We start from the raw sequence: 57,671 nt of genomic DNA on the forward strand, positions 1-57,671 counted from the left end.
ATCCTTACATCTATAAAAATGATATACTATCTCAAAATTGTCTTTTCGAAATTCAAATGATTGTTTTTCATGACACAATCACAATACAGCGTCACCACCTGTAAACGGACTTTTCATAACTTCTACTTTTTATTTTTGAAAGGATATTCTATTTTTCTCTCTGCCAAATGAAAGGAGACACAGATTGGAGAATTTGCTCCATTACCCATTAATTTTGTATCGACTCTTCCGAATATAATCGATTATTTATAAAATTTCATTCAAATTCCAAACCTGAATATGTCGTATTCCCTCTTTAGAGGGGAGCTGTATCTCATCTAAAGAAACAACATATTTCTCATAATTATCATTTATTGATAGTAAAGGTGAATATTCACGTTCTATTGTTTGTTCCGTTTCCAACATATAAGTGGTCTGAAGATATATAACTCTATCGTCCTTCATCGCAACAAAGTCAACTTCTTTATCACGAATAGAACCCACATATACAGAATATCCCGACTGACGAAGCTCCAAATATACTGCATTCTCCAGCAAATACCCCACACCATAAGAAAATCCCGGATAGAGAAAATTCTTAAAGGACAAATCATTCAGATAATACTTACAATTACCAGCTACTACATCTTTCCCTTTTATATTATACCGTTCTGTTCTATATGCTAAAAAAGCCTCTTCTATATAACCTAAATAATTAGATAATGTGTCATAACTTACTCTCCGATTTTTAGACTTAAAGAAATTAATCAGATTTTGGACAGAAAATAAGTTTGATGCATTATTAACCAAATAAATAAAAGTATCATCCAGTAGTTTCACATCACGGACAGGTTTACGTTTTACGATATCACGCAATAAAACAGTATCTTTCACTGAAGCAACATATTGTTTCTGAGATTCTATCGTAGGCAGATTATACAATTCGGGCAGACCACCTTTCTGCAAATAAGCCAAATAAGATAACCGACCAGCATCTTGTTTTGTCAACTGCAAATATTCAGAATAACTATAAGGGAAAATATGAAATTCAACATATCGCCCTGACAAAAGAGTAGCAAGCTCACTAGAAAGCATTTTAGAATTCGAACCGCTAATAAACAACTCACATTCTTCAATAAAATCCTGCGAATGAGAATTCACAAACTTTTCCCATCCTTCCACATTTTGAATTTCATCGAAAAACAAATAGACCTTTCCTTGAGGAGCCAGCCTTTCTCGATAAATACGATATAGATTCTCTAGCTCCTTATAATTTTCGATGAAATCAAACTCTAAATACTCCTTATTTATATATAGAATATTATTAGGATTTATCCCCCGTTCTGTAATCAACTTTGAAGCTATTTGTCTGAGAATATAGCTCTTTCCAGAACGTCGTTGTCCTACAAGTACCTTTACCAAACTATTTCCTACAAAAGTATAAATCTTATCTATATAAGATTTCCTTTCTAATCCTAATTGATAGGTATTTCCCTTCCAAAGATTATACTTTTCTAAAGCCTTCCATTTTTCGTCCATAACCGAATCTTTCCCACAAAGATAGCATTTTTTCGATTATAATCGAAAAAAGATAAAGTAAAAACGTTTTTTCCGATTATAACCAAAAATTCTGATTCTATCAAGCTATGCATTAAATCTCCCCATTCACCCCTAATCCGAACAAGGCAAAATCGCCCAAACATGGATCATCTGGGAAGACCTCTGCCAATGCTGCCGTTATCTGCCGGGCATTTTTCAGAGAGAAGGTTTCTGTATCCGTCAACTTGAAATAATGGGCTACCCGACAGACATGTGTATCCAAAGGTACAATCAGTTCTTTGCGATCAAAGCTTTTCCAAATTCCAAAATCAACGGCCGAATCCCGGCGAATCATCCAACGCAAAAACATATTGAGTTTCTTTTGAGGACTTTTAGCGGATACTTCAAGGAATGAGCACAACTTTTCCATCGGTATTCCTGAGTACGCATTCAAGGCTTCTTCCAGACTTTCAAACTGTGTATAGGCTGCATATAATCGCCGGAAATATCCATAAAAGTCGGCATATGACAGCATACGATAAAAGCTATTAGTGTCCCCCGAAGGAAAATCGACCTCCCACTGACGGGACAGCACATACTGATAAGGCGAATCCCCCATTAGTCTGTGCAACTCGTCCGCTTTCTTCAATATCTGTTTGCGATTGCCGAAACTCATAATTGCGGTCAGCAAGCCACTGACTTCAATATCCTGTTTCAGCGAATAGCGATGAGGGAATTGCACTGGGTCGCTTGTTATAAAGTCTGCGCAATGGTAAATCTCCGCACACATCAAAAGTTTATTCTTTATATCTTCAGTCATTTTGAGAATGTATCTAGCATTGAAAGTGCAAAAGTACATATTCTAGCCGGATTTCTTCCTTAAGTAGATAACGGATTGTATTCCCAAGAGAATGACAAACAGGTATTCTGCTGTCATATACACAGTCAGGGAAGCATGGAAATATTCACTTAGCAGATATAGGTAAATCAGATACACCAGGATAGTGATTAACTGAAAGACGAATGCAAGCCGTGTCTTTCCCGTACCCGTTACAGCATTGATATAAACATATCCGGGCAATGCAAATGTATAATTCAACAACATGACTATAAAAGGACAGAAGGCCAGTTTTACCAAATAATCATTATTCGTATAGAATCCGATAATCCATTGATTGCCCCAAAGAGCTAGAACTATCAGTGGAAGTCCCACGGCATAGCCCAATTTAAGAACTTTACGGCAAACGGGGAAAAGTTCTTTCTCCTGCCCCGCCCCAATCAGATTGCTGACTAATGAACCGGTAGTGGATGCAAAAGAGTTGACTATCACAAAGAAAACGGTAGAAACGCTACGGGTAATATTGGAGATAGCAAGCTCTGTCTTTCCCAAATGTTCGACAGCTACGAAGAACAGGAACCAGGGAGCAACGCTGATAAAGGCATGGAGCATGCTCCAAACAGAAAGTCTTAATAATTTCATTAATAACTTCCTGTCGTAGACTATTTTTAATCCATATTTCACTTTGTCTATCTTCGTCCACATATATAATAGAAGCATGACAAAGGCTCCAAGCTCTGCTAAAGAAGAAGCCATAGCTGCTCCTGATATACCCAAATCCAATTTGAAAATTAGTAAATAGTTAAAAGGAATGTTGATGCAGATAGCTGTAATAGCTGCTACGGATAACGCTCTGGTGTTTGTTATCCCTACCAGAAAGGAGCGTAAAGCTAAAAAAGGAAATGAGAACAACAGTCCGAAGCTACGCCAGTCCAGATACTGAATCACTGCCCGATAGATTTCATCGGAAGTAATCAACTGTCGCAGGATTAAGGGAGAGGCAAAGTGAAGCAGCAGGCAAAGGATGATTGCCAACCCTGACAGAAAATATAATCCTTGAAAAAAGGTACGCCCTGCCTCTTTATACTGCTGTTCTCCGTTTCTACGGGCAATCATCACCTGCATCCCGATACTGAATCCGAAGCCCGACATATAAACGGCCAAATAATAGATTCCGGCAAGTGCGGACGCTCCGAGTTCGACTTCTCCCACATGCCCCAGAAAGATAGCATCGGTGATATTGATTAATTGTTCCATGAGTATGCTCATCATCACAGGAAAGTTGATAAGCCATATTTGCTTATATGTATAATTCATCGCTCAACTTAAAAATAACACGATACGGCATACCACATTCCCATAGCAGTACACAGTTTCGTAAGTTTATAAAAATGGATATAAAACTCTTTGGCAGGCGGAAAGTTGCCTGCCGGATAGCTGAACAGCCTTATTAAAAAAGTATGCTGTTCGTTGAGCGCAGCTATATACAGAGTTTCATAAATAGATGAATACTGTTGGTTTATCAATCAATTACGCTACAAAGATAATAAATCTTACTTTATATCACAATGTGGTATGGCATTAGTAGATGATTTATAGTAAGAAAAACAGCAACATTGTTCCATAGCTATTATACAATAAAAGAGTCACTCAATAACAGAGCGACTCTTTTAAATATAAAAACTCTTCAGATTCAAATTCAACTTATAATACTTTGTACCGATATTTCCTTACTTATAAGTTTATGAAAACCCGAAGACATTTACTCACAAAATCAGCAGTTATCCAAAATTAAATGGAAAAGCGCTTTCATCGGATAAGGCTATCAATCCATTTTTTCGCTGGATACAAATTTTGTTCTCCCGTGCCAGCCAACCGGCGGCTAATGCTGTACTTTCAACGCTCAGGTTTAATCTTCTTGCCAATTCAGGTATCGAAATTTCACCAATTTCTTTCAGGGCACACCAAATCTTTCCGGCATTCTTCCCTACAATTGTTTTATCCATGGCTATTTTTATTAATAATTCGGTTCTAATATAGTGATTTTAATAATAGATTGTAACATAAAAAGGGTTTTTATTTTAGGTTTTGACATTATTTAAAACATCAAAACATTTTTCACTCCCAACGGTTAAATATCCGGTCAATTTTCACACTATAACACCACAGAAAAGCACAAAAAGTATCAAGATAAATTCTCAAAACAGAACAAATGGGAAAAGGAATAAGAAATAGAAAATCTGCATTTTAGCAATATCGGACAAGTTAGTTCCCTTTTTTACCAATACCTTTGCGAAGTGAAATACCAAAAACAAGTTATGCAACAGAAAAAGACAACGAAAGAGGAGTATCAGAAATGTGTGAATGTCGTGATAGATTATATCAACCGGCATTTGGGAGAAGAGATTGATTTAAAATCTCTGGCCAGAATTTCAAACTTTTCTCCTTTTTACTTTCACCGGATAATGAAAGCATTTCTCGGTGAGCCGGTTGGCACGTTTATTGTCCGGACGCGGACGGAAGCTGCCGCACGTTTACTCCGTTACTCGGATATTCCGATTGCCGATATCGCCTATCGCATCGGATATTCATCTCCCTCTTCATTGTCGAAAGTGTTCAGACAGTTTTATGGCATTTCACCTTTAGAATATCGAAACAATAAAAACTTTGTAATTATGAAACCAGCGATTATCAGGCCAGACCTGGAACTGACAAGTGAGATTAAGAATGTACCCGAACGGAATGTGATTTATATCCGCCTGTCAGGAGACTACAAACTGAACGACTACTGCGGAACATGGATGCGTTTATTCCAGTTTATCCAGGAGCACAAGCTGCCGATGGGGGACTTCAGCCCGCTCTGTATCTATCACGACGATCCGAAAGTGACACCTGCCGACAAACTCCGTACAGATGTATGTATGGTCGTGCCGGCAAAAGTGACTCCCAAAAGTGACATCGGATTCAAAGTAATCCCTGCCGGACGTTATGCCATCTTCCTTTACAAAGGTTCGTACGACAATCTGCAAGCCGTATATGATACGATTTATGCGAAATACCTTCCTGAAATGGAATGTACATTGCGTGACGAGGCCAGTGCCGAACGCTATCTGAACAATCCCCGTGATACAGCTCCCGAAGAGTTGCTGACGGAGATTTATATTCCGGTGGAATAAAACGAAATAAGAAGTATAAAATGCAGGTGTACCGTTTTGTCACAGTACACCTGCACTAACTCAGCTCATTTCCATTCCTGACGAATGGCAATTACTCCGTACAAATAATCTTCCTCTCTTTTATCTGTTATTTGTCGGCATAGAGCCCCACTCGATTCCCTTCGCTATCGGCAAACAGGGCAAACCATCCTCTGCCTTCCACTTCTATTTTCGTTTTGGGAATCACGACTTTTCCACCTTTCTGAAGAACCTTATCCAATGTCCGGACAATATCTTCACAATGAAAAGAGATAATCACCCCTTTCTCCGAAGGAAGATAGTCCGGTGCGTAGAAAATAGATCCGACCGTTTCCCCCTCTTCGATGAAACACGCCATTTTCTCTGTTTCACATTCAGAAACCGGAAGTTGCACATCCAACACCGTTTCGTAGAAATCAACAGCCCGGAGAAAATCAACAGAAGGAATTTCAAAAAATGCAATAAACTTTTTCATTTTGTTTCTTTTTATGGTTACTACTAAGCCTTTGCAAAGACACTGCAAAAGTAGGGCAACCCGCCAAGCCCTGATAGGAAAAAAGGGACATCTTCTAAATTTCGGAGAAATAATCGGAATAAGGAGCACAAACAGAAAGATATTCGACAGGCGTATAGCCTGAAAAAAGCTTGAACTCCTTTATCATATGAGACTGGTCGGAGAACCCGCACTCATAGGCAAGCCGGGCGAAAGGGACAGACGGATTCCGTTGCAACAGGAATAACGCGCGCTGCATACGTACGATACGGATAAACTCCTTGGGAGTTGTCCCCACATAATCGGCAAAAATCCGACCGAACTGCTTGCTGCTCAGACAAGCCGCTTCGGACAACTGCGAAATTTGAATCTGTGGCTGACTGTTGATTTCCTGAAAGACAGCGGACATCCTCTTTAAATTATACTCGGAAAAAGAATATAAGCGACGGAGAAAGAATTGTTCTATCAGACGGATACAAGCCGTATTGTCGGGAGTATCAGCAACCTGCTTCGACAAATCCGAGAGTCCGGTGTCTTCCACCTCATCCATAGGTACATTCCGCCCGTGAAACAAGTTGACGGGAATGTGAAGCAGTACCTTTGCCGCATAAGGCTGAAAGACAACCGTTATCATCTCTATCCTGCCCGTAGACACCACATCGGAAAAGCCGACCGACTGCCCGCAAACAAACGATTGCGGTTGCAACCGTGATTCGTTCTGCAAAAGAAGCCGCTTGCCTTTGTGAAACACAAGCTGGATGCAACCAACAGGCAGCGTCCGTTCGGAAACGGGGGCCGTCGCATCATCCTGCAATATCCAGTAATGCCGGATATAAGGAGCCAATACGGAAACAGGGGTTACAATTTGGAATGATTGCATACGACAGACTTTCTATTTTTTAAGTTACAACCGTTTTTTCAAGTTGCAACCGCAAAAGTAGAAAATTTGCCGGATAATGTATTGTAAAAACGGGACATTCTCTTATATAGGATATAAATATTATTAACAATAACTCCCGCTATCATGCCAATAGTGGCAGGATAGCAGGAAGCTGTTTCTTTAGATAACAGAAAGACCGTATTCGTAGGCATCGGACATTGAGTTGTAATCCGCATCCGAGTAAGCACCTTTGTCCCTTGCTTTCTGCATATCTTTCATAAACGATTCTACGGAAGAAAGGAAACTGTGATAATTCTTCAGTTCTTCATCATATCCGGTGACGGCAGGAAGCTTCTTTGCGGCTTCCAGTTCCTTTTTCAATTCTGCCATTTTCACGTCAATCCGTATGCCGTCCATCGCATGTTTACGGGAATAGAGATTCATTATACTTTGCACAGTGCCCGACATCTTACGCATAGCCATGATTTGGTCTTTCAGCGGCTCGTCAGCCAGAAGTTCCTTTTCCGCCTGTTCCGTCAGAGGGCTTAGAATATCAAAAATCACTTGTTTATATTCGGACATTGCTACACTAAGCTGATAGTTCTCTTCCAAAAGTTTGGCAGCTTTCGCAGTCTCTTTTGATTGACGGTAGGAAAGGAATTTATCAAAATTGGCATAGAACTGTGCCCGTGTGGTAAACAAGCCTTTGTAATTCTGCTTCAGGTTCTGACGAACTTCCTCATTAAAATAAGCACCCGGATTCATCAGTTCCGCAGTATCCCTTGCAGAAACTTCCGGCGGTGCGATTGGAGCAACTTCGGGAACTTTTCCGTTTTGTTCCATATATCCCAACACAGCATTCACATCTTTCGCATTGGCTACATGTCTCAACACAATGAGAGACGTATGATAATAGTTTATCACCTTACTGGCATCATCCAACTCTTCGGGAGTGACCGTGGACGTAGCCTGTTTTTTGCTTCCACCCGAGCAGGAAACCAATAAGAAAGCACCTACGAGTGCTCCCAAAAACAAGATTCTTTTCTTCATAATGTTCAGTTTATTAAGTCTTTCGTACTATAACAATAAAAATCGTTTTTTGTTATAGACAAACAATGCATATCGGATAAGTGCTTTAAAACTATATGCAGCAGAAAAGTCTAAGATGTTGTTGACGATAATTAAGGAATAAACAATCATCGACGTATAAAAACAAAAAATGGCTACTCATCACGAGCAACCAATCTTTTGTTAACCTTAAATCTAATACTTATGAAAAAAACACATTACAAAGGTACTATCTTTCGGGTAAATAGCAAATTTCAGAGTAAAATAAGGGCATATTATAACACGGTTTAATACTCTCCGATTCACGTTAACAATTCAGACTTTTCACGTTAACATTTAACATATTCGTTCACAATCATAATTCAAAGAAACAACATGTTCCTCCCATCCGGTATCATTTGTTTTTTTTCAACCCGTCTCAACGGATGCATTGACTGTTATGCCATCAAAGGCAATTATAATACTGCGGCATATAATATGGAGAAGCATGATAAAAATTCCCCTTTACTTATCGGACATTTGTCTGAAGATGATGTAGTGAAAGAACGGGAGATGAAAAGTCTGCGGGATAATCAATGTTCATTGTTTTAAGATTCTGTATCTATTTCCAAACGTACAGGCATAAAAAAAGGCTATCTATCCCAGACAGCCAATCTTTTGTTAACCTTAAATCTAATACTATGAAAAACACATTGCAAAGATACGGACTTTCTGCATATCTCCAAATTTTCAGGGCAAAGCAGCCTATCTTATAACATGGTTTAATAGAATCGGGAGCGCATTAACAAATAAGCGACCTGGCATTAACATTTAACAGTTTTCTTAAATAATCAGGGCGAAAAACTGAACGAGATGCAAAAGTTTTCGAATCGGGTGTCCTCTCGTATTAAAGAGAGTTTACGCAGTCTAACAAATTCTTCCGCCATCTGTTTATAACTGAAGGTAACCATCAAATTTCCCAATATATGAACAGATTCGATAATAAAGTAGTAGTCATCACCGGTGCCGCCGGTGGTATTGGCGAAGCAACCACGCGCCGCATTGTCTCTGAAGGCGGCAAAGTAGTCATCGCCGATTATTCTGAAAAAAGAGCCGAACAGCTTGCCGCCGAACTCACTCATGCAGGAGCAGACGTACGCCACGTCTATTTCTCCGCTACCGAACTTCAAAGTTGCAAAGAGTTAATTGATTTTTCCATGAATGAATATGGAAGAATAGATGTACTGATTAATAACGTAGGCGGAACCGACCCCAAACGTGACCTGAATATTGAAAAGCTGGATATCAACTATTTCGATGAGGCTTTCCACTTGAATCTTTGCTGTACGATGTATCTGTCCCAACAGGTCATTCCCATTATGACAACCAACGGCGGTGGAAACATTGTCAACGTAGCTTCGATAAGCGGACTGACCGCCGATGCCAACGGCACGTTATACGGAGCCAGTAAAGCGGGGGTTATCAACCTGACGAAATATATCGCCACCCAAATGGGAAAGAAAAATATCCGTTGCAATGCCGTAGCTCCGGGACTGGTTCTTACCCCCGCCGCCTTAAACAATCTGAACGAAGATGTCCGTAATATATTCCTCGGCCAATGTGCTACACCATATCTAGGAGAACCCGAAGATGTTGCTGCAACAATCGCGTTCCTGGCGTCGAATGACGCACGTTATATCACCGGCCAAACAATTGTCGTAGACGGTGGACTGACTGTCCATAACCCGACGGTGGAGTTATCATAATGAATAAGCATCTTATTCACTGCAAATAAGACGTTCATTCGCATGGATTATTTTCTCCGTTGCCTATTCAGTTTTCGTTCAACAACTGTTGAACGAAAACTGAATTGCAGGTCGAACAAATAATTTATGAAGCCTGATTTCTTAGACAATGCATTGCCACAAATTAATCATCGCATCTCAATTATTACGTCACATTACCGGGCGTATGACTCCACCCTACCACCGATAATTCATCGTTCTTTTCCTAATTCAGAGCAACCGCCTCAAAAAAACTCTTTTCCCTCTCCATGTTACCGATAGGAAACATATCTTTGTGACCAACCAGTAACAAGACTATAAAAATATGGAAAAAGAGATTACCAAAAACAGGCAGGCAACGGAACTTACCCTGATTAAAGCCGTCAATGACATCATCGAAGAAAGCGGTTTCGAGGGATTGGGCATCAATGCAATAGCCGCCAAAGCGAAAGTATCCAAAATGCTTATCTACCGCTATTTCAATTCATTGGATGGATTGATAGCAGCCTATATCCGGCAAAACGACTATTGGATTAACTTCAATGAAGAATTACCGGACAAGGAACATTTATCTGAGTTTATCAAGCAAATATTCAAAAGACAAATCATTCAACTACGAGAAAGTTATACTTTGAAACGGTTATATCGCTGGGAGCTCTCAACAGATAACAAATTCGTGAAAGAGCTACGCGACAAGCGGGAAGAAAAAGGACTTTGGCTGATAGAAGCCGTCAGCAAGCTTTCAAAGCATCCGCAAAAGGAAACTGCCGCCGTAGCTTCCATTATCACAGCGGCTATCAGCTATCTGGCACTACTCGAAGAAAACTGCCAAGTATATAACGGACTCAAGATACAACAAGAAACCGGTTGGGAACAACTGGAAGAAGGGATTAACTTATTAGTAGACCTTTGGCTACAAAAAACAACTTTAACGAAATGAATAAAATGACGATTATGGGATTATGGTTCCTCTCCCTATTGATTAATAGCGGATGCAACCGGGAATTAATAGAGTACAACACCGATGACCTCAAAATATCTATCGAAAAGGGTGAGGAATGGATGCATGACTTTCCGCTCTTCTTAGGTATCAATAAGAAGAATCCGCCACAAATTGCCATTTGGATGGAAGATACGGAAGGACATTATTTGTCCACTATTTATGTGACGCATAAAATAGCTACCCAATCCTGGCAAGCATCCGGCGGAAACCGCAGAAAAGAAGCCTTGCCGCATTGGTGTCACCAAAGAGGCGTTCAATATGAGGACGGGCTGTATCTTCCGACAAAAGAATCTCCATTCACCGACGGAATCAGCGGTGCAACCCCAAAAGGCAGTTTTGATGTACGGATAACGCCTGTTGGTAAAACAAAGAGGTTCATAGTCAAAGCAGAAATCAATCATTCTACGGATTTCAATGACGCATATCCGAAATCCGCCAAAGAAGGTGACGTCCATTATTCCGGCGGAAAAGAAGGAAGCGGGCAACCGGCCCTTGTCTATGCAGCAGAGGTAGATTTAACTTCCAATGAGAAAGTTTTTGCCGCCAAGTTAATCGGACATAGCAGTCCGGACGGAAGCAACGGAGATATAACAGAAGATACTTCTTCGCTCACAACTGCATTACATATTGTCAAAAGCATAACGATATATATCCGATAACAGGATTACATATATCATCAAAATTAAACTTTGCCATGCCACACTTGTGCTATCCCGTTGGCACAGTTGTGCCATGCCTATGTCACTGTTGTGACAGCACGTTGGCACTGTTGTGACAATGGGTTGGCACAAGCATGGCGTTTAGCGGTATCCGGACAGCATTATATTAATCTATCATTATACCATTATGAAAAAGTCTACATTCATCTTTATCCTATTATCCTTCATCGCAATATACGCTGACGGGCAGACAGTTCACAAGCATTTTTCTTATACTGCATCTATCGGAACAGGAGTCTCCATGAGCCAACCTTCCTGCACGCCTTTCATCGGACAAGTTATTGCCCATTATCACATCAACCAACGGTTTACTATCGGTGCAGGCAGCGGCTTGTCCGTCTATGAGAAAGTGCTTGTCCCGCTATATGCCAACGTACAGTTCTTCATCACCCAGCCCAGGAAGCTGACTCCTTATCTGGAATGTAATATCGGTGGCTCATTCGCTGCCGCCAAAGAAGCAAACGGCGGATTTTATCTCTCGCCTTCCATAGGAACACAACTAAAGCTTACGCAAAAACTGAAAATGAATTTTGCGTTAGGATATGAAATACAGAAGTTGGAACGGCTGAAGGAACATACGGATGAATATTTCCATACCAAGTTCAAGGAAAAATTATCTCATCATACTATCACTTTCAAAGTCGGACTAACTTATTAGAAAACATTAAAAGAAAGAAATATCAGCAATCAAGCGGTAGTTTTGTTCAACAAATACTAACTTTACAACGTTATCAATAATAAAGAACGAACGGCATGATTGTTAGAACGCTACTGGATACAGACCTCTATAAGTTTACCACATCGTACGCTTATATCAAACTATTTCCCTATGCAATGGGGAAGTTCAGCTTCCATGATAGAAATGAGACTGAATATACTGAAGAATTTCTGGAGACACTTAAATATGAAATTGATAAGCTAAGCCGATTGAGACTTACAGAAGAAGAACTGGAATATATGACACGGAATTGCCGGTTCCTTCCGAGAGTTTATTGGGAATGGCTGTCATCTTTCCGCTTTCATCCTGATAAAATCAAAATGTATTTGGATGAGGCGCATCATCTTCACATCGAAGTCAGTGATTTTCTCTATAAAGCTACCCTGTATGAAGTTCCTTTGCTTGCCATTGTATCCGAAATAAAGAACCAGTTCTTCGGCAATGTAGCCGATACGGACGAAATCTTATGCAAATTATCGGAGAAAGTGGAACTGTCCAATCAACATCAGTTACGTTTCTCGGAGTTCGGTACGCGGCGGAGATTCTCTGTCCATGTGCAGGAAACGGTTATCGGAAAATTAAAAGAAACGGCGAAGTATTGCACAGGCACTTCCAACTGCTATTTCGCAATGAAGTACGACATGAAAATGATGGGTACTCATCCGCACGAGTGGTTCATGTTTCATGGAGCGCAATTCGGATATAAACATGCCAATTATATGGCGCTCGAAAACTGGGTGAATGTCTATGACGGCGATTTGGGAATTGCCTTATCCGATACTTATACTTCCGGTATCTTCCTCAGCAATCTCAGCCGCAAACAGGCGAAACTGTTTGACGGTGTCCGCTGCGATTCCGGTAATGAGTTCGATTTTATTGATAGTTTGGTATCCCGTTACAAAGAACTGGGAATTGACGCGACCACCAAGACTATCGTTTTCAGCAATGCCCTCGATTTCATAAAAGCACTGGAGATTCAGGAATATTGCAAGAACAAAATCCGTTGTTCCTTCGGCATCGGGACAAATCTCACTAATGACACCGGATTCGAGCCTTCGAACATTGTCATGAAGCTGACACAATGCAAAATGAATGTCAATCAAGAATGGCGGGAATGTATCAAATTATCTGACGACGAAGGCAAACATACCGGTAGTCCGGAAGAAGTACAGGCATGTTTGCATGAATTGAGACTGAATTAGTTTATTTCCCTATTATCGCTTTATCAAAACGGCTATCCATACAAGCACTGATATCCGTTGTGACAAACTTGCCTTCATAAAACAGGCTGAATATCGTAGCCGGAGTAGGTGCAGCCTGTGCCTGTTCCATTGTCTCCAGTTTAATAATCGTCAAAGGCAGATTTCTTTTGGCGGCGGTTTCCTTCAAAGAACTCATCACATGAAATTCCGCAAACGGACAACGGTTGGAGAAATAAACAGTGATACCCTTTTTATCAGGGCATTCTCCTGTTCGTACAGATTCATTAAATGTCGGATTCGGAGCATCAACATTCAATTTCTTCACCAACAGACTAAATCCTGTCGGAAGCTGTTCACAAGCAACAAATCCTTGTCTCAACAGCCATTTGGTATCACTCATAAAATGAAACTTCTTTGTTCCTACGACTGTCACCAAACCGTCCTTGCCTTGCTGCAAGGCGTCATCTATCGCAGTTTGGAGCAGAGCTTTCGCATACCCTTTCCCTTTATACTGCCCGGCTACCCAAAAACAGTTTATCAACAGGTAATTGTCGGCCTTCACAGGAACCCACCCGTTTCCGGCCGGACCATATTCGATAAATACTTTCGCACGCTCATTCAAACGACGAAAAACATACCCGTTTTCAAATTGCTTCTTCAGCCACTCCTTTTTCAGGTTATAACTTTCCTGGCATTTCTTATCCGAGAAACCGCAGCAGATATGTTCTTTCTCTATGTTGTCTTTGGTAAGCGTGATAAAGTCGATGTTCATAGTATCAGTTTTTTATTAGTAGTTTTTTAATTAAATAATATCGGATATATATTATCCACAAAGATAAACATTCAAGTGTAGCAGTCATTATCCAATCCCGTAAAAATCAATATTATTTAGTAGAAAGTGAGGTACGGGCATAAAAAAAGGAGCAACGCCTTGCTCCAACCTTTGTTAACCTTAAATCTAATACTATGAAAAACACAGTGCAAAGATACGCACTTTCCGATTATCTGCAAATTATCCAAATAAAAAAGCATGTTTCATAACATGATTTAAAACTTTCTGAGGAATAGTCCCTCTTTTATTAATACTTTTTCAAGATTTGAATCCCTTTACGGCTCTTTCCAACCTTTCCAAAGTAAGTTCACCGGATTGCCGCCAAAGCTGTTGTCCTTTTCTGAAAAGAATAAAAGTAGGCGTTACTTCGATAGTGTAGAAATCAGTAAGGGCAGTTTCCTGGTCTATATCCACTTCCACCACTTCGAGCGTTCCTTCCATCAGTTTCTTAAATTCCTCAACGACAGGTTTCATACGCTGGCAATGAGGACACCACGTTGCGTAAAATTCCGCCATTACCCAATCGGCATTAGCCAGCTTCTCTTGATTCCGTTCCTCACGGGCTACTTTTTTCTCTTTCATAATTGATTACTGTTTTGATTAATAATTGCTACTTCAACAATACGAAAAGAGAGAAAGTTTAAAGGGTAAACAATAATACACACAGATTTAACTATTAAATCCACTTGCAGTTACCGTCTTTCGTTTCTAATATCCAGACAGCCGACTATTGCACATAAAAGCAACTTTCGTGCAAAAAGAGAACACTCTATTTAAAATTTATTTATCTTTGCCGCCGAAATGGTTCGGAATCCGTAGCCAACGGACGACGATTAATAGGGAATCGGGTGCAAATCCCGGACAGTCCCGCTGCTGTGAAGCTCAATTCAATGTCTTATAAATGAACTAATTTGACGCCACTGATGTTCTATCGGGAAGGCAAATAAGACAAGAGTCAGTCAGAAGACCTGCCACTTCACGTAAAACGTTCTTCCGCCTCGTGGATAAGGAGAAAGGACATCATTTGTTAAGCCCCAAATCAAGAAAATACTGTGTTTTCATCAGGTGGAGTATGTCCGCAAGGTGGGAAGACATAAAATAAGTATGTACTTAATTTAGAAAAGTATGATAAAAAGAATCTTAGTAGCCAATCGCGGTGAGATAGCCGTGAGGGTGATGCGCTCCTGCCGGGAGATGGAAATAACGAGTATCGCGATATTTTCCGAGGCAGACCGGACTGCAAAACATGTGCTCTACGCAGACGAAGCATATTGTGTAGGTCCCGCCGCATCTAAAGAGAGTTATCTGAATATAGAAAAAATCATCGAAGTGGCGAAAGCATGCCACGCAGATGCTATTCATCCGGGCTATGGTTTCCTGTCCGAGAACGCTACCTTCGCCAGACGCTGTCAGGAAGAAGGTATTATTTTTATCGGGCCTGACCCGGAAACAATGGAAGCCATGGGAGATAAAATTGCTGCCCGCATCAAGATGATTGAAGCCGGAGTGCCCGTTGTACCCGGCACGCAAGAAAACCTGAAAAGTGTGGAAGAAGCCGTGGAGCTTTGCAACAAAATCGGTTACCCGGTGATGCTGAAAGCCTCTATGGGTGGTGGTGGAAAGGGAATGCGCCTTATCCACAGTGCAGCAGAGGTGGAAGAAGCCTATACGACTGCCAAAAGCGAATCTCTTTCTTCTTTCGGTGATGATACGGTTTATCTGGAGAAGTTCGTAGAAGAACCTCATCACATCGAGTTTCAAATCCTGGGAGACAAGCACGGAAATGTTATTCATCTGTGCGAACGCGAATGTTCCGTCCAGCGTCGTAATCAAAAGATTGTAGAAGAAACGCCATCGGTATTCGTCACTCCCGAATTGCGGAAAGATATGGGAGAAAAAGCCGTGGCAGCCGCCAAAGCAGTGAACTATATCGGAGCGGGAACCATCGAATTTCTTGTTGACAAACACCGCAATTATTACTTCCTTGAAATGAATACCCGCCTGCAAGTAGAGCACCCGATTACGGAAGAAGTAGTAGGTGTAGACCTCGTGAAAGAGCAAATCAAGGTTGCCGACGGACAGATGCTTCAACTGAAACAAGAAGATATACAGCAACGCGGACACGCCATCGAATGTCGTATTTGCGCCGAAGATACCGAAATGAACTTCATGCCAAGTCCGGGAATCATCAAGCAGATTACAGAACCGAACGGTATCGGTGTGCGTATCGACAGCTACGTGTACGAAGGTTATGAAATACCTATCTACTATGACCCAATGATAGGCAAGCTGATTGTATGGGCAACCAACCGTGATTATGCCATCGAACGTATGCGCCGCGTACTCCACGAATACAAGCTCACCGGAGTGAAGAATAATATCAGTTACCTGCGCGCCATCATGGATACTCCCGATTTTGTGGAAGGGCATTACGACACCGGATTCATTGCCAAGAACGGCGAGTATCTGCAACATTGCATCATGCGCACCAGCGAGCGTTCTGAAAACATAGCCATGATTGCCGCCTATATGGACTACCTGATGAATCTTGAAGAGAACAAAGGTAATACGACTGACAACCGCCCTATCAGCAAATGGAAAGAGTTCGGACTGCATAAAGGCGTGTTGAGAATCTAATTTTAACAAAGAGAATTCAATTATGGAAATTCATATAGGAAATCGCGTGGCCGAAATAGAACTGGTCAGCAAAGAAGATAACAAAGTGGTGCTTACCATCGACGGAAAGCCTTTTGAAGCCGATGTTGTGATGGCAGAAAATGGAACCTGCAACATTCTTATGGACGGTCGCAGTACAAACGCACAGTTGATTCGCAAGGAGAACGGAAAGAGTTACAAGGTAAATACCCACTATAGCAGTTTCAATGTCGAAATCGTAGACAGCCAGGCGAAATACCTGCGTATGCGCAAGAAAGGCGAAGAAGAGCAGAACGACCGCATCACCTCTCCGATGCCGGGCAAAGTAGTGAAAATACCCGTAACAGCGGGACAAGAAATGAAAACCGGAGATACAGTCATCGTCATCGAAGCTATGAAGATGCAAAGTAACTACAAAGTGACTTCCGACTGCCGCATCAAAGAAATCCTGGTTCAGGAAGGTGACAGCATCACCGGCGACCAGACATTAATAACCCTTGAAACAATCGAATAAAAATGGAAGAAAAGAATAAAGCATATGCCACGTTCGAGGAACGTGACCGTATCGCTTCCCTCGGGGGCGGTATCGCAAAAATAGACATTCAACATGAAAGCGGAAAGATGACTGCCCGCGAACGTATCGACATGCTGCTCGATAAAGGTACATTTGTCGAACTGGACAAACTGATGGTTCACCGTTGCACCAACTACGGCATGGATAAGAATAAGATTCCGGGAGACGGCGTCGTATCCGGCTATGGAAAAATCGACGGTCGCCAGGTTTTCGTTTATGCCTATGACTTCACCGTTTATGGCGGCTCATTGTCGGCTTCCAATGCCAGGAAGATTGTGAAAGTGCAGCAGCTTGCCTTGAAGAATGGTGCTCCGATTATCGCTTTGAACGATTCGGGCGGCGCTCGTATTCAAGAAGGTATCGAAAGCCTTTCCGGTTATGCGGATATCTTCTATCAGAATACGATGGCAAGTGGTGTGATTCCACAGATTTCCGCCATTCTCGGCCCTTGTGCCGGTGGAGCTTGCTACTCTCCCGCCCTTACCGACTTTATTTTTATGGTAAAGGAAAAAAGCCATATGTTCGTGACAGGCCCGGATGTAGTAAAGACTGTCATCCACGAAGAAGTCAGCAAAGAAGAACTGGGTGGCGCGATGGCGCACAGCAGCAAGAGCGGTGTCACTCACTTTATGTGCAATACCGAAGAAGAATTGTTGATGAGTATCCGTGAACTGCTTTCTTTCTTGCCGCAGAACAATATGGATGAGACTAGAAAGCAGAACTGCACGGATGAAATCAATCGCGAAGATGTTACTTTGGATACCATCGTCCCAACAGACCCGAACGTTCCGTATGACATGAAAGATATTATAGAACGAGTGGTGGATAACGGCTATTTCTTCGAAGTAATGACGAATTTTGCCAAAAATATCATTATTGGTTTTGCCCGTCTGGCAGGTCGTTCGGTAGGTATCGTCGCCAACCAGCCTGCTTACCTTGCCGGAGTGCTCGATATTGACGCCAGCGACAAAGCAAGCCGTTTCATCCGTTTCTGTGACTGTTTCAATATTCCATTGATTACTTTCGAAGATGTTCCGGGCTTCCTTCCGGGATATACTCAGGAAAACAACGGTATCATCCGTCACGGCGCGAAAATCGTTTATGCATTCGCGGAAGCTACTGTTCCCAAACTGACAGTTATCACCCGCAAGGCTTATGGCGGTGCCTATATCGTCATGAACTCCAAGCAGACAGGCGCGGATGTGAATTTCGCCTATCCAAGTGCGGAAATCGCAGTAATGGGTGCGGATGGAGCCGTAAACATTCTGTTCCGCAAAGCCGACGCAGAAACGAAAGCCAAAGAACTGGAAGCCTACAAAGAGAAGTTTGCCACTCCATATCAGGCTGCCGAACTGGGATACATTGACGAAATCATTTATCCGAGACAGACTCGCAAACGTCTGATTCAGGCATTGGAAATGACAGAAAACAAGATGCAGACGAATCCGCCCAAGAAGCATGGCAATATGCCCTTATAACAACTAGATAGGTACTTGTCAAAGTACCACCACCAAAAACGGACTTACACAAATTCTGAAGAATGTCATTCTGAGAATCTACGTAAGTCCGCTTTTTTATTACATTAAATAAGGAGTGAGATACTTCACCAGGAAATAACCACCTACTACCAGCCAAATATAGAGAAGAAGCGCCAAGACAAACGGCTTCGCCCCCGCTTTTCTGAATTTGTCAATGCTTGTTTCCGTCCCAAGTGCAGTCATAGCCATTGTCAACAGAAAAGTATCCAGTGTGTTGATTCCTGCCACCAACTGCACAGGCAACAAATCAAAAGAATTAAAAGCGATCACCCCCATAAAGCCGATTGCAAACCAGGGAATGGCAATCTTCTGAAATTTCTGCCCTTTCTGTACCTGTCTCTTTCTCGCCCTTGCCACCATGTAAGTAGTAATCAAAAGTACCGGAACCAACATCATCACCCGAATCATCTTCACGATAATTGCCGAATCCGATATGCCGTTTCCCATTGCGTCACCGGCTCCCACCACATGAGCCACTTCGTGAAGAGTAGAACCTGTATAGATTCCCATTTGGTCGGGAGTCAGCGCACAGATACCGTTCCGGTAAAGGAAAGGATATAGGAACATGGAGATAGTACCGAAGATTACCACGGTAGAAACGGAAACGGCCGTCTTATATGGTTTTGCCTTAATAGTAGATTCCGCACCAAGAATAGCGGCAGCACCGCAAATTCCGCTTCCGATAGAAGTCAGTAGTGCAATACCCCTGTCCATTTTCAATAACTTACCGAGATAAATACCACCACAAATCGTCACTACCACAATAATAATATCAATCAACAGAGCAGGCAATCCAATAGCCAGCACATCCTGAAAAGTCAGTCTGAAACCATACAGGATAATACCGATACGCAGAATCTTTTTCGAGCAGAACTGTATGCCCGGCACCCAAGTTTCGGGAAGATTATTCCGCAAACTGTTAGCATAAAGCATACCCAAAATGATACCTACAATCATCGGACTGAAAGAGAGACTTCTCACGAAAGACATCTCACCAATGTAAAACGCCGCACAAGAAAACAGTGCTATCAACAAGACACCGTGCAACATGCTGCTTCTTTTTTCGTTGAACATAAATTACTAGATTTTAGTGATACTGAATTTATTACTCTGCAAAGAAAACCATTTTTCATCAAACCGGTTCACAGTATTTTATTATACCGGATAATCTCCGGTTATACCTATCTGGAATAAAAAACGGCACCTCGATTCACATCGCAGCACCGTCACAACACAAACACAAAATAAAACACGACAAAACTACTATGCAATCTTCCTGTTATGCCGGGGAGGCATGTCTTGCTTGATTATCTATATTCTCATACCCATAAGAAGCTTTATCAGGCGATTTGCATAATTAAAAACAGACTCATCCGTATTTTGTTCACGGAAGTTTAAGAAAAATGAGGAAGGAACAGGATTTTAACAAAAAAACAGCAAGCATATCTCTTTTTTATTCAAACAAGCAAGCATAACACAAAACAATTATTCCCCCTTCCTATTCTCTTCCTTAAATCGGGTAGGCGTCATTCCTTTAACTTGTTTAAAGAAAGTGCTAAAATATCGGGGATAAGAGAAACCTACTTCATAGGATATTTCATTAATGTTCATATTAGTATTTGTAAGCAGAAAAACAGATCTCTCAATACGCAACCGATTAATATAATCATTAACTCCCAAACCGGTCAGCAACTTCACCTTATTATATAAAGAAGCTCTGCTCATAGCCATGTTATCCGTCAGGAATTTGATAGAAAGTTCTCCACCTGCCATATTCTCATTGATAAGTGTGTTAAGTTTATTAATGAAGTCTTCATCTTCCTTACTGTTTTTCTTTGGAGTTTGCTGCTCTATTTCCTCCATCCGATTATCATCCACTTCTTTTAATGTGACATCAGACAACGAAGGCTCCAAAAGATTATCCTCTTCACTCCTCTGTTTCTCTTCTTTGCTACTAAGCATATCATTTAATACAGCTTGCAGGAAGTGGTTCACATTACCTTTCATATTGCGTTCTTTCCGACGGTAATTAATGTAACCTATACCTGCCGTCATAGCAATAAACAAAACGGCAACCGTACTAATAAACCAGACTGTTTTATACCAAGGAGGAGTAACGATAATACGTATCAATTGCTTGGCCGGGGTTTGGTTTCCATTTTTTGTATTACACGAAACCCATATTGAATATTCACCTGCCGACAAAGAAGATAAATTCAACATCGGTTCATAGGTTTCAATCAACTGTTTGCTCCTACCCTCAATAGTATATTGCAGCAGATACTTCTGAAACACATCCCTGTTCTTTATCCGGAAGTGGACAGAAAGCGAATTATAATTCCAGGGTATCTCTATCGTATTTTCTTTTACTCTCTTTAAAAAAGGGCTACCATTAAAGAGGATTTCAGACAGATATATTTCCGGTAGTTGAGTTTCGGTAGTTGGAATATCCGTATCAATTTTAACCAATCCTTCGGAACCTCCCAAATAAATATAATCCTTGTTAGATTGCTTTTGATATGCAAACAAGATTTCATTGGGCGGGAAACCGTCCGAACTGTTCCAAAGGGTGAATCTATTCTCTTTAATGATATAAGAATACAGATGATTCTGGGCACAAATCCATAAACGTCCCTTTCCGTCAGCAATAAGAAAAGAAATACCACCAAAAAGTTTGGTACGGATACGATGAAACTTCTGACTCTCCAAATCAAAGAATCCGAGTCCTTTGTTAGTACTGGTCCATATCTTACGATTATTGTCGTAGGACATGGAAGTGATAAATTCATCTTTCTCCAACTCAAACAACAACCGGATACTGTCACTCTTCTGATCGACCCAAAAAGCTTGGTGAGCACACTTTAACAGGGAAAATCTATCATTAGAGTATGAAAGGCAAAGTGCATCATTGGAGAAATCATAATCACGGTCGGTTTCTATCTTCGAGAATGTACGGTCATGCGTGTGGTATACATAAGCACCGCAACTGATAATATATATTTTGTCGTCCGCTACCTGATTGGCCAAAGGTAGAAATCCATAAAAACATTCTTTAATATTGGTCTCTTCATCGATAATAGTGAAGGGGCGGTACTTATGTGTTTTTTTATTGAACAGAAAAATTCCTTTTGTATATAAAGACACCATCAGTTCACTCTCGGACACCTCGGCGATAGAAACAACCTTATCTCCGTAAGTAGAGGGAAAATGGGTAAACTTATCGGTAGACGGGTCATAGAGATTAATTCCTCCCCCATCCGTTCCAATCCATACTTTGCCGTCCTTTTCTTCATAAAGGCTGATAACAGATTTTTCGCTAAGCCCATGTGTATCGTTTAAGATTGCATCTTTATAAGTCTTTATATATGTCTCTTTTATACTGAATACTCCTCCGCGCACACTTCCCGCCCATAGATTTCCTTTCATATCTTTGTACAGCAATATAATAGAATTGACCGGCAAAGAAGAGTAGTCACCCACAACGTGTTGTAATTGCGAAAACTGAAAGGTTCGGGGAGTAAACAAATTGATACCGCTGCCGTCTGTTGCCAACCATATGTTACCATTATATTCTGCCATGTCCAACACATAATTGTTTTTCAATCCGGAATTTTCTTTTGTGTAATGTTCCAGCATTTTCCCTGTCCGGTCATAACAATAAAATCCATCTCCATAAAAAGCTGTGTAAATGCGCCGGTCTGTTGTTACATATAACGATGTCAACAGGTTCCGACCGTGTGGTATCAAAAGGGTGAATTGCCGGATGCGGCAGTCATATAAATAGATTCCTTTCTTGCGCGTACCTATCAGAATCTTGCCTTCTTCCAAATAAAGCATTTTCTGAATCCTGTAATCCACCAAATTAGAATCTTTGCTTTCTTCTTTTTCGATGTGAATTGTTTTTAGTTGTTTGCTTTTATAATCATAACAGTAAATGGCATTTTCGCTACCAAACCAAATTCCGCCTTCGACTTCCACAGAAGAATAGATAATACAAGAATTGACAGTTGTAAAGCGGTCTTGTTCGACATCGTAAAGAGCCAGTCCTTTGGAAGTCGCTATCCAGAAATTCCCTAAAGAATCTTCTGCCAGATGGTTGATATGGTTACTTGGCAAAGAATAAGAATCACCTGAGTGATGCAAGTAAGTTTTTATCCCTTCCTGAGTATAGCTGTTCAATCCGCTTTTGGTTCCTATCCACAGAACCCCTTTATGGTCGAACAAAATAGATTGGGCAGTGGTTTGAGAAAGTCCTTGCTCTATGGAGAGTTTGGTGAATGAATAATTAACAGTGTGTTCATCAGCAAACAGACTAATCTCTGCCAATAGAAATAATAGTATGATTAAGGCGCGATACATTGTATTTTCATTTTCTGCAAAAATACATTTTTTTCTTTTCAACAAAAATCCATATCACATTTTTCTTAAAAAAACATCATAGAAACAAGAGTACTTCTTAAAAAAAACACAAGAATCAGCCTTATTTAGACAAGAATTGACTTGAATTATACGATATCTGACTTCTAAATAAAATAAATAAAATACGTTTGCAGCGTTGATTTTTTAAAGCAATTTATGTAACCCAAAATTAAAACGTATGAAAAAGGTTATACTTTTATTATTCTCAGTATGTGGTATACTTTCTTGTACTCATACCCCTAAATGGGAACTGGTGTGGGAAGACAATTTTAACGGAACAGAACCCGACACCGCCATTTGGAGCCGTATCCCCCGCGGCAAACCAGACTGGCAAAACACCCAGTCGTTTGACGACCGTTGTTACGAAATGCGTAACGGTCTTTTAATCCTAAAAGGAATAGTCAATGACGACACAAAGGCAGACACTGCCAAGTATCTGACCGGAGGATTGTGGACAAAAGGCAAGCATGCTTTCCATGGAGGACGTATCGAAGTACGCGCCAAACTGCACGGGGCAAAAGGGGCATGGCCTGCCATATGGACACTGCCTTATGAAACCGATAAATATTCATGGCCTATAGGAGGTGAAGTGGATATCATGGAACGCCTGAACCATGATTCTGTTGTTTACCAGACGGTACACTCTCACTATACCTACACATTAGGTATAGAAAACAATCCCAAACATGGAAATACTATATCCATTAATCCCGAGGAATTCAATGTATATGGAGTGGATTTCTGGCCGGACAGCCTGGTGTTCCATGTCAACGGAAAGCGCAATTTTGTTTACCCCCGAATTGAAACCGAACAGGAAGGACAATTTCCTTTCAATATTCCTCAATATCTGCTCATAGACATGCAGCTAGGCGGTACTTGGGTAGGTACGGTAGATTCTGCCGAATTACCCGTAGAGATGGAAGTGGACTGGGTGCGCCATTATCAATGGAAATAAAAACACACTGATATCTTTTAGTTATGAAAACATCAGTATTATATAACAAAGAACCTATTAACTTAGTTAAATTTAAAATTATGAATGGACAAAAGCGAAATTTTTTACGTATGTTTTTAGCAGGCGTCCTCATGCTGTTATCTCTTACAGCATATGCACAGGAACGCACAGTGACAGGTAAAGTGTACGATGCAGCCGGCGAACCTATCATAGGAGCCAGTGTAGTGATTCAAGGTACAACACAAGGAACTATAACCGATATAGACGGTGCTTTTCAGTTGAAAGTACAACCTTCACAAACGTTGGTCGTTAGTTTTTTGGGATATAAAGACGTAATTCTTCCCGTAGGAAACAAAAACGATTTTAAAATAACTTTGGAAGAAGACTCCAAAAAACTTGACGAAGTAGTCGTGGTGGGATATGCAACCCAAAAGAAAGTGAATCTAACCGGTTCTGTAGCTTCTGTATCCGCCAAAGATATTCAAGATATTCCGGTGGCCAACACAGCTACTTTGCTGCAAGGCCGTCTGCCGGGGTTGGTGCTGACTCAGAACGGCGCACAAGCCGGCAATGACAATCCGGAAATAAGAATTCGTGGTATCGGTACTTTTGGAAACAACAATCCGATGGTATTAATTGACGGCGTAGAGGGCAGCCTTTCACAAATATCCGAAATCCCCTCTGCGGATATCGACAATATCTCCGTATTGAAAGATGCAGCATCAGCGGCTATCTACGGTGTACGTGCCGCCAATGGTGTGATATTGATTACCACCAAGCGTGGACAAGCTTCCAGCAGAGTAAAAGTATCCTACTCGGGAAGCTATACACTACAGACTCCGGGCATCGTTCCCGACTATGTAGACAGTTATAACTGGGCTTTGATGAGAAACGAAGTGAACCCTGACACTTTCTCACCAGAAGCTCTACAAAAGCTGAAAGACGGTTCGGATCCCGACCATTATGCAAACACCAATTGGCTGGACGCAGTGTTACGCAATGCCAGCATGCACCAACACCATTTATCAGTGTCGGGTGGTAGTGAAAACACGCACTTCATGACTTCAGTGGCGTACTCCAACCAAGAGGGTATCATGATGAAAACAGGAGTAGAACGCTTCTCTTTCCGTTCGAACCTTGACACACGCTACAAACGTTTCACATTCGGACTGAACTTGTCCGGTAACAAAAACAACGTGACAGCTCCTGCTGTTGCTCCTTCGGGCGAAGGCGGTATCATGCGTTTCGTATCCTGGTTCACCCGTCCAACCGTACCGGTGATGTACTCCAACGGACATTATGGCTATGTAGACGGTTCGTCAATGAGCGCTGAAATGGTGAAAAACCCCGTAGAGTTAATGTCCTTAGGTCATCGCAGCAACGAATATTGGCGTTTCAACGGCAAGGCGTTTGCCGGTATTGAACTGTGGGACGGATTGAAGTTCCAGACAAGCCTCGCTTATGCTTTCGACCTGAATGCGACTAAGTCTTACACCCCAAAATCTCCTGCTCGCTATGATGCGGACGGAAACATCGTAAAAGCAGCAGGAGAGACTAATAAGGAAGAGGATTATTGGTATCGCAACGCAACATGGACAAACGAAAACTTGCTGACTTATAACAAGCAATTCGACAAGCACAGCATCAATGTGCTGTTGGGACATTCGGTCATCGGTTCACGTTTTTACAAAACAACAGCCTCCATACAAGGGTTCCCAACCGAGAATATTTATGAGCTCAAAGGAGGTACAATCAATCCGGGAGCAACAGGAGAATCAGAAGAATATAAGCTTCAATCATTCTTCGGTCGTGTAAACTATAGTTATGACGACCGGTATTTATTCGAATTCAATATTCGTCATGACGGTTCCTCACGTATGCCTAAAGCCAATCGTTATGCCACATTCCCTTCATTGTCTGCCGGATGGGTATTCTCAAACGAAGGTTTTATGAAAGACTATAGAAACTTCTCTCTCGGAAAGTTACGTCTGTCATGGGGTAAATTGGGTAATCAGGAAATCGGCAACTACGCTTATGCGGCTACTTTGGGTGCAAGCGGAAATTATTTCTTCGACCAAGGTGCAAACAAGCAGGCGGGTATGGTACAGACATCCGTCCCCAATGAAAACATTAAATGGGAAACGACCCGTTCTGTAAACGTCGCTATCGACCTTGGATTCTTCAACAACAGAATACAGACCTCCTTCGAATGGTTTGACAAGAAAACTTCCGACATCTTAATGCAATTGGCTATGCCGGGCATTTTCCTGGGTTCTCTCTCCGCTCCTTATCAGAATGTGGGTGCAGTCCGTAACCGTGGTTGGGAATGGACCGTAAATTACTCCGACAGCAAAGGAGACTGGGCTTGGAATGTCGGTTTCAACCTGTCGCACGTGAAGAATAAAATCCTTGAAATGGGTGAGCTGGAGGAAAAAATTGATGGTAATACAATCAACCGTATCGGCAACCCTATCGGTGCTTATTTCGGATATAAAGCAATAGGTATCTATCGTGCGGAAGCCGACTTGCAACGTACCAACTCAAAAGGTGAAGTTATCAAACAAAACGGTGTGGCTCCCAAATTGGGCGATATCATGTACGCCGACCTGGATGATGATGGTAACATTACTCCCGAAGATCGCGATATTATAGGCAATCCGTTCCCGAAATACTCTTATAGTTTCAATCTGGGTGCATCATGGAAAAACTTCGACTTGTCTACTTTCTGGCAGGGAGTGGGTGGTATCTACCGTTACAGTTGGGAGACTTCTACCGACATTCGCGGTAACCTTACCAACCGTTGGGTGAACCGTTATTCGGCTGACAACATAAATGCTCCTATGCCGGCACTAGGCAACACCATGAACGATTCTTATTCTTCATTCTGGCTTGAAAAATCGGATTACCTGCGTCTGAAGAATCTGGAATTCGGCTATACTTTCCGTCAAACCGAACTTGCCAAAGTTGGTATTTCCAGCATCCGTGTTTACTTTGCCGGAAGCAATCTATTGACGTTCACACCGTTGAAGAACTGGGATCCGGAAAAGTCATCGGGTGATACAAGAAATGACGTACATCCCAATATGCGTACTTATTCATTTGGATTAAACATTCAATTCTAATTACAAGGAGGATACATATTATGATTAAGAATACAAAAAATATATGCAGAGTTTTATTATTATCCGGAATGTTACTGTCTGCCGGCGCATGTTCGGACAGTTTCCTACAGACAGATTCTCCGAACCAGCCTTCCCAAACGACCTATTGGCAAACTGAATCGGATGCATTGATGGCACTGACCGCTTGCTATGACGCCATGCAAAGCCAAAACTTGTATGACGACAACATTGACGGCTGGAAATTCGGATTCCTGGGACGCGAAACCAGTACAGACAATGGTGACCACACATGGGGTAACTGGATGCTGGGCAGTTCCATTTCACAATGTGCTTCGGCTACCACCGATGAATGTTTCTCAATGTACTGGAACGCTAATTATGAAGTTATCAAGCGATGCAACATGTTAGTGGAAAACGTAGAACGTATACCGATGGAACAAGAAAAGATAGAAGCATACAAAGCGGAAGCAATAGCATTGCGCGCCCTGATGTATTGCAATCTGACTTCCGTTTTCCGCGATGTACCCTATCTGACCAAACCTCTCACCCTGGCAGAAGCCCAAGCGCCCAAAACGGAACGTAGCCAGATTATCTCTTCTTTACTGGAAGACCTGAAATTATGGATTCCTAAAATCCCCGTGATAGGAAAAGCACAGACAGGACGTCTGACTCAAGAAGCGGCTTACGCCATTATGGGACGAATAGCCCTCTTCAATCAGCATTGGGACGAGGCTATAAATGCCTACAAGAATGTGATCGGCAAAGTACAACTTTTCAAATCGGGTGATGGCAGCGACCCGGCAGCTAACTTTGCAGATTTATTCAAGGAAGCTAATGAAACAGCTAGTGAAGTGTTGCTGAGTGTTCACTACAAAGGTCCGGGACTGGGCGAAGGTAATTGCTTTGGAGTTTGCTGGTCTGCTCCAATGAACGCCATCGAAGGTTCAATGAATTTATGCGATGATTTTTATTGCACGGATGGATTGCCTATTGACAAGTCTCCTTTATTTAATGGTAGTCTTGACAAAGGAGATCATACAAAAGAAAATCCGGATATGGGACGTTATGAGAACCGCGACCCTCGCATGAAGGCAACATTGATGCTTCCGGGAATGGAATGGAACGGAAAGTTGTACACTAATAACTTACCCGCCAGCTCCACATGCTGTATCCGCAAATGGTTTACACCGGAAAATACGGCAAACGAGTATGACGGTAGCCTCGATTTCTACGTCATTCGTTATGCAGAGGTGCTATTGTCACTCTCTGAAGCTATGATTGAAAAAGGTGGTTACTCCCAGGCGGAAGTGACCAAGTATATCAATGAAGTCCGCGATCGCGTAGGCATGCCTGCTGTGGAAGAGGCAGAAGGAACCAATCTGAAACAAGAAGAGCTACGCGCCATTGTACGCCATGAGCGCCGTGTGGAACTGGCTTTTGAAGACTTGCGTTTTGCCGACCTTTATCGCTGGGGAGAATTTGAAAACGCCCAGAAACGTATGCAGGAAGACAAGTCATTCTATGGTTTCGGAGCAGTCGAACGCGGTAATCTGCGTGGAGCACAGGATTTGGTATGGCCTATCCCGCAAAGTGAGATTGACACAAACCCGATGTTGGAACAGCACAGCGAATGGAAATAACACTGCCTGATTGCAGTATATAAGTAAAGAGTAAGCACGAAGCCGGAACAAATAATGGCTTCATGCTTACTCTTTTCTATTTAACACAGTTATTTCTTATTTTAAAAATATCTTTCTGTTACATACATAAAAAACGGCACCCCGATTCACATCGCAGCACCGTCACAACACAAACACAAAATAAAACACGACAAAACTACTATGCAATCTTCCTGTTATGCCGGGGAGGCATATTCACTGACTCACATATATTCGCATACCTACAAGCAGTCATCAGGTGATTTGCATATATAAAACATACGGTTTTCGGTTTTGTTCACGAAAAAATATGTTTTAGGTCTATTTTTTATCTTTGTAATCTTTCAGAAAGCCTTCCATCAGCCATTTAGCCAATGCCTGACGATTGGAATTTATCACCAGACGGCGCTGGTCGAAAGTATTTTGGATATTGCCCAGTTCCACAAAAACAGAAGCGGGAGTAGTATGGGAAAGCACATACAGGTTGCGTCCGTTCACTGTCCCGGAAAATCCCCGGTTCGGCTGATGCTTTCCGTATTTCGATTCAAATGTATCTTTCATATTATTCGCCAAACGCTTGCTTTCCGCTTTCTTGCTCGAATGATAGAAAAAGACATCGGTCTGTTTCCCTTTGCTGCGGCTATCTATATGGATGAAGATTGCCCGGCAGTAAGAGTAATTCCTGCGGTCTTTCTGATAGAGGGCGTTTATCTTATTGCAGCGTTGCTGAAGACGTTGTACCTGATTCAACGGAATCGGGTCTCCCATACACGTCTCACGTTTGCTGTTCGACAGGTAGGTATCGTCACGGATACCGTCTTTGGCATCCTGAATGATGATATGCACTTCCGCGCCTTCCTGCATCAGGTTACGCGCCAGACGAAGGGCAATGTCATAGGCATATTCATCTTCGTGAAGCTCGTGTTTCCCTACCCGTCCGATAGCTCCGGGGTCAGGGCCGCCGTGTCCGCTGACTACATAGAAACAGGCACCCGCAAGTCGGTTGGAAGTAACTTTGACATTTGCCAGTTCCTTGCCAAACAGGGGTTCATTGATGGTAGTTCCTATTTTTGACGCTTTGGATTTCGAGGGTTGTTGTTTGGTTCCTGTATTTTTAGCGGTTGTATTCTTTACCGGCGGAATCACATAAGTCACGCCCATCTTCAGCACATTATTCTTTCCCAGTTTCTGTTTATTCAGTTCTATAAAATCATCATAGTATTTCTTCGGAGAACGGTTGTGCCTCAACAGAAAAGTAGAGATACCTTCGCCTGCCTTCGGAGTCGCCTTTTGCTGTGCCCAAAGCGTTGTGCCCGAAAAAAGAAAAGCTAAGAATAAAAGAACATAGAGTTTATTTTTCATATCTACACAATTATCTCCTTCACATGAGTATCATTTCACTCATAAACAGGGCAAAAATACAATTATTTTCCCTACTTTTGCGCCATTAAAACATTTTTTGAAATAAATCATTAAAACCCGATAACATTATGGCAAAACAATTCAAGCCCGAAACCCTGTGCGTACAGGCAGGGTGGACGCCTAAAAAGGGCGAACCACGCGTATTGCCCATCTATCAAAGTACAACTTTCAAATACGATACCAGCGAGCAGATGGCACGTCTTTTCGATTTGGAAGACAGCGGTTACTTCTATACCCGCCTGCAAAATCCTACGAATGACGCCGTTGCCGCCAAGATTGCCGCTCTCGAAGGTGGTGTAGCTGCCATGCTGACTTCCAGTGGTCAGGCTGCCAACTTCTACGCCATTTTCAATATCTGCCAGGCTGGAGACCACTTCGTTTGTTCTTCCGCTATCTACGGTGGTACTTTCAACCTGTTCGGTGTTACAATGAAGAAACTTGGCATCGACGTTACTTTTGTCAACCCGGATGCCGGCGAAGAAGAAATCTCCGCAGCTTTCCAACCAAATACAAAAGCATTGTTCGGCGAAACAATCTCCAATCCTTCCCTCGAAGTACTGGATATTGAGAAGTTCGCACGTATCGCGCATAGCCACGGAGTTCCGTTGATTGTTGACAATACTTTCCCGACTCCAATCAACTGCCGCCCGTTTGAATGGGGAGCTGACATCGTAGTCCACTCTACTACCAAATATATGGACGGACACGCTACAAGCGTAGGCGGCTGTATCGTAGACAGCGGTAACTTCGACTGGGATGCCCACGCTGAGAAATTCCCGGGACTTTGTACACCGGACGAGTCTTATCACGGACTGACTTATACAAAAGCTTTCGGCAAAGGCGCTTATATAACCAAAGCTACGGCACAATTAATGCGTGACCTCGGCAGCATCCAAAGCCCGCAAAACTCTTTCTTACTGAATCTGGGACTTGAAACGCTTCACCTACGTATGCCCCAACATTGCGGCAACGCACAGAAAGTAGCCGAATATCTGTCCAAGAACGAGAAAGTGGCTTGGGTAAACTATTGCGGATTGCCGGATAATAAATACTACGCTTTGGCACAGAAATATATGCCGAACGGTTCTTGCGGAGTCATCTCCTTCGGACTGAAAGGTGGACGTGACGTATCTATCAAGTTTATGGATTCACTGGAATTCATCGCCATTGTTACTCACGTAGCCGATGCACGTAGCTGTGTTCTTCATCCGGCAAGCCATACTCACCGCCAGTTGTCGGATGAACAACTTATGGAAGCAGGCGTACGTCCTGACTTAATCCGTCTGTCAGTAGGTATCGAAAATGCGGATGATATTATCGCGGACATCGAACAGGCGCTGAATGCATAAAAACTGATTATTAGAGTATTACATCCTACAAAAAAGAGACGGAACTCAAGTGCATATTTGAGTTCAGTCTCTTTTTTGTAGGATGACAAAGCGACGGAAATACGTATCCGCGCTTTGCAATGATTCTATAATTCAGGTCTGATACCGGAAGAACTCGCTAACACTACATAAAGCACTTTTACGTTCCCAGCTTCCGGTAAGGAGACTCCATCCCAATAATGAGAATCCGCAACATGTTCCATCCAATAATATATTATGGGGCCTACCTCTCTGGTAGAGGGTTGACGAACGAATGAAGGCTCAAAATAAAACTTATGTAATAGTTTGTCAGCACCATTCTGATGCTGATAGAAAGAAAAAGCCAACTCCGGCTTGCCGGTTCCCAACTCCTCATCACGGTTTACTTTATAAGTACCCTCGGCACGTATTCCACCATCGGCACTTTTCAATTTAAACTCCCCCTTGCCATCTTCCAAAAAGCGGCTGACATTATCCGGTTGCAGAACACAAATATCCTGTTCCGCTAAAAATGAATATGATTCCAACATTACCTCATTCAACGATTTCAAGAGTTCTTTATTTTCATCCGTTCCTGAGGTCAAAATCTCATTGTCCACACTTATAGCAAACCCTGACCGGTTCATTCTACAGTAGAAAGTCATAATCCCATACGAAACCGTCACAGGCAGAACAACGCTGTTCCCTTTCTTATCACTGACAGTAACCGTGACTTTTCCTTTTTTACCATGTGACTCCAACAATAACCTGTCATCGCTGACCGTTGCCGTCACAATCGTTTCATCAGAACTTTGCGCCGAATAACCACCTTTCCCATTAGCTATTCCAATGTCTCCGGTTTCCCGTCCGTTCAGGTATAAAACCGTAGAAGAAATGGTATTTGTGCAAGTTCCCGTCTCATTGATTAACTCGGAACCACTAAATAAAATAATCTCCGCGTCATCCTGACAAGCAGACATGCAGAATGTCATAACGGACAAAAGAAAGAAAGCCAGTAAAGTTTTTGTTTTCATATTTTCAGTTATAAGTTTGTCTTTTTTATATTGTTTTGCAAAGATATTAAAGTATCATGTAAAAATGAATTCTTTATTGAGGAAATATATTCCTTTTTATTATTGATACATTTGTTGCAGTATCTTTTTTATAGTATCTTCAATATAGCTTCCCATATCATCATATTTTGTAAAATCTACAGGAATCAGCCTGACATTTTTCAAACAGTAAATGTGCATTGACGGGAGTTAACAGAGTGTTTATTTCTAATTGATATTTCATCGGCTATTATTTTATCGACTCTAAATATACTGTTTTATTAAATGAAAAACGAAGGAATATAAGCAATAATATCATAACCTGTGCACATAAGTAGAAGTATAACTGCGATAATAAACAAATTTCAGTAATTAAAAAAGGTGCGCCCTTCTTTCGTCGGACGCACCTCTCTCTTCTTATACACAAACATTAAATTTATCAGGTTCCAGGTGTTCATCAATATACCGGATGCCATCCATTCTGAAAAGTCCCCGCAACAGTGTATAGTTCATCATACGCTGCACCATACACGGAGTGCCTTGCAGGCAACCTTGATAGATTACCTCCTGTAAATCCGTTGCGAAACTCTCAGGTTCGACTTCTGGAAGCAGATAACCACAGATTTTACAATGCGTCAGTACATCTATAAACTGTTGCAGCCAAAAAGCTTCTTCACGTTCGAAGGAAGAGCGATATTCCTTGTCCGCGTTGATGTCCAGCAACAGAGTTTTCCCTAACGAGTACAACAGGGTGAGATATCCGTTCACTGTCGTGAAAAGCAGATCCATACATGAACTATCCATTCGTAGTTGCTTCTGCTGTATATGGTTTCTGACTGTCTTGGCAGAATCAGAAAGGCAGATGCGGAACAGATAAGCCTTACTGGGGAAGAGCTTGTAAAGCGTCCGCTTCGACATCTTCATTCCCCTGGCTATATCATCCATAGTAAGTCCACTGACACCATGCAGGGACATTTCCCGCTTTGTATAGTCGAGTATCCGGCCGCGCAGTGTTTCAGTATTCATATGCACCTCCTTACATCCGACCGCCGCCCAAAGCCTGATACAAAGTAATCATGCCCTGGATTTCGGTAAAGCGATTGGCTACTTGAGAAAGCTGCGCGTTGAGCAATGTCTGTTGCGCGGTCAATACTTCCAAGTATGTGGTATTGCCATGCTTCATTAAAAGACTCGTACTCCGGGCAGCCGTCTGCAAAGAAGTAACCTGCTTTTCGTAGAAAGCCGCTTTCTCGCGGGCAGTCTGATACTGCACCAATGCTTCGTTGACTTCCACACCTGCGTTCAGCAAAGTCTGTTCAAAGCCGAGACGGGCTTCTTCTTGTTGGGCTTTCGCTATTTTCAACTGTGCAACGTTCATTCCTTTATTAAATAAAGGCTGTGTCAGGGAAGCTACGGCGGAAGCCAGGAACTTACCCGGGTTGATAATCATACTTCCGGCACTGTTCGTCCATCCGGCACTACCACTTAATGTGATAGACGGGTAGAAAGCAGCACGGGCGGCATTCGTCGTATAGAAAGCCTGTGCCAGTGAAAATTCGGCACTACGTACATCGGGACGGTTGGCGAGCATCTGCAAAGGAATACCTATGGAGAAGTTTTCCGGCAACTGCTGGTTTCCCAGTCTGCCACGTTGGATTTCGTGGGGTGTCTCGGCCAATAATAATGCCAGTGAATTTTCTGCCTGGTTGATTTGTTCTTTCAAATCAAGCACGGTCGTACATATATTATAATAGGTAGCTTCCGTCTGCGCCAGTCCGGCTTCATTCACCATACCGGCGTTTTTCATGGCACGGGTCGTTTTCACGCTTTCCTTCCAGGCTGATTCGGTAGCAACAGCTATTTCATACTGTGAATCGAGCATCAGCAATGTATAATATGTATTCGCCATAGCAGCGACAAGTTGCGTCTTAACGGCTTGTTCATATTCCTTGCTCTGCTCATAAGCGGCTTTCGCGCGACGTTTTGCCGTCGTTACCTTTCCGAAAATATCCAGTTCCCACGAAGCTGTCACGGGTAATGAATAAGTCTGCGTAGCCTTACTGCGGTCGAAGCTGCTGGCAACCCCTTCCGGTGCGAGGAACAAAGAAGGCAGGTAAGACAGTTTGGACGTCAGGAGCGAAGCTTCCGCTTCCTTCACACGCAGATGGGCTGTCTGCATATCCGTATTTCGTACCAAAGCCGAATCAATCAGAGTCTGCAAGTACGGGTCGGTAAAGACCTCTCTCCACGAGAGGTTACCGAAGTTTGCCGTATCGGTGGCAGCGACTGACTCGCTGCCGTAAAGTCCCTCGGGGACTTCCGATACCGGCTTGTATTTATTGTAGATACCGCAACTACTCAGCACAAGTGTCGCTGCGGATAAGATTATTATCTTTCTCATTAGTTATTATTTTAATCAATTATTCTTTTCCTGCCTTGGACTTTTCTTCCTCACTCACCTTGATATCTTCTTCTATTTTCCAGTCGTGTGTAGGTGCACTCTGCGCGGGGCGAAGGCGTTCCTGCAACCATTGGAAAGCGATAAACAAGGTAGGCACGATGAAAAGCAATGCCAATGTACCGATAGTCATACCACCGACTACACCCGTACCCAATGAACGGTTACCGTTCGCTCCTACTCCACTGGACATCATCAACGGGAACAGACCGAAAATCATGGTCAATGCCGTCATCAGAATCGGACGCAGACGGGCTTTTGCCGCACTGACTGCAGAAGCAATCAGCCCCATACCTGCCTTGCGGCGTTCTGCCGCATATTCTGTGAGCAAGATAGCTGTCTTGGCCAACAAACCGATCAACATAATCAAACCTGTCTGCAAATAGATGTTATTCTCCAGTCCGAACATACGGGCAAACAGGAAACTTCCCATCAATCCGCAAGGCACACTCAAAAGAACGGCGAACGGAATAATAAAGCTCTCGTACAATGCACTCAGAATCAAGTAAATCATCAGGAAGCAGATACCGAAGATAATAATCGTCGTACCGCTTTGCTGGTTTTCTTCACGGGTGATACCACCGTAGTCATAGCCATATCCTTTCGGAAGAGACTGTTCCGCAGTTTCCTGTACTGCCTTGATAGCGTCACCGGTACTGTATCCTTCAGCCGGCATGGCGTTCACTGCAATAGAGTTGTACATATTGAAACGGCTCAAAGTTTCCGCACCGTAGGTACGTGTCAGCGTAACGAACTGGCTCAACGGAGCCATCTCTCCATTCGACATACGTACGAAAGCATTATCCAGTGAAGTCTCGTCCAGACGGAACTGCGGGTCTGCCTGAATCATTACTCTATATACCTTAGAGAAACGGTTGAAGTTGGACACATACTGACCGCCGTAATAACCGGAAAGTGTACTCAGCACAGCATCGGGAGTGATACCTGCACGCTTACATTTAGCCGGGTCTACTTCCACCGTCCACTGCGGATAGCGGACGTCGAACGAAGAATAAGCCATCGCAATCTCGGGACGCTGATTCAACGCTCCCAAATACTGCTGCGTAGTCGCAAAGAAATCGGTTACTTCACCGCCCATCTTATCCTGCATATGAAGTTCCAACGCATTACCCATACCGTAGCCCGGAATCATACCCGGAGAAATGGCAAAGATACTTGCGTCCTTGATATCAGCCGTACGACCGTATATCTGACCGATGACCGCCTGCACATTGTCCTCGTCTTTCGGCCGTTCAGACCAGTCTTTCAGTTTCAAAACCAACATACCGAACGAGCTTCCCTGTCCGGCAAGCAATCCGTAACCTGCCACCTTCTGTACGTGTGCCACCTGGGGAATACCCATCAAACGGCTTTCAACACGATCCATCACTTCATTGGTCGTAGCCAGCGAGCTACCTGCCGCCGTACTTACATTGACAAATACCGTACCCTGATCCTCGTCAGGCACCAGACTGGTCTTGGTCGTATTCATCAGGAACACAAGCAATACTACGGAGCAAGCCAATAGTGACCAGGTCAGCCATCGGCGTTTGATAAAGAACAATACAGCATTCTTGTACTTTTCTATCATTACGTCAAAAGCCGAATTGAATGCCTTACGGAAGCGTGCCGCAAAGTTATTCTTCTGCGTTCCGTCTTCATTGATATAAGGTTTCAGCAGCAATGCACACAGAGCCGGACTTAGCGTCAACGCGTTAACAGCGGAAATACCTACAGCAACCGCCATGGTCAGACCGAACTGCGTGTAGAACGTACCGGAAGTACCGCCCATGAAGGACACCGGAATAAATACAGCCATAAACACTAATGAAGAGGTGATGACAGCATTACTGATACCTTTCATCGCGTCGATACTTGCCATATAGGATGACCTGTACCCTACGTCGAACCGTGACTGCACCGCCTCGACGACAATAATGGCATCATCCACCACCGTACCGATAACGAGCACCAGTGCAAACAGGGTCAGCAAGTTTATACTGAATCCCGCCACCGCCATAAAGGCAAACGTACCAATCAGCGAAACCACAATACCCACCAAAGGAATCAGTGTGGAACGGAAATCCTGCAAGAAAACATATACTACAAGAATAACCAGGATGATGGCTTCAATCAAGGTCTTCACTACCTCATGGATGGAAGCGAACAAGAAGTCGTTCGAACTCATCAACTGCGTCAATTCCACTCCTTTCGGAAGATCCTTGCGGGCTTCTTCGAGGAATTTGTCGATGTTCTGATTGACTTCGGTCGCATTGGAACCCGCCGTCTGGAATACCATACAGGCAATACCCGCATGCCCGTCCGTACCACCATGATAAGCATAACTATCCTGTCCCAGTTGTATATCGGCAATATCTTTCAGTTTCAGCACTTCGCCGTTATCCGTAGAACGAATGACAATGTCCCCGAATTCTTCCGGAGTAATCAGACGCCCTTTATACTTCATCGTATATTGATAGGTTTCGTTGGAGTTCTCGCCAAACGAACCTGTTGCCGATTCTATATTCTGTTCGGCAAGCACCATAGTAATGTCCGACGGAATCAGCTTGTATTGCGCCATCACATCGGGCTTCATCCATACACGCATACTATATTCACCGCCCAGAATCATCAGGTCACCCACACCGCTGATACGGAGAATTTCCGGTTTCATGTTGATGCTCAGATAGTTGGACAGGAAGTTTTCATCATAACTATCGTCCGGACTGGAAAGCGTGAACATCTGAAGGATACTGGTCTGACGCTTGGAAGTGGTCACACCGACCTGCGTTACTTCTGCCGGGAGCTGTCCCGTAGCACGTGACACACGGTTCTGCACATTGACGGCAGCCATGTCCGGGTCTGTCCCCTGTTTGAAGTAAACAGTGATGCTTACCGTACCGGCATTGGTAGCCGTTGAGGTCATATATGTCATGTCTTCCACACCATTGATAGCTTCTTCCAACGGTGCGATTACACTCTTCTGCAAAGTTTCCGCACTGGCACCATAATAGTTGGTGCTCACCATAATGGTAGGCGGAGCAATATCGGGATATTGCTCAACGGGTAGACTGAACAACCCGATGATACCCACTACGACAATCGTGATAGAAATCACAGCCGATAATACGGGGCGTTCAATAAAGGTTCTTAAATTCATGGATGATTCCTCCTTTGTTTAGTTTTCAGTAGTTGTTGGAGCGGCAGCCTGTGCTGTCTTGGCTTTAATCGGTGTACCTTCACGGAGCAATCCTACGCCTTCCGCTACAATTACATCTCCCGGTGACAGTCCTTCGTCAACAATAAATTCACGTCCGCCGTTTACACGTGTCACCTGAACCAGGTTAGCCTGTGCTTTGCCGTCCACTACTTTATATACATATCTCTTGTCCTGGATTTCAAAAGTAGCAGCCTGCGGAATAACCAGAGAACCCGCTTTCTGAACAGGAACAATCACATTTCCCGCACCACCGCTATGCAGCAATCCTTCCTTGTTGGGGAATACGGCACGCAGGCTGACAGTACCCGTCGAACGGTCGATTACTCCACTGATGGACTCGATCTGCCCCTGTTCGGAATAAGACGATTTGTCATTCAACTGAAGGTCGATGGCCGGCATACTTTTCAATGCCTCTTCTTTAGAACCGTACTGGCGGATCAGTCCGAGCAACTGGTTTTCCGTCATAGAAAAGTAAACATACATATCCGAATTATCAGAAACGGTTGTCAACGGTTCGGGAAGACCGGAACTAACCAATGCTCCCACGCGGTAGGGCAATGTACCTACTACGCCGTCAGCCGGACTCTTCACTACTGTGTAAGAAAGGTTATTGCGTGCACTCACTTCCTGGGCTTTCGCCTGTGCCAACTGCGCTTTGGCAGCAAGCAGGGAGTTCTTCGCCGTGCTCAAGTCGAAAGAGGAAACTACATTCTCCTTATACAGTTCCTCTTTACTGTCATAAGTCAGTTGTGCGGTAGCCAGTGAAGCCTTTGCAGCCTCAACATTTGCCACTGCGGTCTGCCAGGCTGCTTCATACGGCACCTGGTCGATGACGAACAGCGTCTGCCCGTTCTTTACCCGTTGGCCTTCCGTCACACAGACTTTGGTCAGCGTACCGCCTACCTGGGGATAGATGTCTATATCCTGACGTCCACGGATGGTCGCCGAATATGTGCTCGAAATCATCCGGTCGGCCGGAGATACAGTCATTACTTCGTATTCAGCCTCCATTTGTACCGGTGGAGCTTGCTTACAGCCAGTCGCAGCAATCAGACAGCAGAGTAACAATAGCCCCTGCTTCACTTTACTAATCTTTTTACTCATTGTGTTACCTATTTAATATTTTTTGAACGCGGCAAAGGTAGACTCTTTTTACCACAGAAAACTAGGCATAGTATCTCCAGTTTTGTTCATTTTCGGAACACAAAAGCTAATATTTAGCAAAAAAGTCCTACTTTTGCCCGGCAATAAAGCTATAATATATGGAAGAAAGAAACTCTAACCTAGCCGTACTTCGAGAACCCTTCATCGCCGGAATTGATGAAAAGTTATCGCCAATCATGCACCACCTGTGGAAACTGGAAGGGGGCGCCATTTACTTCTGCCGCAGAGGGTGGGCACACGTCACGATTGACCTGAAAGATTATGAAGTTGTAGAAAACACCCAAATAGTGCTCCTTCCGGGAACTATTATCCGCATCAATGGCAGCAGCAGCGATTTTACCGCTTCCTTTTTCGGATTTCCCAAGGAAATGTTCATAGAAGCCTGTATGCGGTTCGAACCAATCTTTTTCCGGTTTATAAAGGAGCATCCCTGCTATGTTCTCCCGGAAGAGAATACCGGAGCCATCAACGGACTGATACGCGCCACGACTGCCATCTACAAAGACCGTGAGAATCGCTTCCGAAACCAGATAGCCAAGAATCACCTTCAGTCTTTCATGCTCGATATCTATGATAAATGTTATCGCCATTTCGACGCACAGGAAATAGAGGGTGGAAGCCGGCAGGACGAAATCTTCAAGAACTTTATTGCGCTAGTGCACGCCAATTGCACTTCCCAACGGGAAGTGACTTTTTATGCCGGCAAGCTTTGTATTTCTACGAAGTACCTGACCGGTATCTGCAAAAGCGTAACGGGAGATTCCGCCAAAAAGATTATTGACGATTTCGCCATTCTGGAGATAAAGGTACTGCTTCAGTCCACCGAACTGACGATACAGGAAATAGCCGACCGGTTAAGTTTCCCTGACCAGTCATACCTGGGAAGATATTTCAAACGACATGAAGGGATATCACCGAAGGAGTATCAGAGTAAATATTCTATTTAAACAGCCGTCAGATTCTGTATGCTGCTACTTTCAGTGTCGCCCGCCTGATAGCCCACAGCGCGCAAAATGACAAACGAATAAATATCAGGAATGAAAGTAGCAGTATTTCAGCGTATCCTTATAGCCTAAACATGAACAAAAAAAGACTTTTTGAGAACAAGGTATAAATTCTTCCTACTATAATTATAAATATCCATAACTTTGACTATCGCTGAATCCAAGTACAGGACTTTCTCTATTCAAATACGTAATTACAACAACTGTCGTACAGGTTTCCTGTGTTTCGTGTACATGTTTCACATATTTCTTGTACTTGTTCCGGGTATTTCTTCTATATGACTTCCCTATATCTCCTACATGGTTTTTCATATCAATAAAAACAAACGATGTTTTCCGAACCAAATATAAATGTGCAAACCTTACAAGTCGTATTATAAAATCAGTCATTTTGCTATAAAATTAATAGAATTTATCCACCAAGGACTACAATTTCTAACTTTTATTCCTACATTTGCAGCCAAATGATAACTTATTAATAAATAATACAGATACTATGGCTAAAATAACCAAAGAAGCCGCTTTGCTCTATCACTCACAGGGCAAACCTGGTAAGATTGAGGTAGTTCCTACCAAACCGTATAGTACACAGTCAGATTTAGCACTCGCATACTCTCCCGGCGTGGCAGAACCATGTCTCGAAATTGAGAAGAATCCGCAAGATGCATACAAATATACCGCAAAAGGTAATCTTGTTGCGGTTATTTCCAACGGTACAGCCGTACTCGGACTGGGCGACATAGGCGCATTGAGCGGCAAACCGGTAATGGAAGGCAAAGGGCTGCTTTTCAAAATCTACGCAGGCATCGACGTATTCGATATTGAAGTCGACGAGAAAGACCCTGAAAAGTTTATCACGGCAGTAAAAGCAATCGCTCCTACCTTCGGTGGTATCAACCTTGAAGATATCAAGGCGCCGGAATGTTTCGAAATCGAACGCCGTCTGAAAGAAGAACTGGACATCCCGGTGATGCATGACGACCAGCACGGAACAGCCATCATCTCCAGTGCCGGACTGGTAAACGCGCTCGAAGTGGCCGGAAAGAAAATCGAAGATGTAAAAATCGTCGTTAACGGTGCAGGCGCTTCTGCTGTTTCCTGTACTAAATTGTATGTTTCACTGGGCGCACGCCTTGAAAATATCGTCATGGTCGACAGTAAAGGCGTAATCAGCAAGACACGTACCGACCTGAACGAACAGAAGAGATATTTTGCAACCGACCGTATAGATGTCCATACACTGGAAGAAGCTATCAAAGGCGCGGATGTATTCCTCGGTCTGTCCAAAGGAAATGTATTGAGCCAGGATATGGTACGCAGCATGGCTCCCATGCCTATCGTATTCGCGTTGGCCAATCCTACACCGGAAATTTCTTACGAAGATGCCATGGCAGCCCGTCCCGATGTATTGATGGCAACCGGACGTTCCGACTATCCGAACCAAATCAACAACGTTATCGGATTCCCGTATATTTTCCGTGGCGCTTTGGACACTCATGCCAAAGCAATCAATGAAGAAATGAAGCTGGCAGCCGTACACGCTATCGCCAACCTGGCAAAACAGCCTGTACCCGATGTTGTAAACGCAGCTTATCACGTAAACAATCTTTCTTTCGGGCCTGAATATTTCATTCCGAAACCGGTAGACCCCCGCCTTATCACAGAAGTTTCCTGTGCCGTAGCAAAAGCCGCCATGGAAAGCGGAGTAGCCCGCACGGAAATCAAGGACTGGGATGCTTACTGCGTACATCTGCGCGAATTAATGGGATATGAATCCAAACTGACCCGCCAACTGTATGACACTGCCCGCCGCAATCCGCAACGTGTGGTATTTGCCGAAGGTATCCACCCGAATATGCTGAAAGCAGCCGTTGAAGCGAAAGCCGAAGGTATCTGCCATCCTATCTTATTAGGAAACGACGAAGCTATCGGCAAGTTGGCGGAAGAGCTAGACCTCAGTCTGGAAGGTATCGAAATCGTCAATCTCCGTCACCCCGACGAAGCCGACCGCCGCGAACGCTATTCACGTATCCTGTCGGAAAAACGTGCACGCGAAGGCTTTACTTACGAGGAAGCCAACGACAAGATGTTCGAGCGCAACTATTTCGGCATGATGATGGTGGAAACCGGAGATGCAGACGCATTCATCACCGGACTTTATACAAGATACAGCAATACAATCAAGGTTGCCAAAGAAGTGATCGGTATCCAGCCGGGCTTCAAGCACTTCGGAACCATGCATATCCTGAATTCCAAGAAAGGTACTTACTTCCTGGCAGATACGTTGATTAACCGTCACCCGGACACTGAAACGTTGATTGACATCGCCAAACTGTCCGACAAGACAGTCCGCTTCTTCAATCATACTCCGGCAATGGCCATGTTGTCTTACTCAAACTTCGGCGCCGATACTACCGGAAGCCCGGTAAAAGTACACGAAGCCGTAGACTATATGCAGAAAGAGTATCCTGAGCTGGCTATCGACGGTGAAATGCAGGTAAACTTTGCCATGAACCGCGAATTGCGTGATACCAAATATCCGTTTACCCGCCTGAAAGGCAAAGATGTGAATACACTGATTTTCCCGAACCTGAGTTCGGCCAATGCAGGTTACAAATTGCTACAGGCAATGGATCCGGATACGGAATTTATCGGCCCTATCCAAATGGGATTGAACAAGCCTATCCATTTCACCGATTTTGAAAGCTCTGTCCGCGACATCGTTAATATCACAGCCGTAGCCGTGATTGACGCCATCGTTGTCAAGAAGAAAAAAGAAGGTAAATGAAAAGGCCGTTATCCAGATCACAAATAGTTTGCATCAGTCTGCTTTGGTTGGCGCTTTGCTATTTAGTTATCACAAAAGCCGAACGAATTGACGGCATGACGATAGTAACGCTTGTCATTTCGGCAGCGTTGGTATTCATTCCTGTCTATAAGTCGATAAAAAAGAACAAATAAATATCTTTTTTCCCATTTTTAATGCGATAAAATATCAAATTTGATGTTTTATCGCATTTTTCTTTATAAAATGTTTGTTAGTTCAATTTTTATCTTTACTTTTGCAACCGCATAAGAGAAATAGATAATCGAATTTTAAACAACCTATAAAAGAAAAAAAGATTATGAATGCAGCAAAGGTATTAGACGATCTGAAAAGAAGATTTCCCAATGAACCGGAGTATCATCAAGCAGTAGAAGAAGTTCTTTCTACTATTGAAGAAGAATACAACAAACACCCGGAGTTCGACAAAGTGAACTTGATTGAACGTTTGTGTATTCCTGATAGAGTATATCAGTTCCGCGTGACTTGGATGGATGACAAAGGTAACATTCAGACGAACATGGGTTACCGTGTTCAGCATAACAACGCGATTGGCCCATACAAAGGCGGTATCCGTTTCCATGCATCTGTGAACCTTTCTATCTTGAAGTTCCTTGCCTTTGAACAAACATTCAAAAACTCACTGACTACTCTGCCGATGGGTGGTGGTAAAGGTGGTTCCGACTTCTCTCCCCGTGGAAAGTCAAATATGGAAGTAATGCGTTTCGTTCAATCTTTCATGTTGGAATTGTGGCGCCACATCGGCCCTGAAACTGACGTTCCGGCAGGTGACATCGGTGTTGGCGGTCGTGAAGTAGGTTTCATGTTCGGTATGTACAAGAAACTGGCTCACGAATTCACCGGAACATTCACTGGTAAAGGCCGCGAATTCGGTGGTTCACTGATTCGTCCGGAAGCTACCGGTTATGGTAACATCTATTTCTTGATGGAAATGCTGAAAACTAAAGGAACTGACTTGAAAGGCAAATCCTGTTTGATCTCCGGTTCGGGTAATGTTGCCCAATATACTGCGGAAAAAGTTCTCGAACTCGGTGGTAAAGTTCTGACAATGTCGGATTCTGACGGTTACATCTTCGACCCGGACGGTATTGACCGCGAAAAACTGGATTACATCATGGAACTGAAGAACCTGTACCGTGGACGTATCCGTGAATACGCTGAAAAATATGGTTGCAAATATGTAGAAGGAGCTCGTCCTTGGGGCGAAAAAGCAGATATTGCCCTGCCTTCTGCCACTCAGAACGAATTGAACGGCGACGACGCTAAGAAATTGGTTGCTAACGGAGTGATTGCCGTATCTGAAGGTGCAAACATGCCTTCTACTCCGGAAGCTATCAAAGTATTCCAGGATGCTAAGATTCTTTACGCTCCGGGTAAAGCAGCCAATGCCGGTGGTGTATCAGTATCAGGTCTTGAAATGACTCAAAACTCTATCAAACTGAGCTGGAGCGCTGAAGAAGTAGATGAAAAGCTGAAGAGCATCATGAAGAATATCCACGAAGCTTGTGTTCAGTATGGTACTGAAGCAGACGGATATGTAAACTATGTGAAAGGTGCTAACGTAGCAGGATTCATGAAGGTTGCCAAAGCAATGATGGCACAAGGTATCGTATAATCAGCTTATAAGATATAGTAAGCTATAGTTTAAGACTCCCACCTTCCGGAAGGAAGAGCGGGGGTCTTTTTTTGTATTACATTCCCGACAGTTATGCTCCCTCTTTTAACATTCTACAAAAATTGGCGTCAACGCTTATAGCTATCTTTGTAACTTATATAATCCCTTAACTCATAACAATAGATGAAACTAAAAAATGTATTCGCCGGAATGATAATGTGTCTGGCAATAACTTCTTGTATTCAAGACGAAGGTTTAAACGTTGAAGCTGCCATAGATGGATGCAACGGCAGTAATATCCAATTATCTACCATCAATACTTACAGTAAGACAGTATCGATTTACGTATCAAAAGCCACAGATTTATCAACATTGGAAATCCAGTTCGAACTGCCTGAGGGAGCCGAAATAGAACCTGTCGACGCAGCGGCAAACGATCATGCTCCTAAATATGACTTTTCAAATTCAAAAGTTCCCGTTACTTCGGAACAGACATTGGAGCAATACCAGCGTAAGTTCAGAGTGACATCCGAGAGCCGCACTACGGAAGCCGTTTATATGATTACCGTTATCAAGTCGGAACTTCCTACGGAGTATCATTTTGAAAATATAGAAGACGGTAATAACAAGTACCATATATTCTATGAATTCAATCTGCAAAAGGCGGAAATGCTCCAATGGGCAAGTGGTAATCCCGGCTTCAACCTCACCGGTATGGTGAGATCTCCACTGGATTATATAACTATACAGTCACAAGGATATATAGGTAAGGGTGCAAAACTGGAAACTAAAAGTACCGGAAGTTTCGGTGCAGGGGTGAGTATGCCTATTGCTGCAGGAAATCTCTTCATCGGTTCATTTGAAGTCGGCAACGCATTGAAAGACGCAATGAAGGCTACCAAATTCGGTTTCCCTTTCTACAAGCATCCTACACGGCTTTCAGGATATTATAAGTTCAAACCGGGAACTGATTATACTTCCTATACTTTGGGATCGGATGGAAAGAAAAACTTTTTCATAGATGCCAGCATGAATGGTAAAGATAAGGGTGATATATATGCTGTTTTATATGAAGCAGACAATGTTGAGGATTTCCTGGACGGTTACAACTCTTTGAATTCTCCTAAAATAGTATCTCTTGCAAGAATCAAATCAGAGGACGTGAAAGAAACAAGCGAATGGACTTCTTTCGATTTACCGTTTGTACTTCAAAATAACAAAACAATCAATGACAACATGCTTGCTGCCGGCAAATATAAACTTGCCATCGTATTCTCTTCCAGTGTGGAAGGAGCAGCTTTCAAGGGTTCAGTAGGAAGTACATTATGGATAGACGAAGTGACAATCCATTGCGAGGAAGACAACGATTAATAATTTAAAAAGTAATTTATATATGAAAAAATATATATTGGCTAGTTTAGCTATGTTTTTTTTCGGCATCGGCCAAATCAATGCACAATCATCTAATGAACACAAAGGGCTTTTATGGTCTTCGCTTCATGGGTTAGATTATCAATTCAAAGCGGGTGTGAACATAGGTGGGACTGCCCCTCTCCCTCTTCCTAAAGAGATCAGAAGCATCGACAGCTACTCTCCCGGGCTTGCCATCACCCTGGAAGCGAATATTACCAAATGGATAGACGTGCAAAAAAAGTGGGGAGTCAGCTTAGGGCTTCGTCTCGACAACAAAAATATGACTACCGAAGCTACGGTAAAGAACTATGGCATGGAGATTTTTAATGAAACAGGCGGAAAGGTAGAAGGACTTTGGACAGGTGGGGTCAAGACCAAAGTAAAAATGTCCCTTTTGACTGTACCTGTCCTTGCTAACTACAGAATCAGTGACCGGTGGAAACTCGTTGCAGGCCCTTATTTCTCATATATGATTGAGAAAGACTTTTCAGGCCATGTTTATGAAGGACACCTGCGCTCGCCGGACGCTACCGGCGACCGGGTGAATTTCACTGGGGATAATATTGCAACTTATGATTTCTCCGAAGATCTGCGCAAATTCCAATGGGGATTGCAAGTAGGTGGAGAATGGAAAGCGTATAAGCACTTAAATATACATGCTGACCTGACATGGGGACTAAATGATATCTTCAAGAAAGATTTCACTACGATTTCATTTGCCATGTATCCTATATACTTAAACATCGGATTTGGTTACTCATTCTAATAAGTAGACCTCTATACAAGGATATATAAAGAACCGGCGAAGAATCTTGTTATATGATTCTTCGCCGGTTTCTTTATATTTATATCAGAAGATTACCTTTTCATAAAAAAGGCCGTCTCATGTTTTATTGAGACGACCTCTTTCTTTATCTTTCTACTCTAATGATTAGAATACAACTTCAAGATTGTCAATATAGAGTACGCTACCCGGTGCACCCGAGAAGTTATCTCCATCCTTACTGGACGAACAAACAATAGCCAACTTATATATCTTGGAAGAATCCCAGGATTTACCATTTTTATACTCGAAGTTAACGTTGAACGCAGTATACTCAGAGCGTTCGCCTGCGTCTTTTACCGAAGCGATAGCCACGATCTTGTCAGATGTCAACAGATTAGTTCCATCCAAATGATCTGCAGAATAAGATTTGATCTCATATAATACCGCATTCATTGCAGGAGCATCTGTCTTAGTGTTATCCAGCGTCACTTCATGAGCCTTTTTGGGATCACCAGGAGTATTGGCTTGATAATAATCCGGTCCGGCAGCATATTTGTAAAATCCTTTAAAAGATTTTGGTTCTTTGGTACATACATTGCCGAAATGAGTACTTTGCAAGGTATTCATAATATTCACGCTGAATATTCCATTATACACTGTACCTGACGTTACTTTAGGAATAGCAGTTACCAATACATACCTTCCTTTTGTATCAGCCGTTACAAGACGTGCCGCTTTTCCACTGCCAGTAGCAGTATCGTCAGTTTCAGTCACCAGATAAGGGCCTGCTTGTGGATACAAAGCAGTACTTCCCGTACCATACATCGCTTTGATATATTTCAGTCCTTCATTTGATGTCACCCATCCATTTCCCGGTTCATAATATTCCTGATATTTATTGGCTTCAACGTCAGTGGCATTCTTCAGTTCCCACGGGGCATCAAAATCAACCTTAAATGAAAAGTCATTAATCACATCATAGGTAATAGTATAAGTCAGTGTTGTTCCTTTTTCCGGTTTTACTTTTACCTGCGTCTTTTCTCCGGAGAAATCAATAGGAGTCCCCTTCACATACTCTACATTGTTATAAAGCAGTGTTGCTCCCTCTGAAACCTCAAAAGTAGGTACCAGTTCTTTCAATTGTTCTGTCGTCGTACCCGGAGTGACATAGAACACCACATTTTGTTCGGTAATCTCAGGTTGAACAGTTATTATATTACTATCAATAGTCATTTTTAGCAATTTATTACCTGTTCTCTGTACCGGTTCGGATGTATAGGTATAATTCACCGTATAAGTCGCCGATTTCACCATTATCTTCAATGAGAGGATTTGATTAGCCCACGTACCGGATACTGTGTATTCAACTTCTTCTTTATTATTTTCAGCAAGCGTACCTTTAAATTCCTCAATAGAAAAAGTTCCATCTACATTCTTTATTAACCGTGCACCATTTACCACAAGAGGCTGAGTAGCTTTGGAAGCCGTTGGTGTACCCAACTCAGGATTATAAGGAAATGAGATACTAAATTTTGTAATTGAGATCTTATTATATCCCGCAGCAGTCAAATAAATGCCACCTGTTGCAGACGGATAAGCCAGTGAAAAACCCTCTGCTTCATAATCACAGGTAAATCCTGTCGCGGAACGCGGATAGAAACCTACGAGTGTTTCCGAATAATCCGTATCATCTATTTCTTTAGAAATACGAGTACCGTCAAATGAAACCACAATGTCCATATCTTCAGCAGGACCGCCCTCTACGCTCCCACCTTTCTGGATAACGTTGATATTTAAATTAGCTTTTTCATTACTTACTGTTCCTGATACTTTGATAGTCAGATTTCCCAAAACAGCATGGTTCATTGTTGTTGCAGTTTCCTGTAGAACCACCTGTCCTTCATCACCACTCAAAGGTATGCCGCTCACTACAATATCACCTACAGAGAAAGTTAAAAATGAAAAGTCTCTCAATGACAATTCCACTTTATCCGCTCCTTCAGCTTTTACAAAAATTCTCTGGGATATAGCTTCCGGAGTCAAGTTTACACCGTTCATGGAAACCTTCAAGCCCCCGTCGTAAGTGCCGACTGTCGCATCTTGAAGCATAGTAAAGTCAGGGCCCGTGTTTTTCGGATCGTCATCACTACAAGCCGTGAATAGACTTACCGAGCAGATTAATACAAATAAACACAACAAATTCTTTTTCATTGATACTCTGTTTAAGTTAATAATAATAAGTTAATTACAAATAGAAAAGTCCATTTTCAAGAAGAGATAATTACTCTTCCTTGCTAAAAAATGGCATAAAGAAATCTCTTAGACCTTATATATACATAAGGTCTACTTCATGAATTAAATAGTCTATTTTTTAGATTATACTTGCCTTAGGCAAGTTGCCAACATGAGGTAGTAAAGAGAATAAAAACAGTTTAGTAAGAGAAACAGTTCTCACAGTTCCTCATAAATATAGTTTAAATGTTATGAGAAACTGCGTGAAACCATGTTCTGTATTTTATTTTTTCGTTCCAGTATATTGAACTTTGACACTTAATAAGTTCTCCACTTCCATTGCACTTACAGCTACATCTATCGGCAAACTCAAATTTTTACCGTTTACTGTCGCATTTACAATATCAACTTTACAATCAGCAGGAATGCTTAATTCAGGACTCAACGGGACTTGTATCCCTTTCAACTCCTTAGTACCACTAAAGGTCGCTTTTCCATCCTTCTGTGTCAAAGTACATTTTTCCACTTTCAAATCACCTAAGTTCACAGGTATGGGATCACTATTACCAAGAACCACATTTAGAGTAAATTCTTTGATAACCACATCCACAGCATTATCGCCATTCTTTTCCAAAGACAGAGATTTAGCCTCGTTGGCAACTACTTCTCCCTCTATGCTAGCAACCAAAGTACCACTGTATGTACCAGCCACTATTCCCGAAGGAGTAGTATCATCATCGTCATCGTCACCACAAGCTGTAAACAGACTCATCGAGCCAATCAGCATTGCAAACATAAAAAATGAAATTCTTTTCATAACTTTCTCTTTTAGTTAATGGTTTTATCTACAAAAGAGAATACCACTTTTATTCTCTTCGCCTTTTTCTCAAAAGATAGCGCAAAGTAACGACTATTTACGGAGTGGCACAAGGTCTATTTTTTCTGTTTTTGTCCTCTTCTTCAACAATCTCATCCCATAAAGAAACTATGCGAACTACAGACGCATTTTGTGGAAGAAATAGGTAGTCGAATTTTCCATCGTTCAGTTACCTTTGCCGGAATAGTAAAAGTACAATGAATAAAGAATTACCTAAAATAGATTTACCGGAAGAATGGGTGATAGGCACAGGAATTAGTAAGGAATTGCTTAGTTTGTACACCAACTTTCCCTGCCGGTTAAAAGCGGAGATTTTTGTATTGTGTATGGAAGGTGAAATAGAAGCTTCGGTCAACCTGAACCGTATCACAATACATGCCAATGAATTTGCCACCATCATGCCGGGCAGTATTCTTCAAATACACAATGTACGTGGAGAGCCCAAACTGTATTTTGGTGGTTTCTCATCAAAATATCTGGAACAAACCAGCTTAAACCCATCTCCTGTTGATACCTTATTTGTAACAATAGGCAGACCGGTCATTTCATTAAAAACAGAAGGAGCCAAACTACTGGAAGAATATTTTCTGTTTCTAATAAAACTTTATACCTTTTTCGACCAGCCGACCCGCAAAGGAATCACCTTACATCTATATAATAATATTCATGTAGGAATATCTGCCATGTACAAAAACCGGCAGCAAAACACCAAAGAATTTCTATCGAAAAAGGAGCTTATATACAAGAATTTCACTCAACTCGTGGTTCAGAATTATAATCAGACACGGAATGTGGCATGGTATGCTGATAAGCTAAAAATAGCACAGACTCACCTCTGCACCATAGTAAAACAAGTAACGGGAAACACATGTGTAGAAATCATCTCGCGCATGGTGATTATGGATGCCAAGTCACAATTGAAATCCACCAATTTCTCCATTCAGGAAATTTCCGACTCGCTCAACTTTGCCAATATGTCGTTCTTCGGCAAGTATTTTAAGCGATATGTGGGGATGAGTCCACTGGCATATCGGAATAACGGATAATTGGAAACATCCGATAATTATTGGAAACAGGCGTATGTGACGTGTATGGAAAGACAAAACATATCACCTTATTTTATATTCTAATAAAAAAACTGCATTCTGTTTTTTATTCATTTCAGTACGGGTATGAATCAAATCCATACGGTTATGTTATGAACTAATTTCGAGCTTGTGCAGATTTATTTTTAATGCTTAATGGATTTATGGTTAATGATGCATGGCTTTATTCGTCTGACAACTGTTTCTTTTTCGTCTGACAGTTGTTAGACGAAAAAGAAACAGTTGTCAGACGAAAGTTTAACAATTGTCAGACGAATAAAGTTATGTATAACGGGGATTAAATCATTGTATACTACCAATAAAGTTTTAGAAAAACTAAGTTTAGTTCATTTCCGTACCGTTTCACTCTTTTCGTCCTAGGCTATCGTCAAATCTATCACTTGCTTGAAAACTCGTACTTCAGTCTTTTATTATAATAAGAATTAATCATCATAGTCATACTCTAAAGTAAAATCGTCAACCCACATCACACTCTGGTCACTACCGAAAAAGTAATCACCATATTTACTGGACGAACATACTACTATCAAGTATTTCGGAACCCGATAAGTGTCCCGATATTCCAATTCAACACTAAACCGTTCAAAGTTATGGATTGTTTTTCCTTGAGTAAATTCGCCATAGGCAATAACATGCGAATCATTGGGATCAAACATCTTTCGCTTACTCGAAGTTTTGGCGGTTATAATATCTATAGGAGCGTCCCAATCACCCAAAGCAACCCAAATGATACAAGTATCATCTTTATCTTTCAAAAGAGGATATAATTCGTCATACTTATCCGACCCCTTATCCATTTGATTGATAGCTCCGGTAGTGTACTTATAATATCCGGTCAGTTTCGTAGGACGTTCGGTAAACGGACGACCAAACTTCAAATGCCCATCTGTCATAGAACCTTCTGCAAAACCATACCAATAACCGGCAAACAAGTTTCCTGCCGCAAATTTAACCAAAGCATAAATCGATTCCATTTTAACAGAAGTTCCCGCTTTACCATCCCAAGTATTTGTTTCATCCGGTGTCGTTATACTTCGAAGAATAGAAGCTCCTTTATTTCCACTTCCCCAAAATTCCTCACTGCCTTCCGACCAAAAATTGTAGACCTTACCCTTCAAATGCCAATCATCAAATTTAGCATTCGGCAATTGCATAGCTGTTCCCGTAGTAAAAGTCAATTCATCACCATAATCCCCGCCCGAATATGCACGACAGACATAGGTCGTTTGTGCTTTTAAATGCGGTACGCGTGCAGAGAAAGCGGCCCCATCTGTCGTTATGTATGAATCATCCACTTTGGTCCACTCTTCTGCTGTAGATTCGCGAATCTCAAATCCATTGTCGGCTCCCTCAATACCCTCTGCATAAAGCCATGCCACATTCACCCATCCATCTGCCCGTTTGGTTTCCACATCTTTATCTTTACGATACACACGGAGTTCCCACTCTTCTTCAAAGAAGTCCTGATACTTCACTTTTACCTGCGCAGAAGCATAATTGGAATAAACAGTCCATTGTAATGCCGGTAGTCCCGTTTTACCATTATAGGTTGCTCCTGCCGGTCCAAGTTTTAGCTCCAACAACTCCAAATCTTTCCATTTTGTATTTTTACGAACACTGGCTAAAGCTATTTTAGTGTCAGCATTTATATCAGATAAACCTACTTGATTCACCATTTTAAACGAACGTGCTATATCCCGTTGAGCCATCACTTTCCAATGATACTCCTGATAAAGAGACAAAACCACCTCATAAGGTTTAGTCAAATCTATTACATCCTGTACGGCAAGTGTACTTTTCGCACCTTCTGTCACAGATAATTTAGTCACACGGACTTTTCGTAAATCAATATTCTCTTCCAACCTCAAGGTCACAGTCTGATCTCTATCAGAAATTACTGCATTCTCCTTTTGACCATCCACTTGCAGGCCCGTTATAGATAAAGCTATCTGCGGATAGCCGATATCATTCTTGATACATCCTTGCAATAAGCCGGCCATAGCAGCTACAAGCAACAAATTATATATGATTCGCATTTTCATTACATACAAAAGGTTAAGCCGATATTAATATTAAAGAGATTTATTTTAAAATTGGCACCACTATCTCTCCGTTTACCCTCTTCTCCCAAATTATTCTTCTGCTTCTCTGTACGATATTTAAAGCCGACAACTCCAAAAGACAATTCCGCGCAAACATTCTGTGTGATGAACACTGCCAATCCGGGGTTAATGCCCAAATGTATCTCATTGATCGTCGTATCCGTACGTTTAAATTCTTCTCCCTCACCACGAGAAAAGCTAGAGGTTCCTCTCTTATAAGTCAATGTCGTTTCATTGAATAAGCCGAAAAGTTTACCATGGTCAAGTCCGACATAAGAGCGATGGAATACACCGACGGAACGTAAATCTTCCGTATAGCGGATATTATCCAAAGAAAAATCAAGATCATCGTCAATATTCAGTGATATATTGCCTAAATCAGCTATCGTATGGCTATATCCCAATTTCATACCGACAATCATATTATCCGCCAGTGCATATCCGACAAATGGATTTACTGAAAACGTTTTAAAGTTACAATCAAAATCTTTTAATATAGAAAACAACAATTTGCTATCATCGCTATCAAAATTGACATAAGAAAAAGTCAATCCGCCAATCCATTTCTTTTTGGGAATAAAACGATAACTGATAATACCACGGTCATAACGTCCAATCGGCTTGATACGAATCAGCCCTGTATTATTGGCGGCAATATCCTTCTTTGCCTGCATTGATTCCAACTCAGCCTTGTCTACATACACAGTATCATGTATCACAATTGTATCTCGCTGTTGTGCTTGTAACTCTTGTACGCTTACCAACAAAATAACAATACATATATAGATTAATCTACTCATCTCCCCGTCTTTTTATAAATAGAATGCAATACCTAAACCGATAGAGAACAGGTTTATTTTGAAATTTGCAGAACTGGATGAACGTTCTCCAATATACACCTGGTCGGTTGTCTGTTTTACTTTACTAAAATCAAGTCCAAGCACCCCTATACTAACTTCCACTGCTGTGTAATTATTAATAAAGGCGACAATTCCCGGAGCTACTCCTAGACCGAAATCCGCAGTTGTGGAATAGGTTCCGGTCAATGTTCCTCCATTCTTGGTTACCATTTTCGACTGGCTTCCTCCCACTTCCAAACGTGTCTCAGCAAAAAGAGCAAACCGCTTACTGGTACCCATATTTATGTAGTTCCGCAAAATACCAATTACACTGTAAGAATGTTTCAACTGATATAAATCATTAACGTCAAAATGGGTATCATCATCCAGATTCAATGTTACCCCATCAAGTTTGGTCAATGAACGCCCATAGGAAAAACGTCCTCCGGCAGCTAAGTTATCTTTCAGCGCATAACAGAACATCGGACTGATCTTAAACATGTATCCATCCGAATTAAAACCATCAACAATCAAGAATTGATAATTCTGCTCATTATGTTCGGAATAAGATACTGAACTTCCTACAATCCATTGCCCCTTAGGAACAAAAGTACGAGCCTCTATGTTACGCTTGAACTCCTGCGTTTGCGCAATAGTTATTCCTGCTCCGGCAATTATCAGCAGCAAGAAAAATATAATCTTCTTCACTAAATTCATATTGTTTACTTATTCCTTTATTTCGTCTTCGTCGTACACCAGTTTCAAATCATCAAGCCACATGGTACTCTTTGTACTTCCCGCAAAATAATCACCAAATTTACTTGCCGAAGCTACCACTATAATGGAAGCTGGAATTTCTGTCGCTGCAAATTCCCTATAGTCCAGTCGAATGACAAAATGATGCATTCCCTCTCCATCAGTAGAATTATCCCATGTCTTCTCACCATATGCATAAATATGAGGATCATTCTTGTCAAACAGCTGTTGACTAGCACTTGCCGTTTTGATAATAACAGGCCATGTACCCTTATCTTCATAAGTTTCTCCTTCTTTCCAATCACCCAAAGCTATAAACATATAACCTTTATCCTGTTCTCCTTCAGCAATATAACCATCCTTAGGATTATCTACTATGCCCGAGTTGTATCGGATATAGCCAGTTAAAGCTATTGGCCGCGAAGTAAAAGGACGCCCCCATCCCAGTACTCCATCCATACCTGTTGTAGCCAAATAACGCCCTGTAAACAAGTTGCCGGCTGCAAACTTTATAACAATACTCTTTGACTGCAATTGAGCTGAACATGTTCCTTCTACTTTTAATGAAGTATCTTTCGTTGTCAGGTCTGTAGCAAATAAAGAGACTGACGATGAACCATGATTACCTGAATCCCAGAAGATTTTATCTTCCGATGTAGAAGCAGCTACATACATAGGTTTAGCTCCTGTCCATTCTTCAAACCCACTATTGGGCAACTGAATAGCTTTCTCTGTAACAAAACGACATGTTACATTAGAAGCAACCTCTCCTTCCATTAACTGGTATTCATATTCCGAACATAGTTTCTCTTTATCAATCTCCAATCCTGTCACTTCAGCAGTTATAGTTGAACCATCCAGAACTGCAGGAACAGTGTTCCAATCCTGAGTTCCTACTACCCGATAACGGAAAGACAATTCTGCCTGCGGAGTACGTCCCGGAAGCACGGAACCGAACAATGTAGCTTTCGTTGCCCATATCAAATACCTTTTGTCATTCGGTATATCCTCTGTCTGCACTGATATATCTGAGGCTACAATTTGCCACTCTACTATCCGATTGTAACCATTTTGGTCAGTTACAGAGAAACGAATACTGCGTGTTCCATCATTTGCCGTATATTTCTGAATGAGCGAAGCTGAAAATTCAATATTCATTGCATGTCCTAAAGAAGACTCTTTTTTATCAATTGTTATTCCGCCATCAGCCAAATCTGATTCTTGCTCAGAAGTTAGATTCTTCAAATCAAAACTTTGTTGGGATAAACCCAAATATTCAGGGAACTGCTCTGAAGAAATTTCAACTTGCGTCAACACTGTAGAGCCGGTTATCATCACAGTAACGGCATCTCCTGCCCCTTTTTCCATATAAGTAGGCTGAGTCAGCACTAACGGCTGTCCACTCATTTCCGCCTTAATAGCCGGACGACGGTGTATCACTTCTTCTACCTTTATCTCGTCAAGAGGAGTAACATCTACTTTCAATTCCAATATACCTCCTCCGGTATCCGGCAATTCTATATCCAAGTCTTTAAATTCATATGTCAAATTATAAAGGGTAGCTGAGTTGACATCAGGAATCGTGTCTATATGCTCACACTGTTCACCTGTTATTTTATTAATGGCGGTGAATGTACAGAACAATGTATCACATTCTGCAGGAAGAGAGAAATATCCTAATTTTCCATCATTGTTTGCCGGAAAATCTAATGCACCATCTTCTGCTTTTACAGCCACTTTCACAGAACAATCTTCAAAATAAGTATTTATCGATTCTCCAAATGCTACTGATGTAACTGTATTGCCAATATTACAGACAACATCTACTTTCACTTCACTTCCTTTGGTTATAATAAAAGGGGTAATCCCTTCATAGAATTTCTTATCAAACGAAGCAGCTACAGAATCACCGGATGTTACTCTGACACGATAATCTTCACTGGACGCTAACACAATATCAGCCGGAATGTTATCAATCCCCTGATATTTACGAACCAACTTATTACCATCATAAATACGTACCTTGCAATCCTTCTTCAGATTATCTTCCTCTTCCGTAGTCAAAGAACGGGTCGCCACAACCTTCAAGTCATTCTTCATCCCCACAGTCAGCCGAAGTGTTCCTTCCCCGACTTCAGCAGCATACTCATCCCGCTGACAAGCTGTCAGAACAAAGAGAAGTAACCATATATATAAATTATACTTTCTCATTTTCATCCTCTTTTATTCCGGAACATTGAATGTTAATGTAGCCGATTCACTTTGCCCTTTCTTATCAATCAGAGTTATATGGAATTTATGAGGT

General features: G+C 42.2%; 44 protein-coding genes and 1 riboswitch (1 of these 45 only partly in view). Of the genes, 20 read left to right on the plus strand and 24 right to left on the minus strand.

The window, feature by feature from the left end:
* Window positions 1-246: 246 nt before the first annotated feature.
* From AB5443_RS04090 to AB5443_RS04105, 4 genes are all read right to left on the minus strand, one after another.
* The gene (locus AB5443_RS04090; RefSeq protein WP_277134055.1) at window positions 247-1,518 is read right to left on the minus strand and encodes an ATP-binding protein; all 1,272 of its coding nucleotides are present in this window, start codon (window positions 1,516-1,518) and stop codon (window positions 247-249) included.
* 112 nt (window positions 1,519-1,630) lie between these two features.
* Window positions 1,631-2,338 carry a TIGR02757 family protein gene (locus AB5443_RS04095; RefSeq protein WP_277134053.1) on the minus strand — a complete coding sequence of 236 codons (708 nt, stop codon included), beginning with the start codon at window positions 2,336-2,338 and terminating at the stop codon, window positions 1,631-1,633.
* A 42-nt stretch (window positions 2,339-2,380) separates the two neighbouring features.
* Window positions 2,381-3,673 (minus strand): MATE family efflux transporter, encoded by a 1,293-nt coding sequence (locus tag AB5443_RS04100; RefSeq protein WP_277134051.1) that lies wholly within the window; start codon window positions 3,671-3,673, stop codon window positions 2,381-2,383.
* Between the two features lie 464 nt (window positions 3,674-4,137).
* A complete protein-coding gene (locus tag AB5443_RS04105) occupies window positions 4,138-4,362 on the minus strand; it encodes a winged helix-turn-helix domain-containing protein (RefSeq protein WP_022137951.1) in 225 nt (74 codons plus the stop codon).
* Between the two features lie 312 nt (window positions 4,363-4,674).
* Here AB5443_RS04105 and AB5443_RS04110 point away from each other — a divergent pair, with 312 nt between their 5' ends.
* Entirely contained in the window at window positions 4,675-5,532 is an 858-nt protein-coding gene (locus AB5443_RS04110) for a GyrI-like domain-containing protein (RefSeq protein WP_044656377.1), read from the plus strand.
* Window positions 5,533-5,659: 127 nt separating this feature from the next.
* On the opposite strand, the gene AB5443_RS04115 is transcribed toward AB5443_RS04110, so the two are convergent.
* From AB5443_RS04115 to AB5443_RS04125, 3 genes are all read right to left on the minus strand, one after another.
* Window positions 5,660-6,025, minus strand: coding sequence for a VOC family protein (locus tag AB5443_RS04115; RefSeq protein ID WP_277134048.1), 366 nt, complete (start codon window positions 6,023-6,025; stop codon window positions 5,660-5,662).
* 94 nt (window positions 6,026-6,119) lie between these two features.
* Window positions 6,120-6,923 (minus strand): helix-turn-helix domain-containing protein, encoded by an 804-nt coding sequence (locus AB5443_RS04120; RefSeq protein WP_277134046.1) that lies wholly within the window; start codon window positions 6,921-6,923, stop codon window positions 6,120-6,122.
* A 180-nt stretch (window positions 6,924-7,103) separates the two neighbouring features.
* Window positions 7,104-7,973 carry a hypothetical protein gene (locus tag AB5443_RS04125; RefSeq protein ID WP_022137955.1) on the minus strand — a complete coding sequence of 290 codons (870 nt, stop codon included), beginning with the start codon at window positions 7,971-7,973 and terminating at the stop codon, window positions 7,104-7,106.
* Window positions 7,974-8,956: 983 nt separating this feature from the next.
* On the opposite strand from AB5443_RS04125, the gene AB5443_RS04130 reads away from it, so the two are divergent.
* The 5 genes from AB5443_RS04130 (at window position 8,957) to pncB (ending at window position 13,396) form a co-directional block, all read left to right on the plus strand.
* Window positions 8,957-9,736 (plus strand): SDR family NAD(P)-dependent oxidoreductase, encoded by a 780-nt coding sequence (locus tag AB5443_RS04130; RefSeq protein ID WP_022137956.1) that lies wholly within the window; start codon window positions 8,957-8,959, stop codon window positions 9,734-9,736.
* A 343-nt stretch (window positions 9,737-10,079) separates the two neighbouring features.
* Window positions 10,080-10,694 (plus strand): TetR/AcrR family transcriptional regulator, encoded by a 615-nt coding sequence (locus tag AB5443_RS04135; protein ID WP_277134043.1) that lies wholly within the window; start codon window positions 10,080-10,082, stop codon window positions 10,692-10,694.
* Complete coding sequence (locus tag AB5443_RS04140) at window positions 10,691-11,416, plus strand: hypothetical protein (RefSeq protein WP_277134041.1); 726 nt, start codon at window positions 10,691-10,693, stop codon at window positions 11,414-11,416. Before AB5443_RS04135 ends, AB5443_RS04140 begins: the two co-directional genes overlap by 4 nt.
* A 187-nt stretch (window positions 11,417-11,603) precedes the next feature.
* Window positions 11,604-12,134, plus strand: a complete 531-nt coding sequence (locus tag AB5443_RS04145) for a hypothetical protein (protein ID WP_073344596.1) — start codon at window positions 11,604-11,606, stop codon at window positions 12,132-12,134.
* 95 nt (window positions 12,135-12,229) lie between these two features.
* On the plus strand, window positions 12,230-13,396 hold the full coding sequence (gene pncB, locus AB5443_RS04150) for a nicotinate phosphoribosyltransferase (RefSeq protein ID WP_277134037.1): 1,167 nt from the start codon (window positions 12,230-12,232) through the stop codon (window positions 13,394-13,396).
* Window position 13,397: 1 nt separating this feature from the next.
* Here pncB and AB5443_RS04155 read toward each other — a convergent pair whose 3' ends face one another.
* On the minus strand, window positions 13,398-14,168 hold the full coding sequence (locus AB5443_RS04155) for an N-acetyltransferase (RefSeq protein WP_277134034.1): 771 nt from the start codon (window positions 14,166-14,168) through the stop codon (window positions 13,398-13,400).
* A 318-nt stretch (window positions 14,169-14,486) separates the two neighbouring features.
* On the minus strand, window positions 14,487-14,810 hold the full coding sequence (locus AB5443_RS04160; RefSeq protein WP_022137962.1) for a co-chaperone YbbN: 324 nt from the start codon (window positions 14,808-14,810) through the stop codon (window positions 14,487-14,489).
* A gap of 203 nt (window positions 14,811-15,013) precedes the next feature.
* Window positions 15,014-15,219: riboswitch (cobalamin riboswitch) on the plus strand.
* 134 nt (window positions 15,220-15,353) lie between these two features.
* Here AB5443_RS04160 and accC point away from each other — a divergent pair.
* Genes accC through AB5443_RS04175 form a run of 3 tightly spaced genes read left to right on the plus strand, consistent with a single transcriptional unit; the run spans window position 15,354 to window position 18,935 of the window.
* Complete coding sequence (accC, locus tag AB5443_RS04165; RefSeq protein WP_277134032.1) at window positions 15,354-16,865, plus strand: acetyl-CoA carboxylase biotin carboxylase subunit; 1,512 nt, start codon at window positions 15,354-15,356, stop codon at window positions 16,863-16,865.
* A 22-nt stretch (window positions 16,866-16,887) separates the two neighbouring features.
* On the plus strand, window positions 16,888-17,397 hold the full coding sequence (locus tag AB5443_RS04170) for an acetyl-CoA carboxylase biotin carboxyl carrier protein subunit (protein ID WP_022137964.1): 510 nt from the start codon (window positions 16,888-16,890) through the stop codon (window positions 17,395-17,397).
* Window positions 17,398-17,399: 2 nt separating this feature from the next.
* Window positions 17,400-18,935 carry an acyl-CoA carboxylase subunit beta gene (locus tag AB5443_RS04175; RefSeq protein WP_277134030.1) on the plus strand — a complete coding sequence of 512 codons (1,536 nt, stop codon included), beginning with the start codon at window positions 17,400-17,402 and terminating at the stop codon, window positions 18,933-18,935.
* Window positions 18,936-19,034: 99 nt separating this feature from the next.
* Here AB5443_RS04175 and AB5443_RS04180 read toward each other — a convergent pair whose 3' ends face one another.
* Both AB5443_RS04180 and AB5443_RS04185 read right to left on the minus strand, forming a co-directional pair.
* A complete protein-coding gene (locus AB5443_RS04180; RefSeq protein WP_022137966.1) occupies window positions 19,035-20,069 on the minus strand; it encodes a YeiH family protein in 1,035 nt (344 codons plus the stop codon).
* Between the two features lie 411 nt (window positions 20,070-20,480).
* A complete protein-coding gene (locus AB5443_RS04185; protein ID WP_368119591.1) occupies window positions 20,481-23,354 on the minus strand; it encodes a two-component regulator propeller domain-containing protein in 2,874 nt (957 codons plus the stop codon).
* Between the two features lie 238 nt (window positions 23,355-23,592).
* Here AB5443_RS04185 and AB5443_RS04190 point away from each other — a divergent pair, with 238 nt between their 5' ends.
* The 3 genes from AB5443_RS04190 (at window position 23,593) to AB5443_RS04200 (ending at window position 29,131) form a co-directional block, all read left to right on the plus strand.
* A complete protein-coding gene (locus AB5443_RS04190) occupies window positions 23,593-24,369 on the plus strand; it encodes a glycoside hydrolase family 16 protein (protein WP_022137968.1) in 777 nt (258 codons plus the stop codon).
* 80 nt (window positions 24,370-24,449) lie between these two features.
* The gene (locus AB5443_RS04195) at window positions 24,450-27,491 is read left to right on the plus strand and encodes a SusC/RagA family TonB-linked outer membrane protein (RefSeq protein ID WP_368114097.1); all 3,042 of its coding nucleotides are present in this window, start codon (window positions 24,450-24,452) and stop codon (window positions 27,489-27,491) included.
* A 68-nt stretch (window positions 27,492-27,559) separates the two neighbouring features.
* Entirely contained in the window at window positions 27,560-29,131 is a 1,572-nt protein-coding gene (locus tag AB5443_RS04200) for a RagB/SusD family nutrient uptake outer membrane protein (protein ID WP_368114098.1), read from the plus strand.
* A 339-nt stretch (window positions 29,132-29,470) separates the two neighbouring features.
* On the opposite strand, the gene AB5443_RS04205 is transcribed toward AB5443_RS04200, so the two are convergent.
* The gene (locus tag AB5443_RS04205) at window positions 29,471-30,511 is read right to left on the minus strand and encodes an N-acetylmuramoyl-L-alanine amidase (RefSeq protein WP_277134023.1); all 1,041 of its coding nucleotides are present in this window, start codon (window positions 30,509-30,511) and stop codon (window positions 29,471-29,473) included.
* A 128-nt stretch (window positions 30,512-30,639) separates the two neighbouring features.
* Between AB5443_RS04205 and AB5443_RS04210 the strand changes: the two genes are divergently transcribed.
* The gene (locus tag AB5443_RS04210; RefSeq protein WP_195663847.1) at window positions 30,640-31,920 is read left to right on the plus strand and encodes an O-acetylhomoserine aminocarboxypropyltransferase/cysteine synthase family protein; all 1,281 of its coding nucleotides are present in this window, start codon (window positions 30,640-30,642) and stop codon (window positions 31,918-31,920) included.
* 125 nt (window positions 31,921-32,045) lie between these two features.
* On the opposite strand, the gene AB5443_RS04215 is transcribed toward AB5443_RS04210, so the two are convergent.
* The 5 genes from AB5443_RS04215 to AB5443_RS04235 all read right to left on the minus strand — a co-directional run bounded on the left by AB5443_RS04215 (window position 32,046) and on the right by AB5443_RS04235 (window position 39,751).
* Entirely contained in the window at window positions 32,046-32,951 is a 906-nt protein-coding gene (locus tag AB5443_RS04215; RefSeq protein WP_368114099.1) for a hypothetical protein, read from the minus strand.
* A gap of 435 nt (window positions 32,952-33,386) precedes the next feature.
* Entirely contained in the window at window positions 33,387-33,995 is a 609-nt protein-coding gene (locus tag AB5443_RS04220; protein WP_277134018.1) for a TetR/AcrR family transcriptional regulator, read from the minus strand.
* A 10-nt stretch (window positions 33,996-34,005) separates the two neighbouring features.
* The gene (locus AB5443_RS04225) at window positions 34,006-35,370 is read right to left on the minus strand and encodes a TolC family protein (protein ID WP_288361438.1); all 1,365 of its coding nucleotides are present in this window, start codon (window positions 35,368-35,370) and stop codon (window positions 34,006-34,008) included.
* A gap of 19 nt (window positions 35,371-35,389) precedes the next feature.
* A complete protein-coding gene (locus AB5443_RS04230) occupies window positions 35,390-38,587 on the minus strand; it encodes an efflux RND transporter permease subunit (RefSeq protein ID WP_368114101.1) in 3,198 nt (1,065 codons plus the stop codon).
* 18 nt (window positions 38,588-38,605) lie between these two features.
* Window positions 38,606-39,751 (minus strand): efflux RND transporter periplasmic adaptor subunit, encoded by a 1,146-nt coding sequence (locus AB5443_RS04235; protein ID WP_368114102.1) that lies wholly within the window; start codon window positions 39,749-39,751, stop codon window positions 38,606-38,608.
* A gap of 158 nt (window positions 39,752-39,909) precedes the next feature.
* On the opposite strand from AB5443_RS04235, the gene AB5443_RS04240 reads away from it, so the two are divergent.
* The 6 genes from AB5443_RS04240 to AB5443_RS04265 all read left to right on the plus strand — a co-directional run bounded on the left by AB5443_RS04240 (window position 39,910) and on the right by AB5443_RS04265 (window position 47,454).
* Entirely contained in the window at window positions 39,910-40,758 is an 849-nt protein-coding gene (locus tag AB5443_RS04240) for a helix-turn-helix transcriptional regulator (RefSeq protein WP_044656305.1), read from the plus strand.
* 553 nt (window positions 40,759-41,311) lie between these two features.
* Window positions 41,312-43,603, plus strand: coding sequence for an NADP-dependent malic enzyme (locus AB5443_RS04245; protein WP_368114103.1), 2,292 nt, complete (start codon window positions 41,312-41,314; stop codon window positions 43,601-43,603).
* Entirely contained in the window at window positions 43,600-43,776 is a 177-nt protein-coding gene (locus AB5443_RS04250; protein ID WP_156150110.1) for a hypothetical protein, read from the plus strand. The genes AB5443_RS04245 and AB5443_RS04250 overlap by 4 nt, the downstream gene beginning before the upstream one ends.
* 164 nt (window positions 43,777-43,940) lie before the next feature.
* Window positions 43,941-45,275, plus strand: a complete 1,335-nt coding sequence (locus AB5443_RS04255; RefSeq protein WP_195408175.1) for an NADP-specific glutamate dehydrogenase — start codon at window positions 43,941-43,943, stop codon at window positions 45,273-45,275.
* Between the two features lie 183 nt (window positions 45,276-45,458).
* Window positions 45,459-46,646 carry a PCMD domain-containing protein gene (locus tag AB5443_RS04260; protein ID WP_368114104.1) on the plus strand — a complete coding sequence of 396 codons (1,188 nt, stop codon included), beginning with the start codon at window positions 45,459-45,461 and terminating at the stop codon, window positions 46,644-46,646.
* A 22-nt stretch (window positions 46,647-46,668) separates the two neighbouring features.
* Window positions 46,669-47,454: a porin family protein gene (locus AB5443_RS04265; RefSeq protein WP_073344547.1), complete on the plus strand. Its 786-nt coding sequence runs from the start codon at window positions 46,669-46,671 to the stop codon at window positions 47,452-47,454.
* Between the two features lie 165 nt (window positions 47,455-47,619).
* On the opposite strand, the gene AB5443_RS04270 is transcribed toward AB5443_RS04265, so the two are convergent.
* Window positions 47,620-49,665, minus strand: coding sequence for a PCMD domain-containing protein (locus AB5443_RS04270; RefSeq protein ID WP_368114105.1), 2,046 nt, complete (start codon window positions 49,663-49,665; stop codon window positions 47,620-47,622).
* 304 nt (window positions 49,666-49,969) lie between these two features.
* A complete protein-coding gene (locus AB5443_RS04275; protein ID WP_301910886.1) occupies window positions 49,970-50,503 on the minus strand; it encodes a calycin-like domain-containing protein in 534 nt (177 codons plus the stop codon).
* Window positions 50,504-50,760: 257 nt separating this feature from the next.
* Between AB5443_RS04275 and AB5443_RS04280 the strand changes: the two genes are divergently transcribed.
* A complete protein-coding gene (locus AB5443_RS04280) occupies window positions 50,761-51,609 on the plus strand; it encodes an AraC family transcriptional regulator (protein ID WP_022136740.1) in 849 nt (282 codons plus the stop codon).
* Window positions 51,610-52,091: 482 nt separating this feature from the next.
* Here the strand turns inward: AB5443_RS04280 and AB5443_RS04285 are convergent, their stop codons facing one another.
* The 5 genes in view from AB5443_RS04285 to AB5443_RS04305 are tightly spaced (at most 27 nt apart) and all read right to left on the minus strand, a layout consistent with a single transcriptional unit that may run on beyond the window.
* Entirely contained in the window at window positions 52,092-53,711 is a 1,620-nt protein-coding gene (locus AB5443_RS04285; protein ID WP_303003511.1) for a PCMD domain-containing protein, read from the minus strand.
* Window positions 53,711-54,571, minus strand: coding sequence for a hypothetical protein (locus tag AB5443_RS04290; protein ID WP_022136537.1), 861 nt, complete (start codon window positions 54,569-54,571; stop codon window positions 53,711-53,713). Before AB5443_RS04290 ends, AB5443_RS04285 begins: the two co-directional genes overlap by 1 nt.
* Window positions 54,572-54,583: 12 nt before the next feature.
* Window positions 54,584-55,309, minus strand: a complete 726-nt coding sequence (locus AB5443_RS04295) for a hypothetical protein (protein ID WP_301885966.1) — start codon at window positions 55,307-55,309, stop codon at window positions 54,584-54,586.
* Window positions 55,310-55,336: 27 nt separating this feature from the next.
* On the minus strand, window positions 55,337-57,577 hold the full coding sequence (locus AB5443_RS04300; protein ID WP_235817259.1) for a DUF4493 domain-containing protein: 2,241 nt from the start codon (window positions 57,575-57,577) through the stop codon (window positions 55,337-55,339).
* A gap of 12 nt (window positions 57,578-57,589) precedes the next feature.
* Window positions 57,590-57,671: the end of a DUF4493 domain-containing protein gene (locus tag AB5443_RS04305; RefSeq protein ID WP_303003513.1), read on the minus strand. It continues 1,187 nt past the right edge of the window; only the last 82 of its 1,269 coding nucleotides appear in the window; its start codon lies off the right edge, out of view — the gene reads right to left on this strand; it ends in the stop codon at window positions 57,590-57,592.

It is taken from the genome of Bacteroides sp. RTP21281st1_H5_RTP21281_210402, from assembly GCF_040918965.1.
GTDB classification, from domain to species: Bacteria; Bacteroidota; Bacteroidia; order Bacteroidales; family Bacteroidaceae; genus Bacteroides; species Bacteroides congonensis.

Bases quoted from the DNA above. Each gene is read 5' to 3' on its own strand.
- AB5443_RS04195 (WP_368114097.1), top strand. From the start codon at position 24,450: ATGAATGGACAAAAGCGAAATTTTTTACGTATGTTTTTAGCAGGCGTC.
- AB5443_RS04260 (WP_368114104.1), top strand. From the start codon at position 45,459: ATGAAACTAAAAAATGTATTCGCCGGAATGATAATGTGTCTGGCAATA.
- AB5443_RS04095 (WP_277134053.1), bottom strand. From the start codon at position 2,338: ATGACTGAAGATATAAAGAATAAACTTTTGATGTGTGCGGAGATTTAC.
- AB5443_RS04245 (WP_368114103.1), top strand. From the start codon at position 41,312: ATGGCTAAAATAACCAAAGAAGCCGCTTTGCTCTATCACTCACAGGGC.
- AB5443_RS04190 (WP_022137968.1), top strand. From the start codon at position 23,593: ATGAAAAAGGTTATACTTTTATTATTCTCAGTATGTGGTATACTTTCT.
- AB5443_RS04205 (WP_277134023.1), bottom strand. From the start codon at position 30,511: ATGAAAAATAAACTCTATGTTCTTTTATTCTTAGCTTTTCTTTTTTCG.
- AB5443_RS04110 (WP_044656377.1), top strand. From the start codon at position 4,675: ATGCAACAGAAAAAGACAACGAAAGAGGAGTATCAGAAATGTGTGAAT.
- AB5443_RS04125 (WP_022137955.1), bottom strand. From the start codon at position 7,973: ATGAAGAAAAGAATCTTGTTTTTGGGAGCACTCGTAGGTGCTTTCTTA.
- AB5443_RS04230 (WP_368114101.1), bottom strand. From the start codon at position 38,587: ATGAATTTAAGAACCTTTATTGAACGCCCCGTATTATCGGCTGTGATT.
- AB5443_RS04300 (WP_235817259.1), bottom strand. From the start codon at position 57,577: ATGAGAAAGTATAATTTATATATATGGTTACTTCTCTTTGTTCTGACA.
- AB5443_RS04285 (WP_303003511.1), bottom strand. From the start codon at position 53,711: ATGAAAATGCGAATCATATATAATTTGTTGCTTGTAGCTGCTATGGCC.
- AB5443_RS04280 (WP_022136740.1), top strand. From the start codon at position 50,761: ATGAATAAAGAATTACCTAAAATAGATTTACCGGAAGAATGGGTGATA.
- AB5443_RS04235 (WP_368114102.1), bottom strand. From the start codon at position 39,751: ATGAGTAAAAAGATTAGTAAAGTGAAGCAGGGGCTATTGTTACTCTGC.
- AB5443_RS04170 (WP_022137964.1), top strand. From the start codon at position 16,888: ATGGAAATTCATATAGGAAATCGCGTGGCCGAAATAGAACTGGTCAGC.
- AB5443_RS04265 (WP_073344547.1), top strand. From the start codon at position 46,669: ATGAAAAAATATATATTGGCTAGTTTAGCTATGTTTTTTTTCGGCATC.
- AB5443_RS04225 (WP_288361438.1), bottom strand. From the start codon at position 35,370: ATGAGAAAGATAATAATCTTATCCGCAGCGACACTTGTGCTGAGTAGT.
- AB5443_RS04160 (WP_022137962.1), bottom strand. From the start codon at position 14,810: ATGAAAGAGAAAAAAGTAGCCCGTGAGGAACGGAATCAAGAGAAGCTG.
- AB5443_RS04115 (WP_277134048.1), bottom strand. From the start codon at position 6,025: ATGAAAAAGTTTATTGCATTTTTTGAAATTCCTTCTGTTGATTTTCTC.
- AB5443_RS04100 (WP_277134051.1), bottom strand. From the start codon at position 3,673: ATGAATTATACATATAAGCAAATATGGCTTATCAACTTTCCTGTGATG.
- AB5443_RS04275 (WP_301910886.1), bottom strand. From the start codon at position 50,503: ATGAAAAGAATTTCATTTTTTATGTTTGCAATGCTGATTGGCTCGATG.
- AB5443_RS04135 (WP_277134043.1), top strand. From the start codon at position 10,080: ATGGAAAAAGAGATTACCAAAAACAGGCAGGCAACGGAACTTACCCTG.
- AB5443_RS04140 (WP_277134041.1), top strand. From the start codon at position 10,691: ATGAATAAAATGACGATTATGGGATTATGGTTCCTCTCCCTATTGATT.
- AB5443_RS04155 (WP_277134034.1), bottom strand. From the start codon at position 14,168: ATGAACATCGACTTTATCACGCTTACCAAAGACAACATAGAGAAAGAA.
- AB5443_RS04210 (WP_195663847.1), top strand. From the start codon at position 30,640: ATGGCAAAACAATTCAAGCCCGAAACCCTGTGCGTACAGGCAGGGTGG.
- AB5443_RS04175 (WP_277134030.1), top strand. From the start codon at position 17,400: ATGGAAGAAAAGAATAAAGCATATGCCACGTTCGAGGAACGTGACCGT.
- AB5443_RS04270 (WP_368114105.1), bottom strand. From the start codon at position 49,665: ATGAAAAAGAATTTGTTGTGTTTATTTGTATTAATCTGCTCGGTAAGT.
- AB5443_RS04185 (WP_368119591.1), bottom strand. From the start codon at position 23,354: ATGTATCGCGCCTTAATCATACTATTATTTCTATTGGCAGAGATTAGT.
- AB5443_RS04255 (WP_195408175.1), top strand. From the start codon at position 43,941: ATGAATGCAGCAAAGGTATTAGACGATCTGAAAAGAAGATTTCCCAAT.
- AB5443_RS04090 (WP_277134055.1), bottom strand. From the start codon at position 1,518: ATGGACGAAAAATGGAAGGCTTTAGAAAAGTATAATCTTTGGAAGGGA.
- AB5443_RS04130 (WP_022137956.1), top strand. From the start codon at position 8,957: ATGAACAGATTCGATAATAAAGTAGTAGTCATCACCGGTGCCGCCGGT.
- AB5443_RS04220 (WP_277134018.1), bottom strand. From the start codon at position 33,995: ATGAATACTGAAACACTGCGCGGCCGGATACTCGACTATACAAAGCGG.
- AB5443_RS04105 (WP_022137951.1), bottom strand. From the start codon at position 4,362: ATGGATAAAACAATTGTAGGGAAGAATGCCGGAAAGATTTGGTGTGCC.
- AB5443_RS04240 (WP_044656305.1), top strand. From the start codon at position 39,910: ATGGAAGAAAGAAACTCTAACCTAGCCGTACTTCGAGAACCCTTCATC.
- AB5443_RS04290 (WP_022136537.1), bottom strand. From the start codon at position 54,571: ATGAGTAGATTAATCTATATATGTATTGTTATTTTGTTGGTAAGCGTA.
- AB5443_RS04145 (WP_073344596.1), top strand. From the start codon at position 11,604: ATGAAAAAGTCTACATTCATCTTTATCCTATTATCCTTCATCGCAATA.
- AB5443_RS04120 (WP_277134046.1), bottom strand. From the start codon at position 6,923: ATGCAATCATTCCAAATTGTAACCCCTGTTTCCGTATTGGCTCCTTAT.
- AB5443_RS04180 (WP_022137966.1), bottom strand. From the start codon at position 20,069: ATGTTCAACGAAAAAAGAAGCAGCATGTTGCACGGTGTCTTGTTGATA.
- AB5443_RS04215 (WP_368114099.1), bottom strand. From the start codon at position 32,951: ATGAAAACAAAAACTTTACTGGCTTTCTTTCTTTTGTCCGTTATGACA.
- accC (WP_277134032.1), top strand. From the start codon at position 15,354: ATGATAAAAAGAATCTTAGTAGCCAATCGCGGTGAGATAGCCGTGAGG.
- pncB (WP_277134037.1), top strand. From the start codon at position 12,230: ATGATTGTTAGAACGCTACTGGATACAGACCTCTATAAGTTTACCACA.
- AB5443_RS04250 (WP_156150110.1), top strand. From the start codon at position 43,600: ATGAAAAGGCCGTTATCCAGATCACAAATAGTTTGCATCAGTCTGCTT.
- AB5443_RS04200 (WP_368114098.1), top strand. From the start codon at position 27,560: ATGTTACTGTCTGCCGGCGCATGTTCGGACAGTTTCCTACAGACAGAT.